Source organism: Streptomyces sp. NPDC002232 (assembly GCF_042890295.1).
Taxonomy (GTDB): domain Bacteria; phylum Actinomycetota; class Actinomycetes; order Streptomycetales; family Streptomycetaceae; genus Streptomyces.
In genome coordinates this window covers 568,161-624,335 of the sequence record NZ_JBIARV010000003.1, presented here as the reverse complement: position 1 = coordinate 624,335, position 56,175 = coordinate 568,161, and the positions used below count along the sequence as shown (strand labels likewise).

Annotated in this window: 49 protein-coding genes (2 of these 49 running past the window's edge); 30 read left to right on the top strand and 19 right to left on the bottom strand. The window is 74.9% G+C overall.

Annotation, left to right across the window (positions count from 1 at the left end; genetic code table 11):
* On the top strand, nt 1–1,123 hold the 3' portion of the coding sequence (locus ACFYXU_RS15315) for a serine hydrolase (protein WP_389457965.1). Its footprint begins 701 nt before the window's first position; the window shows 1,123 of its 1,824 coding nt (coding positions 702–1,824); its start codon lies off the left edge, out of view; the stop codon is at nt 1,121–1,123.
* 258 nt (nt 1,124–1,381) lie between these two features.
* Nucleotides 1,382–3,367: an exo-alpha-sialidase gene (locus ACFYXU_RS15310; RefSeq protein WP_389406638.1), complete on the top strand. Its 1,986-nt coding sequence runs from the start codon at nt 1,382–1,384 to the stop codon at nt 3,365–3,367.
* A gap of 138 nt (nt 3,368–3,505) precedes the next feature.
* Here ACFYXU_RS15310 and ACFYXU_RS15305 read toward each other — a convergent pair whose 3' ends face one another.
* The 5 genes from ACFYXU_RS15305 to ACFYXU_RS15285 form a co-directional block, all read right to left on the bottom strand.
* Nucleotides 3,506–3,946: a subtilase-type protease inhibitor gene (locus tag ACFYXU_RS15305; protein ID WP_376514813.1), complete on the bottom strand. Its 441-nt coding sequence runs from the start codon at nt 3,944–3,946 to the stop codon at nt 3,506–3,508.
* A gap of 299 nt (nt 3,947–4,245) precedes the next feature.
* A complete protein-coding gene (locus tag ACFYXU_RS15300; RefSeq protein WP_376514815.1) occupies nt 4,246–5,154 on the bottom strand; it encodes a LysR family transcriptional regulator in 909 nt (302 codons plus the stop codon).
* A gap of 63 nt (nt 5,155–5,217) precedes the next feature.
* Nucleotides 5,218–6,417, bottom strand: a complete 1,200-nt coding sequence (locus ACFYXU_RS15295) for a glycine C-acetyltransferase (protein WP_389457963.1) — start codon at nt 6,415–6,417, stop codon at nt 5,218–5,220.
* A 3-nt stretch (nt 6,418–6,420) separates the two neighbouring features.
* The gene (gene tdh, locus ACFYXU_RS15290) at nt 6,421–7,455 is read right to left on the bottom strand and encodes an L-threonine 3-dehydrogenase (RefSeq protein ID WP_376514819.1); all 1,035 of its coding nucleotides are present in this window, start codon (nt 7,453–7,455) and stop codon (nt 6,421–6,423) included.
* Between the two features lie 208 nt (nt 7,456–7,663).
* Nucleotides 7,664–9,220, bottom strand: a complete 1,557-nt coding sequence (locus ACFYXU_RS15285; RefSeq protein WP_389406636.1) for a phytoene desaturase family protein — start codon at nt 9,218–9,220, stop codon at nt 7,664–7,666.
* A 63-nt stretch (nt 9,221–9,283) separates the two neighbouring features.
* Between ACFYXU_RS15285 and ACFYXU_RS15280 the strand changes: the two genes are divergently transcribed.
* Nucleotides 9,284–9,946: a M15 family metallopeptidase gene (locus tag ACFYXU_RS15280; RefSeq protein WP_376514822.1), complete on the top strand. Its 663-nt coding sequence runs from the start codon at nt 9,284–9,286 to the stop codon at nt 9,944–9,946.
* Nucleotides 9,947–10,154: 208 nt separating this feature from the next.
* Here ACFYXU_RS15280 and ACFYXU_RS15275 read toward each other — a convergent pair whose 3' ends face one another.
* Together ACFYXU_RS15275 and ACFYXU_RS15270 are read right to left on the bottom strand one after the other, a co-directional pair.
* Nucleotides 10,155–12,380, bottom strand: a complete 2,226-nt coding sequence (locus ACFYXU_RS15275; protein ID WP_389406635.1) for a tetratricopeptide repeat protein — start codon at nt 12,378–12,380, stop codon at nt 10,155–10,157.
* Nucleotides 12,362–13,276, bottom strand: a complete 915-nt coding sequence (locus ACFYXU_RS15270) for an oxygenase MpaB family protein (RefSeq protein ID WP_389406634.1) — start codon at nt 13,274–13,276, stop codon at nt 12,362–12,364. Before ACFYXU_RS15270 ends, ACFYXU_RS15275 begins: the two co-directional genes overlap by 19 nt.
* Before the next feature lie 232 nt (nt 13,277–13,508).
* Here ACFYXU_RS15270 and ACFYXU_RS15265 point away from each other — a divergent pair, with 232 nt between their 5' ends.
* The 5 genes from ACFYXU_RS15265 to ACFYXU_RS15245 all read left to right on the top strand — a co-directional run bounded on the left by ACFYXU_RS15265 (nt 13,509) and on the right by ACFYXU_RS15245 (nt 18,074).
* Nucleotides 13,509–14,075: a YciI family protein gene (locus ACFYXU_RS15265; RefSeq protein ID WP_376514827.1), complete on the top strand. Its 567-nt coding sequence runs from the start codon at nt 13,509–13,511 to the stop codon at nt 14,073–14,075.
* A gap of 99 nt (nt 14,076–14,174) precedes the next feature.
* On the top strand, nt 14,175–14,456 hold the full coding sequence (locus ACFYXU_RS15260) for a pyrimidine/purine nucleoside phosphorylase (RefSeq protein WP_361403061.1): 282 nt from the start codon (nt 14,175–14,177) through the stop codon (nt 14,454–14,456).
* Nucleotides 14,457–14,657: 201 nt separating this feature from the next.
* Nucleotides 14,658–16,133, top strand: coding sequence for an FAD-dependent monooxygenase (locus ACFYXU_RS15255; RefSeq protein ID WP_376514829.1), 1,476 nt, complete (start codon nt 14,658–14,660; stop codon nt 16,131–16,133).
* Nucleotides 16,134–16,274: 141 nt separating this feature from the next.
* Nucleotides 16,275–17,216 (top strand): ScbA/BarX family gamma-butyrolactone biosynthesis protein, encoded by a 942-nt coding sequence (locus tag ACFYXU_RS15250; RefSeq protein ID WP_389406633.1) that lies wholly within the window; start codon nt 16,275–16,277, stop codon nt 17,214–17,216.
* A 15-nt stretch (nt 17,217–17,231) separates the two neighbouring features.
* Entirely contained in the window at nt 17,232–18,074 is an 843-nt protein-coding gene (locus tag ACFYXU_RS15245) for an SDR family oxidoreductase (RefSeq protein WP_389406632.1), read from the top strand.
* Between the two features lie 60 nt (nt 18,075–18,134).
* Here ACFYXU_RS15245 and ACFYXU_RS15240 read toward each other — a convergent pair whose 3' ends face one another.
* Together ACFYXU_RS15240 and ACFYXU_RS15235 are read right to left on the bottom strand one after the other, a co-directional pair.
* A complete protein-coding gene (locus ACFYXU_RS15240) occupies nt 18,135–19,313 on the bottom strand; it encodes an acyl-CoA dehydrogenase family protein (protein ID WP_389406631.1) in 1,179 nt (392 codons plus the stop codon).
* A gap of 205 nt (nt 19,314–19,518) precedes the next feature.
* Entirely contained in the window at nt 19,519–19,719 is a 201-nt protein-coding gene (locus ACFYXU_RS15235; RefSeq protein WP_329852849.1) for a hypothetical protein, read from the bottom strand.
* A 158-nt stretch (nt 19,720–19,877) separates the two neighbouring features.
* Between ACFYXU_RS15235 and ACFYXU_RS15230 the strand changes: the two genes are divergently transcribed.
* Nucleotides 19,878–20,735, top strand: a complete 858-nt coding sequence (locus ACFYXU_RS15230; RefSeq protein WP_389406630.1) for a siderophore-interacting protein — start codon at nt 19,878–19,880, stop codon at nt 20,733–20,735.
* Here the strand turns inward: ACFYXU_RS15230 and ACFYXU_RS15225 are convergent.
* Nucleotides 20,732–24,034: a BTAD domain-containing putative transcriptional regulator gene (locus ACFYXU_RS15225; RefSeq protein WP_389457961.1), complete on the bottom strand. Its 3,303-nt coding sequence runs from the start codon at nt 24,032–24,034 to the stop codon at nt 20,732–20,734. The genes ACFYXU_RS15230 and ACFYXU_RS15225 overlap by 4 nt on opposite strands.
* A 263-nt stretch (nt 24,035–24,297) precedes the next feature.
* Between ACFYXU_RS15225 and ACFYXU_RS15220 the strand changes: the two genes are divergently transcribed.
* Nucleotides 24,298–26,382: a SpoIIE family protein phosphatase gene (locus ACFYXU_RS15220; RefSeq protein WP_376514841.1), complete on the top strand. Its 2,085-nt coding sequence runs from the start codon at nt 24,298–24,300 to the stop codon at nt 26,380–26,382.
* A gap of 10 nt (nt 26,383–26,392) precedes the next feature.
* Complete coding sequence (locus tag ACFYXU_RS15215) at nt 26,393–27,421, top strand: PHP domain-containing protein (RefSeq protein WP_389406628.1); 1,029 nt, start codon at nt 26,393–26,395, stop codon at nt 27,419–27,421.
* A gap of 203 nt (nt 27,422–27,624) precedes the next feature.
* Here the strand turns inward: ACFYXU_RS15215 and ACFYXU_RS15210 are convergent, their stop codons facing one another.
* Nucleotides 27,625–29,022, bottom strand: a complete 1,398-nt coding sequence (locus ACFYXU_RS15210) for an NADP-dependent succinic semialdehyde dehydrogenase (RefSeq protein ID WP_389457959.1) — start codon at nt 29,020–29,022, stop codon at nt 27,625–27,627.
* Between the two features lie 100 nt (nt 29,023–29,122).
* Entirely contained in the window at nt 29,123–29,800 is a 678-nt protein-coding gene (locus tag ACFYXU_RS15205) for a ThuA domain-containing protein (RefSeq protein WP_389457957.1), read from the bottom strand.
* A 144-nt stretch (nt 29,801–29,944) separates the two neighbouring features.
* Here ACFYXU_RS15205 and ACFYXU_RS15200 point away from each other — a divergent pair, with 144 nt between their 5' ends.
* On the top strand, nt 29,945–30,760 hold the full coding sequence (locus ACFYXU_RS15200) for a DUF3626 domain-containing protein (protein ID WP_389457955.1): 816 nt from the start codon (nt 29,945–29,947) through the stop codon (nt 30,758–30,760).
* Between the two features lie 189 nt (nt 30,761–30,949).
* A complete protein-coding gene (locus tag ACFYXU_RS15195) occupies nt 30,950–31,756 on the top strand; it encodes a class II aldolase/adducin family protein (RefSeq protein WP_389406625.1) in 807 nt (268 codons plus the stop codon).
* Here the strand turns inward: ACFYXU_RS15195 and ACFYXU_RS15190 are convergent.
* On the bottom strand, nt 31,720–32,382 hold the full coding sequence (locus ACFYXU_RS15190) for a TetR/AcrR family transcriptional regulator (protein ID WP_376514850.1): 663 nt from the start codon (nt 32,380–32,382) through the stop codon (nt 31,720–31,722). The two genes, ACFYXU_RS15195 and ACFYXU_RS15190, sit on opposite strands and share 37 nt — an antisense overlap.
* Nucleotides 32,383–32,482: 100 nt before the next feature.
* Between ACFYXU_RS15190 and ACFYXU_RS15185 the strand changes: the two genes are divergently transcribed.
* From ACFYXU_RS15185 to ACFYXU_RS15175, 3 genes are read left to right on the top strand one after another with little or no spacing between them, the layout of a single operon-like run.
* Complete coding sequence (locus ACFYXU_RS15185) at nt 32,483–35,149, top strand: FHA domain-containing protein (RefSeq protein WP_389406624.1); 2,667 nt, start codon at nt 32,483–32,485, stop codon at nt 35,147–35,149.
* 45 nt (nt 35,150–35,194) lie between these two features.
* Nucleotides 35,195–35,902, top strand: coding sequence for a hypothetical protein (locus tag ACFYXU_RS15180; protein ID WP_389406623.1), 708 nt, complete (start codon nt 35,195–35,197; stop codon nt 35,900–35,902).
* Nucleotides 35,899–36,888, top strand: a complete 990-nt coding sequence (locus ACFYXU_RS15175) for a serine/threonine-protein kinase (protein ID WP_376514855.1) — start codon at nt 35,899–35,901, stop codon at nt 36,886–36,888. The genes ACFYXU_RS15180 and ACFYXU_RS15175 overlap by 4 nt, the downstream gene beginning before the upstream one ends.
* A 53-nt stretch (nt 36,889–36,941) precedes the next feature.
* Here ACFYXU_RS15175 and ACFYXU_RS15170 read toward each other — a convergent pair whose 3' ends face one another.
* Nucleotides 36,942–38,294 (bottom strand): streptophobe family protein, encoded by a 1,353-nt coding sequence (locus ACFYXU_RS15170; protein WP_376514857.1) that lies wholly within the window; start codon nt 38,292–38,294, stop codon nt 36,942–36,944.
* A 106-nt stretch (nt 38,295–38,400) separates the two neighbouring features.
* Here ACFYXU_RS15170 and ACFYXU_RS15165 point away from each other — a divergent pair, with 106 nt between their 5' ends.
* Complete coding sequence (locus ACFYXU_RS15165) at nt 38,401–39,852, top strand: DUF6777 domain-containing protein (RefSeq protein WP_389457953.1); 1,452 nt, start codon at nt 38,401–38,403, stop codon at nt 39,850–39,852.
* Here the strand turns inward: ACFYXU_RS15165 and ACFYXU_RS15160 are convergent.
* Together ACFYXU_RS15160 and ACFYXU_RS15155 are read right to left on the bottom strand one after the other, a co-directional pair.
* Nucleotides 39,844–40,521 carry a universal stress protein gene (locus ACFYXU_RS15160; protein WP_389457951.1) on the bottom strand — a complete coding sequence of 226 codons (678 nt, stop codon included), beginning with the start codon at nt 40,519–40,521 and terminating at the stop codon, nt 39,844–39,846. The two genes, ACFYXU_RS15165 and ACFYXU_RS15160, sit on opposite strands and share 9 nt — an antisense overlap.
* Nucleotides 40,518–40,700: a hypothetical protein gene (locus tag ACFYXU_RS15155; protein WP_389457949.1), complete on the bottom strand. Its 183-nt coding sequence runs from the start codon at nt 40,698–40,700 to the stop codon at nt 40,518–40,520. The genes ACFYXU_RS15160 and ACFYXU_RS15155 overlap by 4 nt, the downstream gene beginning before the upstream one ends.
* A 100-nt stretch (nt 40,701–40,800) precedes the next feature.
* On the opposite strand from ACFYXU_RS15155, the gene ACFYXU_RS15150 reads away from it, so the two are divergent.
* Together ACFYXU_RS15150 and ACFYXU_RS15145 are read left to right on the top strand one after the other, a co-directional pair.
* A complete protein-coding gene (locus ACFYXU_RS15150) occupies nt 40,801–42,270 on the top strand; it encodes a PLP-dependent aminotransferase family protein (protein WP_389457947.1) in 1,470 nt (489 codons plus the stop codon).
* A gap of 64 nt (nt 42,271–42,334) precedes the next feature.
* Nucleotides 42,335–42,838: an FBP domain-containing protein gene (locus ACFYXU_RS15145; protein WP_361403124.1), complete on the top strand. Its 504-nt coding sequence runs from the start codon at nt 42,335–42,337 to the stop codon at nt 42,836–42,838.
* A gap of 12 nt (nt 42,839–42,850) precedes the next feature.
* On the opposite strand, the gene ACFYXU_RS15140 is transcribed toward ACFYXU_RS15145, so the two are convergent.
* A complete protein-coding gene (locus ACFYXU_RS15140; RefSeq protein ID WP_376514647.1) occupies nt 42,851–44,032 on the bottom strand; it encodes an acyl-CoA dehydrogenase family protein in 1,182 nt (393 codons plus the stop codon).
* A 197-nt stretch (nt 44,033–44,229) separates the two neighbouring features.
* Here ACFYXU_RS15140 and ACFYXU_RS15135 point away from each other — a divergent pair, with 197 nt between their 5' ends.
* The 10 genes from ACFYXU_RS15135 (at nt 44,230) to ACFYXU_RS15090 (ending at nt 54,349) form a co-directional block, all read left to right on the top strand.
* Entirely contained in the window at nt 44,230–45,438 is a 1,209-nt protein-coding gene (locus ACFYXU_RS15135; protein WP_389457945.1) for a CaiB/BaiF CoA transferase family protein, read from the top strand.
* A gap of 66 nt (nt 45,439–45,504) precedes the next feature.
* Nucleotides 45,505–46,179 carry a GntR family transcriptional regulator gene (locus ACFYXU_RS15130; RefSeq protein ID WP_361403134.1) on the top strand — a complete coding sequence of 225 codons (675 nt, stop codon included), beginning with the start codon at nt 45,505–45,507 and terminating at the stop codon, nt 46,177–46,179.
* 169 nt (nt 46,180–46,348) lie between these two features.
* Nucleotides 46,349–46,489 carry a putative leader peptide gene (locus ACFYXU_RS15125; RefSeq protein WP_389406619.1) on the top strand — a complete coding sequence of 47 codons (141 nt, stop codon included), beginning with the start codon at nt 46,349–46,351 and terminating at the stop codon, nt 46,487–46,489.
* 180 nt (nt 46,490–46,669) lie between these two features.
* Nucleotides 46,670–47,794: an LLM class flavin-dependent oxidoreductase gene (locus tag ACFYXU_RS15120; RefSeq protein ID WP_376514656.1), complete on the top strand. Its 1,125-nt coding sequence runs from the start codon at nt 46,670–46,672 to the stop codon at nt 47,792–47,794.
* A 137-nt stretch (nt 47,795–47,931) separates the two neighbouring features.
* A complete protein-coding gene (locus tag ACFYXU_RS15115) occupies nt 47,932–48,717 on the top strand; it encodes an ABC transporter permease (protein WP_389407034.1) in 786 nt (261 codons plus the stop codon).
* A gap of 78 nt (nt 48,718–48,795) precedes the next feature.
* Nucleotides 48,796–49,839: an ABC transporter substrate-binding protein gene (locus ACFYXU_RS15110; RefSeq protein ID WP_389406618.1), complete on the top strand. Its 1,044-nt coding sequence runs from the start codon at nt 48,796–48,798 to the stop codon at nt 49,837–49,839.
* A gap of 109 nt (nt 49,840–49,948) precedes the next feature.
* Complete coding sequence (locus ACFYXU_RS15105; RefSeq protein WP_389407033.1) at nt 49,949–50,689, top strand: ABC transporter ATP-binding protein; 741 nt, start codon at nt 49,949–49,951, stop codon at nt 50,687–50,689.
* 127 nt (nt 50,690–50,816) lie between these two features.
* Nucleotides 50,817–51,419 carry a TetR/AcrR family transcriptional regulator gene (locus ACFYXU_RS15100; protein ID WP_389406617.1) on the top strand — a complete coding sequence of 201 codons (603 nt, stop codon included), beginning with the start codon at nt 50,817–50,819 and terminating at the stop codon, nt 51,417–51,419.
* 110 nt (nt 51,420–51,529) lie between these two features.
* Nucleotides 51,530–53,599, top strand: coding sequence for a discoidin domain-containing protein (locus ACFYXU_RS15095; protein ID WP_389406616.1), 2,070 nt, complete (start codon nt 51,530–51,532; stop codon nt 53,597–53,599).
* Between the two features lie 141 nt (nt 53,600–53,740).
* Nucleotides 53,741–54,349, top strand: coding sequence for a CBS domain-containing protein (locus ACFYXU_RS15090; protein WP_329852824.1), 609 nt, complete (start codon nt 53,741–53,743; stop codon nt 54,347–54,349).
* A 120-nt stretch (nt 54,350–54,469) separates the two neighbouring features.
* Here ACFYXU_RS15090 and ACFYXU_RS15085 read toward each other — a convergent pair whose 3' ends face one another.
* Together ACFYXU_RS15085 and ACFYXU_RS15080 are read right to left on the bottom strand one after the other, a co-directional pair.
* Nucleotides 54,470–54,769 carry a DUF1876 domain-containing protein gene (locus ACFYXU_RS15085; protein ID WP_329852823.1) on the bottom strand — a complete coding sequence of 100 codons (300 nt, stop codon included), beginning with the start codon at nt 54,767–54,769 and terminating at the stop codon, nt 54,470–54,472.
* A 139-nt stretch (nt 54,770–54,908) separates the two neighbouring features.
* Nucleotides 54,909–55,754 carry a maleylpyruvate isomerase family mycothiol-dependent enzyme gene (locus ACFYXU_RS15080; protein ID WP_376514667.1) on the bottom strand — a complete coding sequence of 282 codons (846 nt, stop codon included), beginning with the start codon at nt 55,752–55,754 and terminating at the stop codon, nt 54,909–54,911.
* 171 nt (nt 55,755–55,925) lie between these two features.
* Here ACFYXU_RS15080 and ACFYXU_RS15075 point away from each other — a divergent pair, with 171 nt between their 5' ends.
* Nucleotides 55,926–56,175, top strand: the 5' end (the start) of a protein-coding gene (locus tag ACFYXU_RS15075) for a LysR family transcriptional regulator (RefSeq protein WP_389406615.1). It continues 692 nt past the right edge of the window; only the first 250 of its 942 coding nucleotides appear in the window; the start codon lies at nt 55,926–55,928; its stop codon lies off the right edge, out of view.

Below are 56,175 nucleotides of genomic sequence, written 5' to 3'. Positions count from 1 at the left end.
CGAGACCCTGCCGCACCCGCCGGGGTCCGCGTACCTCTACTCCGACCTGAACCTGATCTCGCTCCAGCTGATCCTGGAGGCGGTCACCGGTCGCGGCCTCGACACCCTGCTCCACGACGAGATCACCGCTCCGCTCGGGATGCGCCGCACGCGCTTCAATCCGCCGCGCTCGTGGCGGCCGGAGATCGCCGCCACCGAGGACGCCCGGCCCCCCTGGTCGGGGCTCGACCGGGGCATGGTGTGGGGAGAGGTCCACGACGAGAACGCCCACGCGCTCGGCGGGGTCGCGGGCCACGCCGGGGTCTTCTCCCGCGCCTGGGACCTCGCGATCCTGGCCCGCGCCCTGCTCAACGGCGGCGCCTACGGCCGCGCCCGCATCCTCTCCCCCGCCTCGGTGGAGCTGATGTTCACCGACTTCAACACGGCCTTCCCCGGGCACGCGCACGGCCTCGGCTTCGAGCTCCACCAGCACTGGTACATGGGCGCCATGGCCACCCCGCGCACGGCCGGCCACACCGGCTTCACCGGAACCAGCCTGGTGCTCGACCCGACGACCGACACGTTCCTCGTGGTGCTCGGCAACTCCGTGCACCCCGTGCGGTCCTGGCGCTCCGGCTCCGCGCCGCGCGTCGCCCTCGCGGACCGGCTGGCGAGGGCCGTGCCCGTACGTCCGGCCCGGGGCCGCGCGTCCTGGTTCTCCGGCATGGCGAGCGCCGCCACCGCCACCCTGACGCTCCCTCATGTGCCGGGCGCCGCGCGCCTGGAGTGCGCCCTGTGGTGGGACACCGTCCCGGGCTCCGACCCGGTCGCCCTGGAGGCCTCGGCCGACGGCGGCACGACCTGGCGACCGGCCCCCTTCACCACCGACGGCCGCACCGCGCACCCGGCGGGCACGGCGGGCGGCTGGTCCGGACGCGTCTGGCACTCCGTCTCCGCGGCACTGCCCCCGGCGCACACCCTGCTGCGCTGGCGGTACTCCACGGAGCAGCGGTACGTGGGCCGGGGCGTGTACGTGGACGGGCTGCGGCTCCTCGACGGCGCCGGGCGACCGGTCTTCGACGAGGCACGCCCGGCGGACGGCGCACGGATCGAGGCGAACGGCTGGTCCAGGAGCGCCGATTGACCCCGCGAGCTGACGAACCGTCGGCGGAGGCCGCACGGAGATGATCACATGAGGTAGCGTCCCCGCCGGGAGATCTCACCGGGGGGACGGGACGGAACGCCGAGGCGAGCGTCCGTCGCGTCGCCCGCGCGCGGTGCCTTCCACCGGCGCGGGGGTCGCCGCAACCGGCCCGCCGGCGAACGCGGCACCACCGCTTCCCGGCCCTGCCGCCCTCCCGTCCGTCGCCTCCGCTTCCCGTCCCGTACGAGGTGTCCCTTCATGCTGTTCCTGTCCGAGCCCCGTCCACCGGGCGCTCGCCGCTTCGCGCCGTCCGCCTGGTGCGGCGCGCTCTCCCTCGCGGTCCTGGCCGCGCTCGTCCTCGCGGTCACGCCGCGGGCGACCGCCGCGGCGCCGACGACGGCCGCGACCGAAGTCGCCAAGCAGGTGTCCACCACGCCGTTCAAGGCACGCGACGCCTACTACTGCACCCGCATACCCGCCGTCGTCACCACCGGGACCGGCGTCCTCCTCGCCTTCGCCGAGGGCCGCACCCGGCTCGACTCGACCGGCTGCCACGACGTCGGCGACAACGACATCGTCCTGCGCAGGTCCCTCGACGGGGGCGCGACCTGGCAGCCCCTCCAGGTCGTCGTCGGCGGCTCCGACGAGCTCGCCCACGGCAACCCCGCGCCCGTCGTGGACGCGGTCACCGGGCGGATCACGCTCCTGTACTCCAGCAGCGACTGGAACCGCGACCCGGCCAAGCCCAGCCGCAGCGGATACGCGCGCACCATGCACGCCGTCCACAGCACGGACGGCGGCGCGACCTGGTCCGCGAGCGTGCCGCAGCCCCAGTTGAAGGCCGCGGGCTGGGGCTGGGTCTCCACCGGCCCGGGCCACGGCATCCAGCTCGCGCGCGGGCCGCACCGGGGGCGCCTGATCGTCCCCGGCGACCACACGGCCGGCGGTGACACCACCGCCGGCGGGCAGCTGTACCTCAGCGACGACGGCGGTCTCACCTGGTCGCTCGGCGCCACCTCGGAGGCCGCCAAGACCGGGGCGTACCCGGCGGAGCTGACGCTCGCCGAGACCGTCGACGGAAGCGTCTACGTCAACGCCCGCAACTCGGCGCCCACGCACTGCCTGACCAACGAGCACCGGCTGGAGGCCGTCAGCGCCGACGGCGGCGGCACCTTCGCCGCCGCCTTCTCCCCGGTGGCCAACCTGGACACCTCCCCGGTGTTCGGCTCGCTGCTGCGGCTGCACGCCCGGGACCAGGACGGACAGCCCGACCGGCTGCTGTACTCGGGGGCCGCGCGCCTCGGCGCGAGCGCCCTGGAGGACCGGCGCGAACTGGCCGTGCGCTCCTCGTACGACGAGGGGAAGACCTGGAAGACCGTCGGCACCCTGGTCTCGGCGGCCCGCACCGGCTACTCCGATCTGACGGTGCTGCCGAACGGTTCCGTCGGCATCGTGTACGAGACGGCCGGCAACATCCCGCACGGGAACGTCGTCTTCGCCGCCTTCACCGAGCAGGCCATGCGGACCGCCGAGACGGAGCTGCGCCGCCCGCGCACCTCCGACACCCGCGTCAAGGCTCCCGGCGAGACCGGGAACCACGCCGTCGTCCACGGCGGCGCGCAGCTGGGCACGCGCCTCGGCGGATCCGCCATGGAGTTCGACGGCCAGGACGATTACCTGCGCCTCGTCTGCTCGCCGACCCTGCGGGTCGAGGACAAGGACTTCACGGTCACGGCCTGGTTCCGGCACTCGGCCACGACGGGCACGCTGCCGATCGTCTGGGCGTACGGCATGACGGGCCGGCACTTCTCCGTCCGGGCCGAACCCGGGACGGGCGGCGTCCTGCGCGCCACCGCCGGCACGGACCTCGGCACCACCGAGGTGACGCTCCCGTCCTCGTACGACGACGGCGCCTGGCACCACGTGGTGTTCACCCGCCAGGGCCTCACCCTCCGCCTCGCCGTGGACGGGGGGCCCGCGGCAACCGCGACCCTGCCGGCGGGGAACTCGGCGGCGCAGCGCAGCCTCACCCCGGCGGGCGAGTTCAACCTCCACATCGGCGCCCGGCCCGACTTCCCCAACCAGCCGCCGGGGGTGGCGCAGCTCTTCCGCGGCGCCCTGGACGACGTGCGCCTCTTCGACACCGCGCTGACCGACGCCGAGGCGGCCGAGGTGAAGGCGGGCTCCCTCGCGGTGCGGACCGACCGGGAGAAGCTCCGCCTCGGGTTCACGACCCTCTGGTAGGCGGTCGCGACACGGCCGGCCGGCCGCCGGTCGGCGGTCGCGGCGTGGGGGACGGCCGGTGCCCGGGGGAGGCACCGGCCGTCCTTCGCGGGGGCCGGGCCGCCGGGGGACGGCACGGCCCAGGGCGCCCGCGGGCCGTCAGAAGGCGAGGGCCGCCACCGAGGCCGTGCGGGCGTGCTGCACGCAGGTGTTGGCGTACGTCTCCGACCAGGAGATCCGCCGCCCCTGCCAGACTCCGTCGCCGGTGATCGTCACCGGCGCCCACTCGCGCGTACAGGGCCGGTCGCCCGAGCGGACCGTCAGGGCGCCCAGGTCGCCGCCGCTCGCGGCCAGTTCGGCGCACGCGGCCTTGGGGCTCGGGTGCGTGCCGCCCGGGGTGGGGGCGCAGCTCAGGGTGACGGCGCGGACGATGTGGGCCGTCCCGGGAGCGTCCCCCTGCCCGAGGGTGAGGACGAGCGCCGAGGGCGAGTAGAGACCTTCGGGGGCCGCCTCGGCGGTGCCGGTGAGGGCCGAGCCGATGAGGGCGAGGCCTGCGGCGGTGGCGAGCGCGGTGGCTCCGAGGGTACGGACGTGACGCACGGGGGTGTCCCTTCGCGTGGTTTCAGGAGGTGCGAGCCGATCGGCTGCGGACAGGAGTCTTGTCGACGCGCAGAGTGATCGCACATCTGTCCGCACTTTCCGGCCGTCACCGCGCACCAGACCCGACCGATTGGTCGTTCGGGAAGCTGGGAAGGGGTGCGGGCCTCCTCGGGGCGGCACTTCGGAGACCGCCTCGCGAAGGTCGTACAAGCCTGTACGACGCTCTCACCTGCGACGATCCGAAACATGTTCGAGAACGAACCACCTGAAAAGGAGGTTGATCGTCCGGAACTCGGCCGTCAGGCCCTCGGTCCGGCCGCGTCGCCGAGCGCCCCGAGGACGGGACGGATCAGGGGGTGGTCCTCCGCGCCCCGGCGGACGGCGGCGAAGACCCTGCGGGTCGGGACGACGCCCTCGATCGGGCGGACCTCCACCCCGCCGAGCTCCATGCCGCGCAGGGCCGAGCGCGGCACGAGCGCCACACCGGCGGAGGCCGAGGCGAGGGCGACGACGGCGCGGAAGTCGTCGGAGGAGTGCTCCGGGTCGAAGGTGAAGCCGGCGTGCTCGCAGGCGAGGACGGTCACATCGTGGCAGGGGTTCCCGGCGGACTGGCCGATCCAGGCGTCCTTCGCGAGGTCGCCGAGCGCGACCCGCTCGCCGGCGGCCAGCGGGTGACCGGGCGGCAGCACCGCGTCGAACGGCTCGGCGTAGAGCGGGACGCGGGTGAGCCGGGGGTCGTCCTCGCCCGGGGCTCCCCGGTACTCGACCGCCACGGCCACGTCCACCTGCCGGTCCAGGACCATGAGCAGGCTCTCGTCGCCCTCCGCGTCCCGGACCCGGACCCGGATGCCGGGCGCGGTGCGGGCGAGGGCCGTGAGGGCGGGGGCCACCACCAGCCCGATGCCGGTGGCGAACGCGGCCACCGTGACCGTACCGGCGTCCCCGGAGTCGTAGGCGGCGAGCTCGGCCTCGGCGCGCTCCAGCTGGGCCAGGACCGCGTTGGCGTGGCTGAGCAGGATCTCCCCGGCCGGGGTGAGGCGCGCGCCGCGCGCGCTGCGGTCCACCAGCCGGTGACCGGTCTCCTGCTCCAGGGCGGCGAGCTGCTGGGAGACGGCGGAGGGGGTCAGATAGAGCGCGGCGGCCGCCGCCGTGACCGTGCGGTGGTCGGCCACCGCACGGAGGATGTGCAACCGCCGCGCCTCGATCATGCCCCCAGTGTCTCAGCCCGCGGACCCGGAACGGATCCGCAGGTCAGGACGGTGGGAGAGGGGTCAGCCGCGGAGGGCGGCGCGGGCGTCCACGAAGGCGTCCACGGCGCGGTTCACGTCCTCCGTCGCGTGGGCGGCGGAGAGCTGGACGCGGATGCGGGCCTGGCCCTGCGGGACGACGGGGTACGAGAAGCCGATCACGTACACCCCGCGCTCCAGGAGCAGCTCGGCCATCCGGCCGGCCTCGGCGGCGTCGCCGATCATGACCGGGGCGATGGCGTGGTCGCCGGGGAGGATGTCGAAGCCCTCCTCGGTCATCCGGGAGCGGAACAGCGCCGTGTTGGCGTTCAGGCGCTCGCGCAGGTCGCCGGCGGACTCCAGCAGGTCGAGGACCTTCAGGGAGGCGGCGGCGATGACCGGGGCGAGGGTGTTGGAGAAGAGGTACGGGCGGGAGCGCTGGCGCAGCAGGGCGACGATCTCGGCGCGGGCCGCGACGTAGCCGCCGGAGGCGCCGCCCAGGGCCTTGCCGAGGGTGCCGGTGATGATGTCGACGCGGTCCATGACGCCGTGCAGCTCGGGGGTGCCGCGGCCGCCGGGGCCGACGAAGCCGACCGCGTGCGAGTCGTCGACCATGACCATGGCGTCGTAGCGCTCGGCCAGGTCGCAGATCTCGTCGAGCGGGGCGACGTAGCCGTCCATGGAGAAGACGCCGTCGGTGACGATCAGCTTGCGCCGGGCGCCGGCGTCCGCGGCCTCCTTGAGCCGCTGCTCCAGGTCGGCCATGTCGCGGTTGGCGTAGCGGAGGCGGCGGGCCTTGGAGAGGCGGATGCCGTCGATGATCGAGGCGTGGTTGAGGGCGTCGGAGATGACGGCGTCCTCGGGGCCGAGGATCGTCTCGAAGACGCCGCCGTTCGCGTCGAAGCAGGAGGAGTAGAGGATCGTGTCCTCCTGGCCCAGGAAGGTGGAGATCCGGGCCTCCAGCTCCTTGTGGACCTCCTGCGTGCCGCAGATGAAGCGGACGGAGGCCATGCCGTAGCCCCAGCGGTCGAGCGCCGCGTGGGCGGCGGCGACGACCTCGGGGTGGTCGGCGAGGCCCAGGTAGTTGTTGGCGCAGAAGTTGAGCACCTCGCCGGGGCGGCCGCCCGCGGTGACCTCGACGGTCGCGGACTGGGGGGTGCCGATGACCCGCTCGGGCTTGTGCAGTCCGGCCTGCTCGATCTCTTCGAGGGTGGCGCGGACGGAGTCGCGTACGGAATCGAACATGGGTCAGGCTCCCGTGGTCCAGTCGAGGATGATCTTGCCGCTCTTGCCGGAGGCCGCGTCGTCGAAGGCCGCGTCGAAGTCGCGGTAGTCGTAGCGGCCGGTGATGACCGGGTTCAGGTCGAGGCCGCCCTCCAGGAGGACCGACATCGCGTACCAGGTCTCGAACATCTCGCGGCCGTAGATGCCCTTGATCGTGATCATGGAGGTGACGACCTTCGCCCAGTCGACGGCGAAGTCCTCGGCGGGCAGGCCGAGCATGGCGATCTTGCCGCCGTGGGTCATGTTGGCGATCATGTCGCGCGTCGCGTGCGGGTTGCCGGACATCTCCAGGCCGACGTCGAAGCCCTCCTTGAGCCCGAGGGTGCGCTGGCCGTCGGCGATGGTGTGCTCGGCGACGTTGAGGGCGAGCGAGACGCCCGTCTTGCGCGCCAGGGCGAGGCGCTCCTCGCTGACGTCGGTGATCATGACGTTGCGGGCGCCGGCGTGCTTGGCGACGGCGGCGGCCATGATGCCGATGGGCCCCGCGCCGGTGACGAGGACGTCCTCGCCGACGAGCGGGAAGGACAGGGCCGTGTGCACGGCGTTGCCGAAGGGGTCGAAGATCGCGGCGACGTCCAGGTCGACGGGGACGCGGTGCACCCACACGTTGGAGGCGGGCAGCGCGACGTACTCGGCGAAGGCGCCGTTCCGGCCGACCCCGAGGCCGACGGTGGCCCGGCAGAGGTGGCGGCGGCCGGCCAGGCAGTTGCGGCACTTGCCGCAGACGAGGTGGCCCTCGCCGCTGACCAGGTCGCCGACCTCGATGTCGGCGACGTCACGGCCGACCGAGACGACCTCGCCGACGAACTCGTGGCCGAGCGTCAGCGGTGTGGCGATCGTCTTCTGCGCCCAGCCGTCCCAGGAGCGGATGTGCAGGTCGGTCCCGCAGATTCCGGTCCGCTTGACCTTGATGAGGACGTCTCCGGGACCTGTCTCCGGCTCGGGCACGTCCGTGAGCCAGAGTCCCGGCTCCGCCTTCAGCTTGACCAGCGCCTTCAATGCAACGGCTCCCGACGTGCGTGTCCTGTGATGTGGGGGTGCGGGCACGGCTGCGCGCCCAAGATCCCTGGAAGAGAATCTTCCGTACGGGAGGCCCGCGGTCCATCGAGGATTTCTTAAGCGCGCTCGCAGATCAGCTTCACACCCCTGTCGGGGAGGGGGCGACGCCAACGGGGCCGAACGGATGTGCGCCCCCTCGGAGGGGGCCCTACCGCCCCAGCACCGCCATCGCCGCGTTGTGGCCGGGGATGCCGCTGACTCCGCCGCCCCGCACCGCGCCCGCTCCGCACAGCAGCACGTTGGCGTGGCGGGTCTCGACGCCCCAGCGGCCGGTGCCCTCCTGCTCGTGGGGGAAGGAGAGGTCGCGGTGGAAGATGTGGCCGCCGGGCAGCCGCAGGTCGCGTTCGAGGTCGAGCGGGGTCTTCGCCTCGATGCAGGGCCGGCCCTCCGCGTCGAGGGCGAGGCAGTCGGCGATCGGCTCGTCCAGGTGGGCGTCGAGCTGAGCGAGGGTCGCCGCGAGGAGTTCCGCGCGCGTGCCCTCGTTGTCGGCGGCGAAGAGCCGGGCGGGGGTGTGCAGCCCGAAGAGGGTGAGCGTCTGGTGGCCCGCGGCGGCCGCCTCCGGGCCGAGGATCGTCGGGTCGGTCAGCGAGTGGCAGTAGATCTCGGACGGCGGAGCGCTGGGCAGGCGGCCCGCGGCGGCCTCGGCATGGGCGGTGGCCAGCTGCCCGTACCCCTCGGCGATGTGGAAGGTGCCGGCGAAGGCCTCGCGCGGGTCGACGGAGCGGTCGCGGAGGCGCGGCAGCCGGGTCAGCAGCATGTTGACCTTGAGCTGGGCGCCCTCCGGGGCGGGCGGGGGCGTCTCGCCGAGGAGCGCGGCGAGTTCCCGCGGGGAGGCGTTGACCAGGACCCGGCCCGCCTCGACGGTGCCCTCGCCCGCGTCGGTCCGGTAGCCGACCTCCGCGCGCTGGCCGTCGGTCTCGATCCGGGTGACCTCGTGCCCGGTCAGGATGCGGGCCCCGGCGGTCCGGGCGGCGTCGGCGAGGGCGTCGGTGAGGGCGCCCATGCCACCGACGGGCACGTCCCAGTCGCCGGTGCCGCCGCCGATGACGTGGTAGAGGAAGCAGCGGTTCTGGAGGAGCGTGGGGTCGTGGGCGTCGGCGAAGGTGCCGATGAGGGCGTCGGTGAGGACCACGCCCCGGACCAGGTCGTCGGCGAAGGTCTTCTCGACGGTGACGCCCAGGGGCTCCTCGAAGAGCATCCGCCACGTGTCGGCGTCGTCGACGCGGGCGCGGAGCGCGGCGCGGCTGGGGAGGGGCTCGGTGAGGGTGGGGAAGATCCGGCGGGCGGCCTCACCGGTGCGGGCGTAGAAGCCCTGCCAGGCCTCGTACTCGCGGTCCGATCCGGTGAGCGCGGCGAAGGAGGCCCGGGTGCGGTCGGGCCCGCCGCCGACGAGGAGACCGCCGTCTCCCTTCGGGGTGTACGAGGAGATCGACCGCTTCCGCACCGCGAACCGCAGCCCGAGCTCCCGCACGATCTTCCCGGGGAGCAGCGAGACCAGGTACGAGTACCGGGAGAGCCGGGCGTCGACCCCGGCGAACGGCCGCGTCGACACGGCCGCTCCGCCGGTGGAGCCGAGCCGCTCCAGGACGAGCACGGAGCGTCCGGCGCGGGCCAGATAGGCGGCGGCGACGAGCCCGTTGTGCCCGCCTCCGACGATGACGGCGTCGTAGGAACGGGATCCCGCGGAGGTGTGGGGGGCGGTCATGGCTCATGCTCACACGCGCCCGCGCCCCGGGGGAACCCCGCCGTCGTGCGCCATGATCACGGGATGACTGAGATCGTTCTGATGTCGGATCCCCGCGTGGCCGCGATACCCGTGTCGGAGTGCGGCGAGCGCCTGGTGGACGTCCGCGAGGCCGGCCCGCTGCTCGTCGACCCGCGCAAGCGGGACCCCGCCGACGCGTTCGCGCATCTGCGGGAGGGGGTCGTCGAGCGGCTCCTCGCGGCCCAGGCACTGCTGCCGGACGGGCTGCGGCTGCTGTTCGTCGAGGGGTACCGTCCCCCGTCGCTCCAGCGGGCGTACTTCGAGGAGTACGCGGACGAGCTGCGCGCCCTCCACCCCGAGTGGTCCGGGGAGCGGATCCGCGCGGCGGCGAGCCGTTACGTGTCGCCGCCCGAGATCGCCCCGCACAGCGCCGGCGCGGCCGTGGACCTCACCCTGGCCGGGGCCGACGGGCGGGAACTGGACCTGGGGACGCGGATGAACGCGTCCCCGGAGGAGAGCGGCGGTGCCTGCTTCACCCACGCCGACGGCATCGGACGCGAGGCCCGCGCCCGCCGGGAGCTGCTCGGCTCGGTGCTCACGGCGGCGGGACTTGTGAACTACCCGACCGAGTGGTGGCACTGGTCCTTCGGCGACCGCTACTGGGCGCTGGCCACCGGTGCGGAGGCGGCCCCCTACGGCCCGAAGGAGCTCGCGCCGCGAGGCTGACCGGAGCCGGGGGCGGGACGGGGCGGGGCCGCCGGGGCCGGGCGGGGCCGGGCCGCCCGAGCCTGGGCCGGGTCGGCCTGGCCTGGGTCCGGCCGCCCGAGCCTGAGCCGGGCCCCCCTGGCCTGGGTCGGGCCGGCCGGGCCTGGGCGGCCACCGCACCCGTGCGCCGGTCATCGCACCGGTGCCGGCCACCGCACCCGTGCGGCCGTCACGCCTCCGGTGCGGTGGCCGCTCGCAGGAGGAGGGCGGCCGCCTCGGTGTGGCGGCCGAGGCGCTCCAGGCTCTCGGCCTCGTCGTCGAGCGCGGCGAGGGTGTCGGGGTGCGCGGGGCCGAGGAGCCGGGTGCGGGCCGCGGCGATCGCCCGGTGGCACTCCAGCGCCTCCTCCCAGCGGTCGAGCCGTCCCAGGGCGACGGCCGTCTCCCACCGGCTGAGGAGCGTGTCCGGATGGTCCGCGCCCAGCACCCGCGCGCGGTCGGCGTGGACGCCCTCGGACTCGGCGAGCGCCTCGGTCCAGCGCCCGAGGCGCCCCAGGTTGACGGCGAGGGCCTGGCGGGCGCGGAGCGTCTCCGGGCCGTCGGGGCCCTGGGCGCGGGTGCGGGCGGCGACGAGTTCGCGGCAGAGATCGAGGGCGTCCGCGGCCTGGCCGATGCGGCCGAGGCAGACCCCGGTCTCGTAGCGGGCGGCGAGGGTGTCCGGGTGCTCGGGGCCGAGGGCGGCCGCGCGTCCGTCGGCGACCGCGCGGTACTGGACGAGGGCCTCCTCCCCCCGGCCGAGCCGGGTCAGGGTGAAGGCGACCTCGTGGCGCGTGGTCAGGGTGTCCGGATGGTCCTCGCCGAGCAGCCGGGCCCGGGCCCGGGCGACTTCGTCCGCCGTGCGGTACGACTCCTCCAGGCGCCCGAGGCGGCCCAGGGTGAACGCGAGGTTGTGCCGGCAGCGCAGGGTGTCGGGGTGGTCGGGTCCGACGGTGCGCTCCCGGGCGGCGAGGACGTCGGCGTACACCTCGTACGCCTCCGGGTGCCGGCCGAGCCGGCCCAGGGCGTAGGCCCGCTCCTGACGGGCCGCCAGGGTGTCGGGGTGGTCCTCGCCCAGCACGCGGGCACGGGCCTCGGCGACCTCGCCGAAGACCCGCAGGGCGTCGGCGGCGCGGTCGAGCCGGGCGAGGGCGAAGCCGACCTCGTAGCGGCTGGTCAGCGTGTCGGCGTGGTCCTCGCCGAGGACGCGCGCCCGGTCCCGGGCGACGGACCGGTGCACGGACTCGGCCTCGTCCCAGCGGCCGAGCCTGCCGAGTCCCATCCCCGCGCGGAACCGTCCGGCGAGCACGGCGACCAGCTCCGCCGGGGGCGCGGGGGCGGGCGCCGGGGCGCTCCCGGGTGCCGAGGTGGTCCACTCCGTGGTGAGGACCGCCGCGGCCGGGTCGTGGGGGGCGGGGCGGGGCCCGGAGACGGCCGCCGGGCGGTGTCCGCCGGTGATCCCCAGGACCCACCCGGGCGCGGGGGCCGGCTCCTCGGCCGCGGGGACGGGCAGGGCGACGGTCATCGGAAGGGCCGGGGGCGCGTGCGGGGGCGGGGGGAACGGCGCCGGGCCGAAGCGTCCCGAGACGATCCGGCGGCGCAGGTCGCCCGCGTCGGCGGGCCGCTCCTCGGGGACCTTGGCGAGCAGGTCGACGACGATCCGGTCGAAGTAGTCGGGCAGCTCGGCGCGGTGCGCGCGCGGCGGGCTCGGCACGGTGTCCCGGTGGCCGATGAGGATGGCCCAGGAGTCGCCGAGGTCGAAGGGCGGAGCGCCGGTGGCCAGTTCGTACAGCACGCACCCCAGCGAGTAGAGGTCGCTGCGGTGGTCGATCTCGCCGCCGCCGATCTGCTCGGGGGACATGTAGTGGGGCGTGCCCATGGCGATGCCGGTGCCGGTGAGCTTGGAGGTGAAGCCCATGTCGGCGCCGAGCCGCGCTATCCCGAAGTCGCAGATCTTCACCGTGCCGTCCGCCAGCCGCACGATGTTCGCGGGCTTGAGGTCCCGGTGCACGATGCCCTGGCGGTGCGTGTAGGCCAGGGCGTCGGCGACCTGGTCGGCGATCTCGACGACGTCCTGGACGGGCAGTGGGTGCTGGTCGTTGGCGACGAGGAGCTGGCTGAGGTTGCGCCCCTCCAGCAGCTCCATGACGAGGAACAGCACGCCGTCGTACTCGCCGAAGTCGTGCACGACGGTGATGCCCCGGTGCTGGAGCGCCGCCGCCACCCGGGCCTCGCGGCGGAACCGCTCGCGCACCACGGTGAGGACCTGCGGGTCCTGCTGCGGTCCGAGCGGCTTGAGGCACTTCACGGCGACGCCGCGCCCGAGCGCCTCGTCGGTGGCGCGCCACACCTCGCCCATACCGCCGCGACCGATCACCTCGTGCAGGCGGTACCGGCCCTGGATCAGTCTGGAGTCCCCCATCGCGTGCTGCCGCCCCCGTCGATTCCGTACTGCCTTCTCGGCTCCTCCAGTATGGCCGCCGGGTCGGACAGTGCATACGGGGCGGGGTACGCATAAGGGTCGGGCCGGGCGTCCGGGCCGAGCCGCTCCACGGCGCGCGGGATGTGCCCGGGCGGGAGCCGCCAGCGCAGTCCCGCCGGGACGCCGCGCAGCAGGTTGGCGGTCGCGACGAGCCGGCGGGTGACGGTCCCGGGCGGTGGGGCGGGGCGCCCGTAGAGCGCGTGGGCGTAGGGGGGCAGGGTGTCGTACGCGAGCGCGGTGACGCGCCGCCAGATCACCTCGCGCGCCGGGACGAGGGCGGGTCTGACGGGCGGGCGGCGCAGGAAGTCCTCGACGGTGCGGGCGTCGGGTCCGGCGGCGAGTCCGGGACGGACGGCGTCGAAGTAGGCGGCGAGTTCGGCGGTGGTCCCGGGGACGGTGTCGGGGTCGAGGCCGACGAGCCGGGCCGAGGTGCGGTGCTCGTCGACGTACCGGTCGGCCTGGGCGTCGGTGAGCGGGAGGCCGGAGCGGCGGGCGACGGAGAGGTAGGAGTCGGTCTCGGCGCAGTGGACCCAGAGCAGCAGTTCGGGGTCGTCGACGCCGAGCAGCCGGTGGATCCGCCGGACCCGGGCGCCCGCCGTCTCGGCGGCCCCGGTGGTCCCGTAGCTCAGGGTGCCCACGAAGTCCGCGGTCCGCATGAGCCGGCCCCAGGGGTCCTCCCGGAACCCGCTGTTGATCATGACGCCCCGGACGGCTACGGGGTGGAGGGCCTGGAGCCAGAGGGCCCGGACCCCGGCGATCCACATCACCGGGTCGCTGTGCATCTGCCACGTCACGGAGCCGGGACCGAAGAGCCCGGGGTCGGCGTCCTGCGTCATGGCGCTCAGGCTACGCCGGGAACCGCCCGGGCGGACCCGGTCGGGAGGAGTCCGCTTCCCTCACCCCTCCGCGGACCTGGTCGGGAGGTGGCGCTTCCACGGCACGGAGCCCCGCCGGGGCGGGCGCGCGGCGCGGGGTGTCCGCCCGGAGTTCCGCCGCCACCCCCGTACCGCCGTGACGTGCGGCGATATCCCCTCGACATGATCGCTCCCGCACCACATCCTGACCCCCATGGAATTCCTCTGCTACCACCGTGACCGGCCCGGCTCGATGCCGCTGCGACAGGCCCTCGTCGAGGCGCACTGGGCGTACATGGACGGCTTCGCGGACCGGCTGATCGCCCGGGGGCCGACCTTCGACCCGGCGGGCGAGACCTGCACCGGGAGCGTGCACATCGTCGACCTGCCCGACGCCGCCTCGGCCCGGGCGTTCGCCTTCGACGAGCCCAACTACCAGGCCGGTGCCTACCGGGACGTCCTGGTGAGGCGGTGGCGCAACACGCTGGGACGGACGATGTGGGAGTTCCCCGGCGGCCGCGAGGGCGGCCACCGCTATCTGGTCCTGGGCTTCGGCGAGGGGGAGCCCGTCGACCTCACGCCCCCGGCCGACGCGGTGGACGGGGAGGACCTCGTCGCCTACGGCCCGCTGCTGTCCGACGACGGCACCGCCTGGGTGGGCACGGCGGCCCTGGTGCGCGCGCCGGACGCGGCGGCGGCCGCTGCGGTGCTGCGGACCCCCGACCGGTATGCCGGGATCGAGGTCCACGACTGGGCCTTCGGCGGGCGCCCGACGGCCTGAGCATCCAGCAGGTGAGACCGGCCGGGGGCACCGCCCCGGCCCCGTCTAAGGTGCCCGTGTCCGCGGCCGCCCCGCCGCCCGTTCTCACCGAGGATGCCCATGTTTACGGTCAACGAGTACTTCGACGGCTCGGTCAAGTCGATCGGGTTCGCCCAGGAGCAGGGCCCGGCGACGATCGGCGTCATGGCGCCGGGCGAGTACGAGTTCGGCACGGCCGCCCCGGAGATCATGCGCGTGGTCAGCGGCGCCCTGACCGTCAGGCTGCCGGGGGCCGAGGCGTGGCAGACCTTCGCCGCCGGGGAGGAGTTCAAGGTCCCCGGGGACAGCAGGTTCCAGCTCAAGGTCGCGGTGGACACCGCCTACCTCTGCGAGTACCGCTGACCTTCCGGTCGGCCGTGCCGGGACGCCCGCGTCGCCGGGTGACGGTTTGCCGTGACCGCCGTACACAGCCGTACAGGTGTACTAGATTCGATCATCACGGCTGACCGGGAGTCCCGGAGGGGGCCCGGCGGATCGGCCCGGACCACGAGGGGACGGCCCGCGACCGCCGCACCCACCCACCGGCGGAGGAGCGAACCTGCCATGCGCACTACCACCCACACCGAGACGGTCGTCGTCGGAGGGGGGCCGGTCGGCATGCTGATCGCCGCCGAGCTGGGGGCGTACGGGATCGACGTCGTGGTGCTGGAGGAGAAGGACGCGACGTCCGCCCGGCCCAAGGCCGGGACCCTCCACGCCAGGGCCGTGCAGGCGCTGACCCGGCGCGGCTACCTCGGGCTCCCCCGGTCCTCGGACGCTCCGGTGACCGAGCCGTTCCACTTCGCCGGCATGCCCGGTCTGACCATCACGGTCCCCGCGGCCGAGCCCGAGCCCATCCTCAAGCGGGCACAGGCCGATCTGGAGCGGGAGTTCGAGGAACGGGCCAAGGAGCGCGGGGCGACCGTCCTGCGCGGCCACCGGGTGACCGCGCTGCGCCAGGGGCCCGACGGGGTCGACGTGGTGGCCGAGGGGCCCGGGGGCGAGCACACGGTCCACGCCAGGTACCTGGTCGGGGCCGACGGCGCGCGCAGCACCGTGCGCCGGGAGGCCGGCTTCACCGAGGACACCCACCCCGCGACGGTCTCGGCGATGATGGGCCTGGTCCGGCTGACCGAGCCCGACAAGGCGCCGCGCGGCTGGTGCCGTACCGAGCGGGGCTGGGTCATCGCGAAGCCCGTCCGCGACGGGCACTCCCTGGTCCGCACGCTCGACTGCGAGGGGCCCCACCCCGACCGGCACGCCCGGGCGACGGTGCGGGACCTGCGGGACGAGGCGTCCCGTATCGCCGGATACGACATCCCGATGGAGGACGCCCTCTCGGTGACGCGGTTCAGCGACTTCACCCGGCTGGTGCGTCACTACCGCGAGGACCGCGTCTTCCTGGCCGGGGACGCCGCGCACGTGCACTTCCCCATCGGCGGACAGGGACTGAGCACCGGAGTGGTCGACGCGCTCAACCTGAGCTGGAAGCTGGCCCACACCCTGCGCGGCACGGCGGGCGAGGGGCTGCTCGACACGTACGACGCCGAGCGCAGGCCGGCCGCGCAGCGGGTCGTCGACAACACGCGCGTGCAGTTGACATTGATGCGCCCCGCCGCCGAACTCGATCCGCTCCGCGCGATGGTCACCGAACTGCTGACGCTGGACGAGACCCGCAGGCACGTGGGCGACCTGATCAGCGCCCAGGAGACGGTGTACCCGGCCCGCTCCGGCACCGGCTCCCGGTGGGAGGGGCGGTTCCTGGAGAACATGACGGTGAGCGGCGGCGCGGAGCCGCGGGACCTCACGGGGCTGCTGTCCGGCACCCGGCCCCTGCTCCTCCTGTCCGGCGGGCGGGCCGCGGCGTACGGCGAGTCGGCCCGGGGCTGGGCCCACGTGCTGAACACCGTCGTGGCCTCGCCGGACGCCGCCCTGCCGTGCGACGCGCTGCTGGTCCGCCCGGACGGGCACGTCGCCTGGGCCTCGGACGCGGGCGACCTCACCGACGCGCTGCGCCTGTGGTTCGGCGAGCCCCGGTAGGGGCCGGCGGGCGGCGGCCCGTCCGCGCACGAGGGCCTCGTCGTCCGGCGAGGACCTGAACGACGCATGCGAACATTCGTCTGGTTGGATTCTGGTTCGGGCGCGGCTCACCTACCGCCACCGGCGACCTCGGGGGACTTCATGAACACGACGACGATCGACGAGGGAAGCCTCCGGTCGCCCAGCGGGCCCTTTCCCGCGTCACTGGCCCAGCTGCACCGCGCCAGGGAGACCGACGCCTTCCCGCTCAGCTGGACGCGGACGGACGAGGACCACTACTCCGTCACCGCCCGCTGGCCCGCCGCACACCCCTACTTCGCTCCGGTGCACGGCCACCGCCACGACCCCCTGCTCGTCACCGAGACCATGCGCCAGGCCACCCTGCTCGTGCTGCACGCCGGCTACGACGTGCCGGTGGGGCACCACTTCCTCCTGTCCGAGCTGCACTTCACCTGCCGCATGGACCGGCTGGGCGTCGACGAGGGGCCCGCGGAGGTGGAGGTGCAGCTGGTCTGCCGCGACGTGAAGCGGACCCGTGGGCTCGTCTCCCATCTCCGGGTCGACGCGGTCGTGCGCCGCGCGGGGTCGGTCGTGTCCCTGGGCACCCTCCTGGGGCGGATCGTCGGCCCGGAGGCCTACCGGCGGATCCGGGGCGAGCGTGCCGTCCCGGGCTTCGAGGTCCCCCGGACGCCTCCGGTGACGGCCGCGCTCGTCGGGCGGTCGCGCGCGGAGGACGTCCTGCTGTCCCCCACGCCGCAGGACCGGACGTGGCGGCTGCGCGTCGACACCAGGCACCCGATCCTGTTCCAGGGCGAGAAGGACCACGTGCCCGGGATGCTGCTCCTCGAAGCCGCCCGGCAGGCGGCCGCCCTGGAGACGCCGTCCGAGCCGTTCGTCCCCTCCTCGGGACGCATCAGCTTCCAGCGCTACGCGGAGTTCGGCACGCCCTGCTGGATACGGACCCAGGCCCTGCCCGCGCCGGGCGCGCCGGGCGCCGGTACGACCGGCATCACCATCACGGGGAGCCAGGACGACGGCGCGGTGTTCCACGCCGAGCTCTCCTCGGCCCTTCCCCCCTGCTGACGGACGGTAACGCACATGATCCTTGTCACCGGAGCGACCGGCACGGTGGGGCGGGAGGTCGCGCGCCTGCTCGCCCCCGCCCACCCCGTGCGCGTCCTCACCCGGCGGCCCGAACTCGCCACTTTCCAGGGGCCCGACGTCACCGTCGTCCGCGGCGGCTTCACCGACCCCGAGAGCCTCCACCGGGCGCTCACCGGAGTCCACGCCGCCTTCCTGGTCACCAACCGGGTGACGGAGGAGGACGACGCCCGGTTCATCGACGCGGCCCGCGCCCGCGGCGTACGGCACCTGGTCAAGCTCTCGGCGGCCGCCGTGGAGGATCCGGAGGCGGACGACCTCGTCACCCGCTGGCAGCGCGCGAACGAGCGGACCCTGCGGGAGTCGGGACTGGAGTGGACCCTGCTGCGCCCCCGGTCCTTCATGTCCAACACGCTGTCCTGGGCGTCGGCCATCCGGTCCGACGGCGTCGTGCGCGCGCTGTACGGGGAGTCCGCCAACGCCTGCGTGGACCCGCGCGACATCGCCGAGGTGGCGGTGCACGCCCTGACCGGGGACGGGAAGGGCGGCCGCGTGCACGCGCTCTCCGGTCCGGCGGCGGTCACCGCGCTCGAACAGACCGCCGTGCTCTCCGAGGTTCTGGGAAGGCCGCTGCGCTTCGAGGAACTGGGACCGGAGCGGGCCCGCTCCGCCCTGCTGGACCGCTACCCCGAGGCGATCGCCGACGCGCTGATGCGGAGCGCCGAGCGCCAGCGGGCCGGCGCGAAGGCGCGGGTGGACTCCGCGGTGCCCGAGCTACTGGGACGACCCGCGCGGACCTTCGCCACCTGGGCGGCGGACCACGCGGCTGCCTTCGCCTGACCCGGCCGGTCGGGGGGTCCGGGGGGGCCGGTCGGTCCGGGGGGGCCGGGGGGCCACCCGCTACCGGCGGACGCGGGGCATGCCCAGGCCGATCCAGGAGATGATCTCGCGCTGGATCTCGTTGTTGCCGCCGCCGAAGGTGAAGATGACGGCCGAGCGGTAGCCCCGTTCCAGTTCGCCGTGGAGGACGGCGCCCGCCGAGCCCTCCTTCAGCGCGCCGGCCGCGCCGACGACCTCCATCAGGGCGGCGTACGCGTCGCGCCGGGCCTCGGAGCCGTACACCTTGACGGCGGAGGCGTCCTGGGGGGTGAGGGTGCCGTCCTGGACGGCGCTCACCATCTGCCAGTTGAGCAGCTTCATCGCGTCGAGCCGCGCGTGGGTGCGGGCCAGGGCGCGCCGCACCCAGGGGAGGTCGACGACCCGGCGGCCGTCGGAGAGCGGGGTGCCGACGGCCCAGCGCTGCACGTCGTGGAGGGCGCGGATCGCCATGGTGCCGTGGGCCGCGAGGGTGACCCGCTCGTGGTTGAGCTGGTTGGTGATGAGCCGCCAGCCCTTGTTCTCCTCGCCGACGCGGCGGGAGACGGGGACGCGGACGTCGTCGTAGTAGCTCGCGGTCGTGTCGTGCGAGGCGAGGGTGTTGATGATCGTGCAGGAGTAGCCGGGGTCGCCCGTCGGCACCAGGAGCATGGTGATGCCCTTGTGCGGCGGGGCGTCGGGGTCCGTGCGGACGGCGAGCCAGACCCAGTCGGCGGTGTCGCCGTTCGTCGTCCAGATCTTCTGTCCGTTGACGACGTACTCGTCCCCCTCCCGCACCGCGCGGGTCTTCAGGGCCGCCAGGTCGGTGCCCGCGTCGGGCTCGCTGTACCCGATGGCGAAGTCGATCTCGCCGGACAGGATCCGGGGCAGGAAGTACGCCTTCTGCTCGTCGGTGCCGTACCGCATGATCGTGGGGCCCACGGTGTTCAGCGCCATCAGCGGCAGCGGCACACCGGCCTGCGCGGCCTCGTCGAAGAAGATGAACTGTTCCATGGGGGTCAGCCCGCGCCCGCCGTACTCGGTGGGCCAGCCCACTCCGAGCCAGCGGTCGGTGCCCAGGCGCCGCACCGTCTCCCGGTAGAAGCGCTTCTGGGCGGCCGGGTCCGCGTACCGGGTGTGGACGTCGTCCGGGACCAGCCCGGCGAAGTACGCCCGCAGCTCGGCGCGCAGGCTGTTCTGTGCGGGCGTGTACTCGAGGTGCATGGCGTCCTCCCGTGGCGGGCGTCCGTCGGTGTCCGCGCGATCCGCGCGCGGCGTCCGCCGCGCCCCGTGCGGTGCGACGCGCGACGGCGGCCACGGTAGAACGTGTTCCACAAATGCGGAAGCCTCGGGAGCGCCCGGAACGTCCGCGGCCCCGGCTCGGGCGACCGAACCGGGGCGTGCGGGAGGGTGAGCGGGCAGCTTGTTCCTAGGGCAGGAGCTCGTCCATGCAGGCGCGGCCCTTCTCGGCCATGCGGCGTTCCGCCCAGGCGAGATTCTTCGGATTCACGTCACGGCCGGAGGCGAGGACCACGTCCTCCGGCGTGAATTCGCCCTCCGACCCTGTGTGCAGCAGCCGGTCGGGCGTCGGGATGTCCCCCTGGGACGTCTTGTCGGGCTCAGCGTTCATGCCGCCTCCTACGTGTGCGTCCGGCACTCGCCATTCTCGTGTCCGCTCCCCGCGCGCGCATCCGGGACCGCGGACCTCCCGTGTCGACGGCCTGTCGACGGCGTGTCGGCCGGCCCGGGGAGGGTGGGGGCCCGGACCCGCCGACCGAGGAGCCCCCGATGACCCAGCGCCCATCCGCGTCCCTGCCCCTGCACCGCATGACGGTCACCGCCGTCCGCCCGGTCACCCCGCGCATGCGCCGGGTCACCCTCGGCGGCCCGGGCCTCGACGGCTTCGCCCTCGCGGGCCCCGACCAGCAGGTGAAGCTGTTCTTCCCCCGTCCTGGCCGGACGGAGCCGGTACTGCCGGTGCCCGGTCCCGGTGACGACGCGATGCGCTGGTACGGGGCCTACGCTGCGCTCCCCGAGGCCGACCGTCCGTGGATGCGGAGCTACACCCTCCGCGCCCACGACCCGGCGGCCGGAACCGTCGACGTCGACTTCCACCTCCACGGGGACGCCGAGGACGAGGGCCCCGCGACGCGCTGGGCCCGCTCGGCGCGCCCCGGCGACGTCCTGGGCATGTTCGGCCCGTCGGCGGCCTTCGCGGTCACCGTCGACCCGGGCGCGGGCGACTGGACGCTCCTGTACGCCGACGCCTGCGCCCTCCCCGCGCTGGCCACCGTCGTCGCCGCGCTCCCGCCGGGGCAGCGGGCCCTCGCGTACCTCCAGCTCCCCGACCCGGCCGAGGAGCAGCCGCTGCCGACGGCGGGCGATCTGACCATGCGCCTCCTGCGCGACGGCGACTCGGCGGCCGGGGCGGTGCGGGCGGACCGGCTGCCGCCCGGCCGGCCGTACGTCTGGCTCGCCGGCGAGGCCTCGGCGGTGCGCGGGCTGCGGCGCCACCTCGTCGAGGAGCGGGGTGTCGACCGGCGCTCGGTGCACTTCAGCGGGTACTGGCGGCGCCGCCTCGCCCAGGACGACGCGCCGACCCCGGAGGACCTGGCCGAGGCGCGCGAGCGCCTGTCGCTCGGCTAGGGCGTGTCGTCCGCCGGGGCGCGGACGAGGTCGGCGGCGGCCCGGACGGAGAGAGCCGTGCCCTCCTCGTACCGGCGGGTGTACGCCTCCGGGGACGTCGCCGCGCGGAGCACGGTCTCGGCGCGCGCCCGGATCGCGGCCTCGGTCCTCGGCGTGAACGGCCGGAACCCGCCGCCGGTGTCGGCGACGGCGTGCGCGTCGTACGCCCCCAGGAGCCGCGCGCCCGTCCCGGCGTCGCCCGGCCGCCCGCGTCCGCCCCGGGCCCAGGCCGCCGTCGCGAACTGGGCGACGACGAGGTGCGGGGCGACCAGGTGCGCGAGGGACTCGATGTCGACGACGGCCCGCGCGAGCCGCTCCAGGGCCCGGTCGTGGTCGCCGTCGAGGCAGTCGAGCCACGCCCGCGTCCCGCCGGCCAGGCCCCAGAACAGCGCGGGGGTGACCTTGCCGAACTCCTCCTCCAGCAGATCGATCTGCGCACGGGCGAGACGGGTGCGACCGGTGTGGCCGTAGTGCTGGGCGAGCAGGAGCCGGCCGGTGCCGGCGGCCTCCGCGCCCCACTGCCCGCTCTCGTCGGCCGCCGCCACCAGGAGCCGTTCGGCCACCGCGTCGCCCTCAGGGGCGAGGCGGAGCCGTACGGCCGCGAGGCGGGCCGTGAAGACGGGCACCTGGGAGCGGGCGCCGACCCGGGCGGCGGCCTCGGCCGCCCGCTCGAGGTCGGCGGCGGCCTCGGCGAGCCGGTCCTCCCGCTCGTGGACCTCGCCCCGGGCCGCGAGGGACTCCGCGATGCCCCAGGAGTCCCCGGCGGCCTCGAAGTGGACGAGCGCCTCGCCGGCGTCGGTCCCGTGACCCGCCAGCTTGGCCCGCATGAGGAGCGCGAACCCCAGGTCCCAGCCGGGCCCCTGGGCGCGGCAGGCGTCCACGACCAGCGTCAGCGTCTCGTCGAGTCCGGTGAGCTCACCGGTCATGAGCCGGGCGAAGTACCACATCGTGCCCGGCTGCCGGGAGGTCTGCGGGAGGCCGGGACGGTACGCGGCGACCAGGGCGGAGAGCCGGGCGCGGGTCTCGGGCCGTTCGAGGACGGTCTCGCCCTCGGTGCCGCCCCCCTCGCTCGCGAGCGCGTACATCCGCCCGCCGCGCCGCGCCTCCCACAGCCGCTCGCCGCTCCACGGCGGCGGCACGTCCAGACACCGGCCCTCCAGCGGTCCGGCGGGGCGGACGGGCTCCCGGAAGGGGTCGGGGCCCAGACGGCAGGCCTCGACGGCCCAGGTGCGGGCCTCGGCCTGGTGGTTGCGGAGCTGCCAGAACCAGCTGAGCGCGTGGACGAGGCAGAGCGCCTCCTGCTCCTCGCCGAGCGCGACGGCCGTCCGCAGGGCGCCGCGCAGGTTGTCGTGCTCCAGCTCCAGGCGGGCGACGGCGGCCACCTGGCCGGGACCGCGCAGCTCCGGGTCGGTCCGCCGGGCGAGCTCCCGGTGGTACGTGAGGTGCCGGCGCTCGGCCGCCGCCCGCTCCCCGGCCTCGTCGAGCCGCTCCCCCGCGTACTCGGCGACGGTCTCCAGGAGCCGGAAGCGCATCCCGCCCCCGTCCGGGGCGGCCACGACGAGCGACTTGTCGACGAGGGAGCCGAGGGTGCCGAGCACATCGAGGGCGGCGCCGGGCGGCGCGGGCGGCGCTCCCGGGCCGTCCGCGCACACCGCCTCCGCCGCCGCCAGTTCGCACCCGCCCGCGAACACCGCGAGCCTCCGGAGCACCGCCCGTTCGGACGCGACGAGGAGGTCCCAGGACCAGTCCACCACCGCCCGCAGCGTCTGCTGGCGCGGCAGCAGGGTCCGCGCGCCCGAGGTCAGCAACCGGAACCGGTCGTCGAGCCGGTCCGCGATCTGACGGACCGAGAGGATCCGCAGCCGGGCCGCCGCCAGTTCGATGGCCAGCGGCAGCCCGTCCAGCCTGCGGCACACCTCCTCCGCGGCCTCCGGGTCCCCCGCCGGGTCGAACCCGGGGCGGGCCGCCGCGCCCCGCTCCTCGAGGAGCCGCAGCGCCATGTCCCCGGGCAGCGGCCCCAGGGGCCGCACCTCCTCCCCCGGCACCCCCAGGGGCTCCCGGCTCGTCGCGAGGACCGTCACGCCGGGACAGCGCGTGAGGAGCGCCTGCGCGAGCTCCGCCGCCTCGGCGACGACGTGCTCGCAGTTGTCGAGGACCAGCAGCATCCGGCGCCCGGCGCAGTGCTCGACGAGCTCGGCGAAGCGGCCCCCGGGTCCGGCCCGGTCGACGGCGGGCGTGTGCCAGAGCTGGGTGTCGCGGGCCCCGAGCGCGGTGAGGACGGCGGCGGCGACCGTGGACTCCTCGCGTACGAAGGCGAGTTCGGCGAGGTGGACGGGGCCCTCGTACGTCCCGGCCGCCTCCAGGGCGAGCCGCGTCTTGCCCACGCCGCCCGGCCCGGTCAGCGTGACGAGCCGCCGCCCCGCCCAGCCGGCGGCGAGCGCGGCCAGTTCGCCGTCCCGGCCGATGAACGAGGTCAGGCGGGCCGGGAGGGTGCCCGACGTCGGCGGCGGGGCGGGGTCGGGGGCCTCCTCCGAGAGGAGCCCGGCGTGCAGGGAGCGCAGTTCCGGCCCGGGGTCGGTGCCGAGGCGGTCCGCGAGGGCGACGCGCACCTCCTCGTACACCGCGAGGGCCTCGGCCGGCCGTCCGGCGGCCCGCAGCGCGCGGATGCGCAGCGCCTGGAGGGGTTCGTCGAGGGGCTGTCCGGCCGCGAGCGCGGCGAGGGGCGCGAGCACGGCGGCGGCCCGCCCGAGTGCCAGGTCGGCGGCGAGCCGGTCGCGTCGCGCCTGGGCGTGCCGCTGCTCGACCCGTACGACCAGGGGCTCGGCGTCGCGGCCGGGGAGGTCCGCGAGGGCGGGTCCGCGCCACAGTCCGAGGGCTTCGTCGAGGAGGGCGACGGCGCGTTCGGCCTGCCCGGCGGCGAGGGCGGCGGCGCCCTCCGCGGCGAGCCGTTCGAAGCGGTGCAGGTCGACAGCGTCCGGCCCGGCGGCGAGCCGGTATCCACCGCCGGGCGCGGAGACGACGGCCTCACGGCCGAGCGCGCGGCGCAGCCGGCCGACGAGGGCCTGGAGCGCCGCCGTACGGTCCTGGTCGTCGTCCGCCCACACCTGGTCGACGAGCGCGCCGGGACCGACGGCCCGTCCGCCGGCCGAGGCGAGCGCGGTGAGCAGGGCCCTGAGCCGGGCGCCGCTCAGGACGGCCTCGGTTCCGTCGTCGGTACGGAATGCCTGGCACGGACCGAGAACACGGTAGGACGGCTGCACCGGCCCATTCTGCCCGTCACGGCCACCTGCCCGGAGTCCGGGGAGGGGCGGCCGGGAGCCGGCCCGGCCGCGGCCGGGCCGTCGGGGCCTCCGGGCCGAGGCCGTCGTGGGTCCGGGCCCACGCGGCTCCCGCCTCCACGTCGCGGCCCACCCGGCTCCCGCCCCCCTCGCCGAGCCCGCCCCCGCGAGCGGACGCGGCGAACTCGCGCCACGCCGTGTCATCGCCATGGCGTCCACGGGGTGCGGGTTCGACAATGGGGAGGATGACCGATGACGACCGGCATGCGCGCAGTGGCGAGATCGGGCCCGCCGAGTGGCTCGCCATGAACCGGACCGGCAGCTTCGACTGGGATCTCGACACGGGCACCATCGATGTCGACGAGTCGGGGCTGCTGCTCTTCGGCGTGGCCCCGGACGCCTACGACGGCCGCCCGGTGACGCTCGTGACGCGTCTGGCGCCCGACGAGCGGGCCAAGCTGGAGGGTGTCGTCCGGACGGCGGTCAGGGGCGGCGCGGTGTCGTACACGGCGCACTTCCCCATCCAGCAGGCCGACGGTTCACCCCACTGGACCCACGTGCAGGCGCGGATCCTGCGCTCGGCGGACGGCCGGGCCCGGCGGATCGTCGGGGTCGTGCGGGACACGACCGCCGAGGTCGCGCACGTCGCCTTCGTCCAGGAGCTGGAGAAGCGCCGCGAGGTCCAGACGAGCATCGTCGAGCGGACGACGAACGCGCTGTCGCGCGCGGTGACCGTGGACGACGTGACGGCCGCCCTGACGGGTCCGGGCGGTCTGGCCCGGCTCGGCGCCGACGGTCTCGCGCTCGGTCTCGTGGAGAACGGTTCGCTCAACATCATCGCGCTCAGCGGCGAATCCCTCGACATCCTCAACGACTTCCGCAGCCGCCGCCTCGACCGGAAGCTGCCCCTGGCGGACGCGGTCCTGAGCGGGCGGCCCCGCTTCGTCTCCTCCTTCCCCTCGCTGGGCCGGGACTTCCCCGAGCTCGCCCCGTACGTGGCCCGGCTCGACTTCCGGGCGGCCTGCTACCTCCCGCTGGTGGCGCAGGCGCGGTCGCTGGGCGGCATGGCGCTCTTCTACCGGGGCCGCACCTCGTTCAACGCCGACGAGCGCAACCTCGCCCTCGGTCTCGCGGCGATCGTCGCCCAGTCGCTCCAGCGGGCGATCCTCTTCGACGAGGAGCGGGAGCTGGCGACCGGGCTCCAGGCCACCATGCTGCCGCGCAGGATCCCGCAGTTCAACGGCGGGGAGATCGCCGTCCGGTACCACGCGGCGTGGAGCGGACGGCAGGTCGGCGGCGACTGGTACGACGTGATCCCGCTGCCCCGCGGCCGGGTCGGGATCGTCGTCGGCGACGTCCAGGGTCACGACACGCACGCCGCCGCCATCATGGGGCAGCTGCGGATCGCGCTGCGGGCGTACGCCGGCGAGGGCCACGCCCCGTCGACCGTTCTGGCCCGGGCCTCGCGGTTCCTCGCCGAGCTGGACACCAACCGCTTCGCGACGTGCACGTACGCGCAGGTGGACCTGGCGAGCGGCACGCTGCGCGCCGTGCGGGCCGGGCACCTCGATCCGCTGATCCGGCACACGGACGGCCGGGTCGGACAGCCCAAGCTGCGGGGCGGGCTTCCGCTGGGCCTGGCGACGGTGTTCGGGGAGGAGGAGTTCCCGGAGACCCGGCTCGACCTCGTGCCCGGCGAGACGCTGGTGCTCTGCACGGATGGCCTCGTCGAGCAGCCCGGCACGGACATCGCGTCCGGGCTCGCCGCGCTCTCGAACGCGATCGGCAGCGGCCCGCCGCAGGCGGAGGCCCTCGCCGACCACCTCTCCGAGAGCCTCTGGGAGCGGTGGGGCTCGGGTGACGACGTGGCGCTCCTGGTGCTCCGCCGCAGCCCCGATCCGGGCACGCCCCGGGCGCCGCGCATCCACCAGTACATCCACCAGGCCGACCCGCAGGGCCTCTCGGACGCGCGCGCGGCGGTGGGGCAGGCGCTCCGCGACTGGGGCATGGAGGAACTCGCGGACGACGCCGAGCTGTTGACGGGCGAGCTCCTCGTGAACGTCCTGCTGCACACCGAGGGCGGGGCCGTACTGACCCTGGAGGTGCTGCCCGAGCCGGTGCGGCGGGTCCGGCTCTCGGTGCAGGACCGGTCGAGCGCCTGGCCCCGGCGCCGTACCCCCGGCGAGGCGGCCACCTCGGGGCGCGGGCTCCTCCTGCTCGACGCGCTGGCGTCCCGGTGGGGCGTGGAGCCGCGCGGCGAGGGCAAGGCGGTGTGGTGCGAGATCGGACCGGCGCAGGTGGCGGCGGAGTCCGCCCCGGGCCGCGCGTGAGGAGGTCGCCGTGGATCCCGTGGCCGCCCTGAACCGCATCGCGTTCCTGCTCGAACGCGCCCAGGCGCCCGGCTACCGGGCGCGTGCCTTCCGCACGGCCTCGGCCGCCGTCGCCGCCCTGCCGGAGGGCGAGGCGGCCCGGCGCGCGGCGGCCGGCACGCTGGAGTCGATGAAGGGCGTCGGCCCGAAGACGGCGGCGGTGGTGCGCGAGGCCCTGGAGGGCCGGGTGCCGGAGTACCTGGCGCGTCTGGAGGAGGAGCTGGAGGCCTCGCTGGGCCCGGCGGACGGCGACGGGCGGGGCGGCGAGTCGCTGCGGGCGGCCCTGCGCGGCGACTGCCACCTGCACTCGGACTGGTCCGACGGCGGCGCCACGATCGAGGACATGGGCCGTGCGGCGGCGGCGCTCGGGCACGAATGGGCGGTGCTCACCGACCACTCGCCGAGGCTCACGGTGGCGCGGGGCCTGTCGCCGGAGCGCCTGCGGGAGCAACTGGACGTGGTGGCGCGGCTCAACGAGGAGTGGGCGCCCTTCCGGCTCCTGACCGGGATCGAGTGCGACATCCTGGAAGACGGTTCGCTCGACCAGGAGCCGGAGCTGCTCGCCCGGCTCGATCTGGTGGTCGGCTCGGTCCACTCGAAGCTGCGGATGGACGCCCGGTCGATGACCCGGCGCCTGGAACGGGCGGTGCGCAACCCGCTGTTGGACGTCCTCGGGCACTGCACCGGGCGGTTGGTGGCGGGCGGGCGGCTGCGGCCGGAGTCCGAGTTCGACGCGGAGCGCGTCTTCGCCGCGTGTGCCGAGTCGGGTACGGCGGTGGAGATCAACAGCCGCCCGGAGCGCCTCGATCCACCGCGGCGGCTGCTGCGGCTGGCGGTCGCGGCGGGCACGTACTTCGCCGTCGACACGGACGCCCACGCGCCGGGCCAGCTGGAGTGGCAGATCCTGGGGTGCGCGCGGGCGGAGGAGTGCGGGGTGCCGCCGGACCGGGTGGTCAACACCTGGCCGGCGGAACGCCTGCTGGAGTGGACGGCGGGCTGACGGGTCCGGCCGGGCGCGGGCACGCGGTGGGGCGAGGAGCGGGTCGGGCGCGGGCGCGCCGTAGGGCGCGACGGGTCGGGGGCGGGCGCGCTGTGGGGCGCGAGGCGGGTCGGGGGCGGGTCGGGCGGGGCGTCCGGGACCGTCGGCCGCCCCGGAGCGTGTTGCCCCGGGCGGCCAACCGAGCGGGCCTGGCCGTCAAGCGGTCAGGCGCGCTGCCAGACCGTGGTCGCGTTGCAGAACTCGCGGATGCCGTGACCGGACAGTTCGCGGCCGTAGCCCGAGCGCTTGATCCCGCCGAAGGGCAGGGCGGGGTGCGAGGCGGTCATGCCGTTGACGAAGACGCCGCCTGCCTCCAGGTCGCGTACGAAGAGTGCCACGTCGTCCGAGGAGCGCGTCCACACGTTGGAACTGAGCCCGAACGGGGAGTCGTTGGCGACGGCCACGGCCTCCTCGATGTCGCCGACCGCGTAGACCGTGGCGACCGGCCCGAAGGCCTCCTCCTGGTGGATCCGCATCTGCGGGGTGATGCCGGTGAGGACGGTGGGCCGGTAGTACCAGCCGTTCCGCAGCTCGGGCTCCTCGGGGCGCCGTCCGCCGCAGAGGGCGGTGGCGCCGCGCGCCACGGCGTCGTCGACGAGCGCCTCCAGGTCGGCCCGGCCCTGCTCGGTGGCGAGCGGACCGACGTCGGTCGACTCGTCGAGGGGGTCGCCGACGGTGAGGGCGTTCATGGCGGCGGTGAAGCGCTCGGAGAAGTCGTCGTACACGTCCCGGTGGACGATGAACCGCTTGGCGGCGATGCAGGACTGGCCGTTGTTCTGCACGCGCGCGGTGACGGCCGTCTTCACCGCCCCGACGATGTCGGCGGAGGGCATGACGATGAACGGGTCGCTGCCGCCGAGCTCCAGGACGGTCTTCTTCACCTCGTCGCCCGCGACGGCGGCGACGGCCCGGCCCGCGGGTTCGCTGCCGGTGAGGGTGGCGGCCACCACCCGGGGGTCGCGGAGGACGCCCTCGACCTCGCGGGAGCCGATGAGGAGGGTCTGGAAGCAGCCGTCGGGATAGCCGGCCCGGCGGAAGAGGTCGCCCAGGTAGAGGGCGGTCCTCGGGACGTTGGAGGCGTGTTTGAGCAGGCCGGTGTTGCCGGCCATGAGCGCGGGCGCGGCGAAGCGGATCACCTGCCAGAGCGGGAAGTTCCACGGCATGACGGCGAGGATGGGCCCGAGGGGCCGGTAGTGGACCCGGGCCCGGTCCGCGCCGGAGTCCTGGACGTCGCTCTCGGCCGGGTGCTCGTCGGCGAGCAGTTCCTCGGCGTTCTTGGCGTACCAGCGCATGGCCTTGGCGCACTTCGCCGCCTCCGCGCGGGAGGCGGCGATGGGCTTGCCCATCTCGGTGGTCATCGTGCGGGCGATGTCCTCGTTGTCCTCGTCGAGGAGGGTCGCGGCGGCGCGCAGGAGCCGGGAGCGTTCGGCGAAGGGCGTCGTGCGGTACTGGCGGTACGCCGCGTGGGCGGCGGCGACGCGCCGCTCGACCTCCTCGGGCCCGTGGGCCTCGTACGTGCGCAGCGTCTCGCCGGTCGCGGGGTTCACGGTGGCGATGGCCATGACGTTCCTCCTCCTGCCCTCGGCCCCCGTCTGCAACCTTCCGCTCCCTGGGCGCCGGCGCAACAGGGGCGGGGCGGTGGGGTGACCCCGGGCGGCGGTCTCAGGAGGGCGAGGGCGGGCCGGTGAGCCAGGCCAGGGCCCCGGAGAGGTGGGCGCGGAAGGCCGGGTCGAGGTAGGCCTCGGAGGCGTGCCCGAGGGCGGTGAAGAAGACGCGCCCCCGGTCGATCTCCCGGCACCAGACGAGCGGGTGGTCGTCGCCGTGGGTGCCGCCCCGGTAGGCGGACTCGTCGGCACGGGCCAGGATCCGGGCGCCCGAGGCCCCCGGGTGGGAGGTGAAGTTGTACCACTCGTCGGTCCAGGACCAGCGCTCCGGGAGCGCAGCGGTCGCCGGGTGGTCGGGGGCGTCGACGAGGACCCGGCCGGGCTGGACCTCGGGGTGGCCGTCGAACCGGGTGCCGAGCAGTTCGCCGTAGAAGGGCCAGTCCGGTTCGGCGTTGGCGGCGGCGTGCACGGCGAGCAGTGCGCCGCCGCCCCGGAGGTACGCCTCGAAGGCGGTGCGCCCCTCGGGCGTCAGGACGTTCCCGGTGGTGGACAGCAGCACGACGGCGGCGCAGCGGCCGAGCCGGGCGGGAGCGAAGGCCGCCGGATCCCCGGTGACCTCGACGGCCCGCCCGAGCCCCCGGGCGAGCTCGGCGAGGGCGGCGGCGCCGGCGGGGATGGAGTCGTGGCGGTATCCCGCCGTGCGGGTGTAGATCAGGACGTCGTCGGCGGTGGGCACGCGGGGACTCCGGGGCGGTGCGAGACGGGACGGCGAGGGGGCGAGAGCTGGGGGAACACGAGAGAAAGCGCTTACCCCACCGTCCCGACCGTATCGGCCGAAAACCCCGCGCCGCAAGCCCCGGAGCTCCGGCAGACTGCCGCGATGACATCCCTCCATGATCACGGGCGCCGGGCCCTCGCGCACGTGACCGCCCGCTCAGCCGGCACCCCGCTCGACCCGGCCCTGCGCGTCACCCTCAACTTCCATCCGACGTTCCTCCACCGCCTCGCGGACGACGGGGTGTACCGCTCCCAGTTCGTCACCGGCACGAGCAACGGCGGCCTCACCGCCCACCACGGCGGTGACCGGTGGCGCTGGGAGAGCCGCATCTTCGGCGGGTGCTACGACGGGGCTCCGGCGGAGACGCGCCCGGTCTACGGCGCGCTCGACTTCCGCCGCCGTCCGCACGGAGCGGCACCCCGCTTCGGCTCGGCCCATCTGCGGCTCACGGCCGCCGCCGTGGACCGGGCGACCTTCTGCCATCCGGACAGCTTCCTGGAGCCGGAGGACTTCGGCGTCGCGTCCCGGATGCGGCTGATCGCCCTGGCCGAGGCGGCCGGCGGGGACCCGCTCGACGACTACGTCGAGGCTCAGGTCCACGGACCCGTCGTGATCGGGCGGGACGTCGAGGCGCTGGTCCTGGACCCGAGCCACCGGGGCACAGAGGTGGAGGAGGCCGCCCGGCGGCTGCCCTGCCCCGTGGAGTGGCACGCGGGCTTCGACGTCTCCGTCGACGAGCTGCGGCGGCACCCCGGATTCCGGGGGCCCGAGTACGTGGCGCTCGCGGCCCGGATCGCCGTCGACGGGCGGCTCGACCCCCGGACCGTGCAGGAGGCGGCCTCGTCGGGACGGTACGACCCGCAGGACGTGAAGAAGGTCTGGCACTACCTGGCCCGCTTCGGCGCGCCCGGGGCCTGACGTCGATTCGGCGCGCCCGGGGCCTGACGTCGCGACCGCACGAGGGACCCCCGAGGGCCCCGCACGAAGCACCGCGCCGGGCTCGGGGCCGTGGGCGGCGCCCGTGCAGCCGATCCGTTGTCGTATCGGATACATCTCTGTATCTTTTGGCGCGCCGTACGTCCCGGCCCCGCACCCCGAGGAGTCGTCATGAGTACCGTGCCGCCCGCACTCGCCGCCGCCGTCGGACCGCTGCCCGAGGGCGCCGTCGTGCCGCTGCCGCCCTCCTTCGACTCCGTCGAGGAGGAACGCCGCCACCGCAAGGAGCAGCTCGCCGCCGGGTTCCGGATCTTCGGCAGGTTCGGCTTCTCGGAGGGCGTCGCCGGGCACATCACCGTCCGCGACCCCGGCGACCCGAACGCCTTCTGGGTCAACCCCTTCGGCATGAGCTTCACACAGATCAAGGCCTCGGACCTGATCCTCGTGGACCACGAGGGCACGGTGCTCGAAGGCCGCCGGCCCGTGAACCGGGCCGCGTTCGTCATCCACTCCCGGGTCCACGCCGCGCGTCCCGACGCGGTCGCCGCCGCGCACTCGCACTCCCTGCACGGCAAGGCCTTCTCCAGCCTCGGCATCCCGCTGGACCCGATCACCCAGGACGCCTGCGCGTTCTTCGAGGACCACGGCATCTACGACGACTACCGGGGCGTGGTGAACGAGACGGAGGAGGGCGAGCGGGTCGCCAAGGCCCTCGGCGACTTCAAGGCGGTCATCCTGAAGAACCACGGGCTGCTCACCGTCGGGCACTCCGTCGCCGAGGCCGTGTGGTGGTTCGTCACCATGGAGCGCTCCTGCCAGGCGCAGCTCCTCGCCATGGCGGCGGGCACCCCGCAACTCATCGACCGCGCGACGGCCCTGCTCACCCGGGGGCAGATCGGCGGGCACCTGGCCGGCTGGTTCCAGGCGCGCCCGCTGTGGGATCAGATCACCGCGTCCGACCCGGACCTCTTCGACTGAACCGGGGTCTCCCGGCCGGGGATCTCCCGCGTCGTGGCCTCCAGGAGGGGGGCGAGGAACTGCCGCTCCAGCGAGCCCGGCGGCAGCTCCGCGGGCTCCACGTAGCTCTGGGCGAGGCCGCCCTCGCGCAGGGCGATGAGGAGGCGGGCGAACCGGTCGGGCTCCACGGTCAGTTCCCGTCCGGCGCGGCGCAGGACGAGCGTGAGGCCGCGGGCGATCTCCGCCCGGAGCCGCGCGTCGTGGCGGGCGAGCACCCACGCGGCCTGCCGGTCGCGGATGGCGTGCAGGGTGAACTCGGTGGTGACGAGGTACCACTCCCGCTCGTCCGGGTCCACGCGGGCGGCCAGCTCCGCGAGCCGGGTCAGGGTGTACTCCTCGGGGCTCAGCGCGTCGATGGCGTCGGCGAGGCGCCGGACCGTCCGCTCGCTGTGCTCGTCGAAGAGGGCGAGGAAGAGCTCTTCCTTGCTCGCGAAGTTCGAGTAGTACGCGCCCCGGGTGTATCCGGCGCGCTCGCAGATCTGCTCGATGGTCGTCGCGTGGAAGCCGTGCTCGGCGAAGGTCTCCAGGGCCGCCCTCAGGAGCGCCGCGCGGGTGCGGGGCCGGCGCCTGGTGACACCTTTCGGCACGGGTGGGTCCTCCTCGTTCGGGCCGCTCGCGCGGCGGACGCCCACCTTACCGGCGCCCTCTTCCCGGGCGGCGATCAGCACCGGCGGATAAAATTCACGCATGGCAGAGCGGCCCTCCGTGCCCGCGGCCCCCGGTCTGGTCCTGGAGATCGACGGGGACGCGACGCTCATCGATCCGCGCCGCGTCTATCGCATCGGACGCGACCCCACCAGCGACATCGTGCTCTCGGACGCCCGGGCGTCCTGGCACCACGCGGTGCTGAGCGCCGCCGGGGGCCACTGGACGCTGGTCGACGAGGACAGTACGAACGGGACGTTCGCGGACGGCCTGCGGGTCGCCCGGCCGCGGGAGGTCGGCCCCGGGACGGTCGTACGCTTCGGGCATCCGGACGACGGTCCGCGCGCGGTGCTGTCGACCCGTGACGGTCGCCCGGAAGAGGCACCCGCCGCCGAGCCGGACTCCACCGGGCCGGACGCCGCAGGGCCTGACCCCGCAGCGCCGCCGCCCGGTGCCGGGGCCGCCCCCGCCGCCGTACACCTGCCGAAGGCCCCGCTGCCGGAGGAGCCCTGGCCCGAACCGGAGCCCCCGACGCCCGAGCCGCCGGCACCCGACGAGCCCCCGACGCCGGAGCCCCAGGCACCCGAACCGTCCGTACCCGAGGAACCCGCGCCCCCCGCACCCGAGCCGTCCCCCTCCTCGCGGCTCGACTCCCGCGGGCCCGACGCCCCCGCTCCCCGGCCCGCGGCGCTCCAGCCGCCCTCCGTCGTGCGTCCCGCCGCGACCGGGACCTTCCGGCAGCCCACCTCGGTGCGGCCGCTGCCCGCGCACACCGTCCGGATCGGGCGCGCCCCCGACAACGACGTGGTCGTCTCCGACCTGGTCGTCTCGCGCCGGCACGCCGAGCTGCGTGCCCAGCCCGACGGCACCTACCGGATCCACGACCTCGGCAGCCACAACGGCACCTTCCTGAACGGCGCTCCCGTCGTGGACGCCCGGGTCACGGCCGAGGACATCGTCGGCATCGGCCGGTCCGCGTTCTGTCTGATCGGCGGGCAGCTCGTCGAGTTCACCGACACCGGCGAGGTCTCCCTGGACGTCCGCTCGCTCGCGGTGACCGTCGACCACGGGCACAAGACCCTGCTGGACGAGGTGTCGTTCCCGGTGGGCCAGAAGTGCCTGCTGGCGGTCGTCGGCCCGTCCGGCGCCGGGAAGTCGACGCTGCTCGGCGCGCTCACCGGTCAGCGCCCGGCCGACCGGGGCACGGTGCTCTACGACGGCCGGGACCTGTACAAGGACTACGCGGAGCTCCGCCAGCGCATCGGTCTCGTCCCGCAGGACGACATCCTGCACCTCCAGCTCACGGTCCGCCGGGCCCTCGGGTACGCGGCGGAGCTCCGCTTCCCCGAGGACACCGTGGCGGCCGAGCGGCGGGCCCGGGTCGACGAGGTGATCCGGGAGCTCGGCCTTGTGGAGCGCGCCGATCAGCCCATCCACAGTCTCTCCGGCGGCCAGCGCAAGCGGGTGAGCGTCGCCCTCGAACTGCTCACCAAGCCCTCGCTGCTGTTCCTGGACGAGCCGACCTCCGGCCTCGACCCGGGCATGGACCGCTCCGTGATGCACATGCTGCGCGGGCTCGCGGACGACGGCCGCACGGTCGTCGTGGTGACGCACAGCGTGCTCAGCCTCGACGTGTGCGACCGCCTCCTGGTGCTCGCGCCGGGCGGGCGGGTCGCGTACTACGGTCCGCCCGGCGACACCCTGGACTTCTTCGGCTTCGAGCAGTGGCCGGAGGCCTTCGAGGCCTTCGAGAACGAGCGCGACCGCGACTGGGCCGGGCAGTACCGTTCCTCTCGCTTCCACCGCCGTTACATCACGGACGCGACGGCCCGCCCCGACGTCCCGGTGCCCGCGGGCGGCCGGCCGGGTGGCGAACCGGCGCCGCCGCCGAAGGCCCAGAGCTGGGGCTCCCAGCTGCGGACGCTGGTCCGCCGTTACGCGGCGGCGCTCTCCGCCGACCGGACCTTCCTCGCGATCATGATCGCCCTGCCCTTCGTGATGGGCGCGATGGCGAGGGCCCTGTCGGAGGGCAGCCTCAACCCGGAGTCGACGCTGAACGTCCTGCTCATCCTGTGCGTCGGCGGCGTGCTGACCGGCGCGGCGAACGCGGTGCGCGAACTGGTCAAGGAGCGGACGATCTACCGGCGCGAGAGAGCCGTCGGTCTGTCCCGCTCGGCCTACCTCGCCTCCAAGGTGGTCGTCCTCGGCGTCATCACGGTCGTGCAGGCGGTGGTGCTGACGCTGGTGGCCCTGATCGGCGTGCCGCTGAACGTGCCCGGCGGCAAGGGGGTCCTGATGCCCCCGCTGATCGAGATCACCCTCGCGGTGGCGCTGCTCGCCTTCACGGCGATGATGCTCGGTCTGCTGGTCTCCGCGCTGGTCCGCAAGGAGGAGGTGACGATGCCGCTGCTCGTCCTCCTCGCGATCGTCCAGGTGGTCTTCTGCGGGGCGCTCCTGAAGGTGCGCGGCACGCCGGTCCTTGAACAGCTGGCCTGGCTGGTGCCCTCGCGGTGGGCGTTCGCGGCGATGGGTGCGACGATCGACATCGGGAAGATCGCGCCGAGCGAGAAGACCGCCGATCCGCTGATGCGGCACACGGCGGAGGCCTGGCTGTTCGACATGGGCATGATGGTGGTGCTGTGTCTCGTCCTCGCTCTGGCCGTGTCCCGGCTGCTGCGCCGCCACGAGCCGGTCGTCATGCGGAGGTAGGCCCGTGGAGACAGCGCGCAGGGGCCCCGTGACGGAGGTGAGACCGTGAGCGTCCCCGTACCCGAGTACGTACCGGACTTCCGGCCCACGCACGTGGTGCCGCGCTCCGGTCTCTCCGCCTGGGAGGCGCCCGATCCGGGGCTGCCCACGACGTCCCTGGACGCCTTCCTGCCGGTGCGTCTGGAGGAGCGGACGGGCGACTGGGGCCGGGTGCTGTGCTCCAACGGCTGGACCGCGTGGGTCGACGCGCGCCTCCTGGTGTCCGTGCCGGACGATCCTCCGGCGGCGGGCGGTCCCCTGACCAGGACGGCCGATCCGAGGCCGCTCATGGCCCGCGCCGAGGACGCGCTCGGCCGCTACCGGCGGGCGGCGGAGGAGCTGGGCGCCGGGCGTCTCGACGGCGAGGGCTTCCGGCTGCGGACGCGCGGCCTGCGGGTCGGGATGGTCGTGGACGGGGAGTCGGTGTGGCTGTACGACGCGGAGCACGAGCGCTGGGTGTACGGCGACGGGGTCTCGCTCCGTACGTACGCGGCGTCGGCGGCTCCGGCACCCGGCGCCGCACCGGAGGCCGAGGAGCCCGCGGAGGCGCCGCCCGGCCACGAGCCGACGCAGGTGGTGCCCCAGGTGGATCCGGAGACGGCGGCCGGGCACGAGCCGACCCAGGTGGTGCCCCAGGCGGATCCGGAGACGGCGGCCGGGCCGCCGCCCACGCGGGTCGTGGGGCCGACCGGTCCGGCGGGTGAGGGGCGATGACGACGGGCGGGGACCCGGGGATCCCGGCGGGCCGGCCCTCCGGCCTGCTCGGCAAGGAGATCGCGGGCTACCGGGTGGAGGGCGAGATCGGGCGCGGCGGGATGGCGGTGGTGTACCGGGCGCTGGACCTGCGTCTGGACCGTACGGTGGCGCTGAAGCTGCTGGCGCCGGAGCTGGCCCGCAACGACACCTTCCGCAGGCGGTTCGCGCACGAGTCGCGGGTCGCCGCCTCGATCGACCACCCGCACATCGTGCCGGTCTTCGAGGCGGGCGAGACGGAGGGCGTGCTGTACATCGCGATGCGGTACGTGGCGGGGCAGGACCTGGCGGCGCTGCTGCACCGCGAGGGGCCGCTGCCGCCGGTGAAGGCGGGCCGGATCGCGGCGCAGGTGGCCTCGGCCCTGGACGCGGCGCACGCGCACGACCTGGTGCACCGGGACGTGAAGCCCGGCAACGTCCTGGTCGCCGAGGGCACCGACGGCGACCATCCGGAGCACGTGTACCTGACCGACTTCGGGCTGACGAAGAAGTCGCTGTCACTGACGGGCTTCACGACGGTGGGCGAGTTCGTCGGGACGCTGGACTACGTGGCGCCCGAGCAGATCTCCGGCAAGCCGGTGGACGGCCGGTGCGACGTCTACAGCCTGGCGTGCGTGGTCTTCGAGACGCTGGTGGGGGTGCCGCCGTTCCGCCGCGATTCCGACTACGCGGTGCTGTGGGCGCAGCAGTACGATCCGCCGCCGCCGTTGTCCGAGGTCCGGCCGGGGCTGCCGGAGGCCGCGGACGCCGTCTTCGCGAGGGCTCTGGCGAAGACGCCCGAGGAGCGGTACGGGACGTGTCTGGAGTTCGTCGCGGCCCTGCGGGGCGCGCTGGCCGGCGCATCACCGGGCGGTCCGGTGGTGGCGGCGCCGGGGCCCCGGGAGCCCGGTCCCCCGCCCGAGCCGCCCGCGTGGGCGCGTCCGGTCTTCCGGGAGCTGGGCGGCTGAGGGTGGCTCCTGCGGGCCCTATACGCCCTTGACGTCCTACCCGCCGTGACGTCCTACCGACCCCCGGGGTCCTGCGGACCCTTGCCGCCGTCGCCGGTCCCGACCTCTCCCCTACGGTGGACCCGGGAGGCGAGGAGGCCGCCGACGAGGCCGCAGGCCAGGCCCCAGAGCAGGGCGAGGCCGGCCGTCCTCCAGACGTCCGGGCGGAGCACCACCCGGGCGCCGAGGGAGGCGAGGTCGCCGATGCCGAGGACCGAGAGGCCGAAGCGGGCCTCGACCAGGGTGACCGGTGCGGCGACGAGCATGGTGAGCGCGAAGGCGACGCCGAGGTGCAGGGAGTGCTGCCAGAGCGCCGTCCGGGCCGGGGAGCGGACGGCCGCGAGGAAGGCGGCGGCGAGCACCAGGACGGCGGCGACGGGCAGCAGCCACCACGCGCGCGCGTCCTGGGCGGCGAGCGAGGACAGGTCGACGGTCGAGAGGTCGGGGCTGTCGCCGTCGCCGCGCAGGACGGCGTCCAGGATCTGGGGCATGGGCAGGCCGAAGGGGCCTTCCGCCGTGCCCTGCCAGGAGCCCCCGATGCCGACGCCGAGGGCGAGCCAGGTGATGTTGGGGAGGCCCAGGAGGAGGACGGCGAGGGTCTCCGCGGCGTGCCCCTTGGTCGCCGCGACGACGATCCCGATGACGAGGCCGACGACGACGTACGCGAGGAGCAGGAGGAGCATCGCGAACGCGGCGGGGCGGACGGGTTCGTGGTAGCGGACGAGCCGGGGCGGCAGCGGGGTGCGCCGGGAGACGAGGAGGGCGACGGCGAGCACGCCGAGGATCCACAGGAGTCCGTAGAAGAGCGTGGGGCCGAGGTCGGTGCGGAAGCCGACGGTGGGGTTCGCGGCGTCCAGGAGGTCGCCGAAGAGGTCCATGAGGGAGTCGTCGGAGGTGCCGCCGCCCAGGGTGAGGGGGAAGTCGTGGCGGGCGAGGGCCGAGAGTCCCGCGAGGGCCGCCAGCCAGAGCACGACGACGCTCGCCGCGCGGAGCAGGAGTTCGCGGGTGCTGGCGACCGCGTGGTGGCGCAGCGGGCGCAGGAAGCAGAAGCCGGTGACCAGTGCGCCCACCAGGGTGACGGTGAGCGGCATGGCGGTGAGTTCGGCCTGGGTTCCGGCGAGGGCGCCCGCGTCGCCGGAGAGTTGGACCTTGCCGCCGGAGGCCATGACGACGACCGCGGCGAGGACGGCCACGAAGCCGCCGGGCAGGTCGGCGGCGCCCGCGGCCCAGAGGCCGAGGCCTGCGACGACACCCATCGCGACGAACCCGGCGACCACGGCGGCCAGGGCCTGGAGGACGACGCGGGCGAGGGGACGTGCCGGGGGCGCGGCGGACCGCGCTGAGGTGGGGAGCCGACTGCTCGTCACGCTGCCCACGCTAGTACCGGTGCCGGGGGTCCGCTTGCGGACAGGGCACCTCCGCTTTGCGGGTGGGGCACCTCCGCTTGCGGGTGGGCACCGTTCGGCGCACACAATGGGCGCGGAACGGAAGAAAGGGAAAAACGTGACTTCCCACCCCCCGTCCGGCCCTCCGTCGGTTCCCCCCGCAGGTCCCCCCTCGGGCCCCCTCTCGGGTCCGAGCACACGCCCGGGAAGCGCCGGCCCCCCGCCGCCGCCCGGACCGCCCCACGGTCCGGGCGGCGGCTCCTCCGGAGGATCGGGGGGCGGCTCCGGCGGACCCGGCGGCCCCGGGGGCGGTTCCTCCGGCGGCTCCGGCGGAGGTGACGCCGGGAGCGGCGGATCCGGCGCGGGCGGCGGAGGCGCGGGCCGCTCCGGCAAGGGCGGGGGCGGCGGTGGGCCCTGGTGGCGCTCCGTCCCGAAGGTCGCCTCGGTCACGGCCGTGCTCGTCGCCGCGGCGGCGCTGGCCGTGGTCCTCCTCAACCGCTCCGGCGGCGACGAGGGCGGCACCAAGGCGTCGGGCGGCGAGGTCTTCCTCCAGAACGCCTCCGCGACGGGACCCGACCCGTTCACCCGCTCGACGGCACGCACCGACGGCGGTTCGGCCCCGCCGGCCTCGCTGCCGCCCCGTACCGCCTCGGCCGTGACCGAGGTGTCGGGGTCGACCCCCGGTCTCTACGGCGGCACCAAGTCGGTCTCCAGCTGCGACGTCGAGCAGCAGGTCCGCTACCTCTCCGCGCAGCCCGCCAAGAACGCGGCCTTCGCCTCCGTCATCGGGATCCCGCCCGCCGGCGTGCCGGACTACCTCCGGTCCCTGACCCCGCTTCAGCTCCGGGTCGACACCCGGGTGACGAACCACGGCTTCCGGGACGGCGCCGCGACCTCGTACCAGGCGGTGCTCCAGGCGGGCACGGCGGTGATGGTCGACGGTCGCGGGGTGCCCCGGGTGCGCTGCGCCTGCGGCAATCCGCTGTCCGCCGCGGTGCCGCAGAAGGCCCCGCGCACGACGGGCACCCCGTGGCAGGGCTACAGCTCGCAGCAGGTCGTCGTGGTGGCGCCCTCGGTGACGGTCGTGAACGTCTTCGTGGTCTACGACCCCCAGGACGACGGCTGGTTCACGCGGCGGCACGGCGACACCGGCGGGCAGGACCGCCCGGCCCCGCCCCCGCACCGGCCGCCCACGGCCTCCCCCTCGACATCGCCCTCGTCGTCCACGTCCAGCCCGCCGCCGTCGTCGCCGGTGCCGTGCGTGACGGTGACGGGCACGGAGACCCCGAAGCCGCGCGGCGGGATCACCCCGTCGCCGTGCCCCTCGACGCTCTCCCCCTCGGCCTCCACGTCCTCGCCGGAGTCGCCGTCGGACTCCTCCTCCCCGCCGGACTCGTCGCCCCCGCCGGACTCATCGTCCTCCGCTCCCGCCTCGCCCTCCTCGGCGCCCTCGTCTCCCTCGTCGGGGTCGCCGGGGTCGTCCAGTCCTGACTCGGGAGCGCCCGAGAGCCCGGCGGAGCTCACGAGCCAGTCACCGTAGGCGGACCGTTCGGCGGCGGCCGACTCCCCGATGGCGTCCCTCACTCCGCAGGGCCCGGCCTCGCCCGCACCCCGGAGCCGCCCCCCCTCGTCCAGGACGCGCGGCCCCGGACGGCCCCGCCCCGCGCCCGTCCCCCGCCTCCGCCACGGGCGCGGGTGCGGGCACACGGGCGCCGCGCCGCAGGACGCGGGCCTCGCCGGGGAACAGGAGCGGGCCGGGCACGGCCAGGACCGGCCCGGTCGCGCGGCGCAGCACCGCGCGCAGCACCGGGCGGCGGCGCAGCCGTCCGAGCCGGCCCCGGCCCGGCGCCGAGCCGAGGACCAGCAGGTCCCCCGGGCGGTCCGCGACGGCGCACAGCGCGGACGCCGGGGCGCCGCGGACCACCCTGCCCTCGAAGGCGAGCCCGTCAGGGACGCCGCCGAGCCCGTCGAGGAGCGCCTGGTTCAGACGCCGTCGGGCGTCCTCGCCCCACAGTCGCGCCCAGGACCGGTCCGGCGTGCGGGCGAAGAGCCCCTCTCCCTCGGGCGGTTGCCAGACCAGTACCGCCAGGATCGGGGCGCCCGCGTGGCGGGCGAGGGAGGCCGCGTGCCGCAGGGCGGCGAGCGAGGCGAGCGAGCCGGTGACGCCGACGACGATCCGGCCGCCGCCCCACGGGGACGGGCGCGTCATACCGGTTCGCAGGCGTGGGCGCGCGGCGCGGGCGTCGTGGCGCGGCGCTCCGGGGAGGTGCGGGCCGTCCTGGCGCGCAGGGCGCGGAGCCAGGCCGCGATCGGCAGCGGGCGGACCGCCCGCTCCTCGGCGCGTCGCTGCCACAGCCGCTCGTCGCGGTCGGTGAAGTGTCCGGACATCGGTCGTCTCCTTTCCCTGAGGAACATGGCCACCAGGCCACTGGAGAGGACTCTGTACTCTTATTGGCCCGGACAGCAGAGCCAATGAGGAGTGATTGGCATGGCAGTGGCACGTGTGGTCCACACCGCGGACCGGACCCTGACGGGCCGGCAGCTCGCGTCGCTCCTCACCCCGCCCCCGGAGGGCCGGTTCGGGTACCGGGAGCTCGCGCGGGCGGTGCGGGAGGCGCTGCTCGACGGGCGGGTGGCGCTGCGCCTGCGGCTCCCGGCCGAACGGGAGCTCGCCGCGGTGCTCCTGGTGAGCCGGACGACCGTGACGGGGGCGTACGACCTGCTCCGCGAGAGCGGCTACGCGCACAGCCGGCGCGGCGCCGGCACGTGGACCGCGCTGCCGGACGGCCAGGCGCCGACCGTGTTCGGCGCGTACCAGGACGACACCGGAGCCACCGTCGACCTGGCCCTCGCCGCCCCGCAGGCTCCGCAGGAGGAGCTGTCCGCCGCGCTGTCGGCGGCCGCGGCCGAGCTTCCGCGCTACGCGGGCTCGCAGGGCTACCACCCGTACGGCCTGCCCCCGCTGCGGGCGGCGATCGCCGCCCGGTACACGGCGCGGGGCCTGCCGACGCTCCCGGAGCAGATCCTCGTCACGACCGGCGCGCAGCAGGCCGTCTCTCTGGTCCTCACGCTCCTCGGCCGGGCGGGCGACCGCGTCCTCGCCGAGAACCCGTCGTACACCAACGCCCTCGACGCGATGCGCGGGCGCATGCTCCGCATCACCCCGGTCCCGGTGACGGAGACCGGCTGGGACACCGGGCTCGTCGGCGCGGCGCTCCGGCAGACCGCGCCGCGTCTGGCCTATCTGATCCCGGACTTCCACAATCCGACCGGGCGGCTGATGCCGGCGGAGCAGCGCCGGGAGCTGGCGCGGTCCGCGCGGGCGACCGGGACCTGGCTGGTGGTCGACGAGACGCTGACGGACATGGCCCTGGACGTGCCGGCTCCGGTGCCCTTCGCGGCGGCGGCCGCCGGGGGCGACGCCGAGCAGATCGTGTCGGTGGGCTCGCTGAGCAAGAGCTGCTGGGGCGGGCTGCGGGTCGGCTGGGTGCGGGCGGCGTCCCGTGTGGTGAGCGAGCTGGCCCGGGTCCGGATCACCGCCGACCTCTCCGGCTCCGTGCTCGACCAGCTGGTGGCCGTGGCCCTGATGGACCGGCTCGACGTGATCCTGCCGCGGCGCCTCGACGAGCTGCGCGCGCGGCGGTCCACGCTGGCCGACGCCCTCGCCCGCCATGTGCCCGAGTGGCGCTGGGCCGTGCCGCCGGGCGGGATGTGCCTCTGGATCGACCTGGGCCGTCCGGTCGCCTCGTCCCTGGCGGCGCGCGCCCTGCGGCACGGGGTGCGGGTGGAGGGCGGGGCCCGCTTCGGGGTGGATCCGGGCACGCACGAGCACCGGCTGCGGATCCCGTTCACGCTTCCGCCCGACGTGTACGAGACGGCGGCGGAGCGGCTCGCGGCGGCGCTGGACGGCGCCCCGGGACACTTCGCCGATCCGGCGCTGCCCGACTGGGTGGCCTGACCCGGGACCGCGGGGGCCGTATTTCGGATGCCCGGCCCCCGCCGGTCCCTGTACGGTCCACCGAGTGGAACCACTGACCGACAAAGAGATCCGCTCGTCCTTCGTGAACTGCACCAAGGGCGAGGCGGCGCGTCTGAAGCTGCCCCTCGACTTCGCCGAACTCCCCTGGGAGGACCTGGACTTCCTCGGCTGGGTCGACCCGGGCGCACCGCTGCGGGCGCACCTGGTCGTGCCGCGCGAGGACGGTCCGGTCGGGGTGTCCCTGCGGGTGCCGGCCACCGGCCGGACCAGCGCCGTGAAGTCGAGCATGTGCCAGGTCTGCCTGACCGCGCACGCCTCCTCGGGCGTCACGCTCCTGGTGGCGCCGCTGGCGGGCAGCCGGGGCCGCGAGGGGAACACGGTCGGTCTCTACCTCTGCGCGGACCTGGCGTGCTCGCTCTACGTCCGGGGCCGGCGGCAGCCGAAGCTGCGCCACCGGCGCCACGAGGAGTCCCTCACCCTCGACGAGCAGGTCGCCCGCTTGAGGGGCAACCTGGACGCGTTCGTCGGCCGGGTGACGGCGGGCTGACGGTCCCGCGCCTCAGCGGAAGGCCTGTTCGCCGGTGAGCGCCTTGCCGATGACCAGGGAGTGGACCTCGCTGGTGCCCTCGTAGGTGAGCACCGACTCCAGGTTGTTGGCGTGGCGCAGCACCGGGTACTCCAGGGTGATGCCGTTGGCGCCCAGGATCGTGCGGCACTCGCGGGCGATCGCGATGGCCTCCCGCACGTTGTTGAGCTTGCCCACGCTGACCTGCTCGGGAGTGAGGGTGCCCGCGTCCTTGAGCCGCCCGAGGTGGAGGGCGAGGAGCATGCCCTTGCCGAGTTCGACGGACATGTCGGCGAGCTTCTGCTGGGTCAGCTGGTAGGAGGCGAGGGAGCGGGAGAAGACGGTCCGGTCCCTGGCGTAGGAGATCGCGGTCTCCAGGCAGTCGCGGGCGGCGCCGAGGGCGCCGAAGACGATGCCGAAGCGGGCCTCGTTGAGGCAGCCGAGCGGGCCGGAGAGGCCGCGGGCCTCCGGGAGCATCGCGTCGGCGGGCAGGCGTACGTCCTCCAGCACGAGTTCGCTGGTGACGCTGGCCCGCAGCGAGAGCTTCATCCTGATCTCGGGGGCGGTGAAGCCGGGGGTGCCGGCCGGGACGAGGAAGCCGCGGACGCCGTCCTCGGTCCGGGCCCAGACGACGGCCACGTCGGCGACCGAACCGTTGGTGATCCACATCTTGGTGCCGTTGAGCACCCAGTCGGAGCCGTCCCGCTTGGCGTGGGTGCGCATGGCGCCGGGGTCCGATCCGGCGTCCGGCTCGGTCAGGCCGAAGCAGCCGATGAACTCGCCCGACGCCATCTTCGGCAGCCAGTGCCGCTTCTGCTCCTCGGAGCCGTACTTCCAGATCGCGTACATCGCGAGGGAGCCCTGCACGGAGACCAGGGAGCGCAGTCCGGAGTCGACGGCCTCCAGCTCCAGACAGGCGAGGCCGTACGCGACGGAGTTCGTGCCCGCGCAGCCGTAGCCCTCCAGGTGCATGCCGAGCACGCCGACGCCGCCGAGGGTGCGGGCGAGCTCGCGGGCGGGGATCTCGCCCTTCTCGAACCAGCCGGCGACGTGCGGGCGCAGCTCGCGGTCGGCGACGGCCCGCACGGTGTTCCGGATCTCCCGCTCCTCGTCGGTCAGGAGTCCGTCGACGGCGAGCAGGTCGAAGGGGTGGACGGGGGTGGACGGCGACTTCACTGACGGCCTCCTGGCGACTGTGGCGACTCGGCGAGCCGAAGCGTAGCGGCAGATCGGATATTGGATCCAGTATTGAATTCCCGACACCCGGGCCGTACGGTCCGGTGGGATCCAGTCCCCGGCCACCGGGATCCGGGCTTCCCGTCCGGCTCCGGTCGCCACTCTCCGGTATCCCCAGCGGGAGCGAGGAACGCCGCATGCACGCAGAACAGCCGGACGCACCGGGGACGCCGGCGCACGACGGCGCCCTGTCCGGGATCGTCGTCGCCGACTTCGGCCGCGTGCTGGCCGGGCCCTACATGACGATGCTCCTCGCCGACCTCGGCGCGGACGTGATCAAGATCGAGCGGCCGGGCTCCGGGGACGACACGCGCGCGTGGGGCCCGCCCTTCGCCGCGGGCGAGGCCACGTACTTCCTCGGCGTGAACCGGAACAAGCGCTCCGTGGCGCTGGACCTCACGGACCCCGAGGACCTCGCGACGGCCCGCGCCATCGTGGAGCGCGCGGACGTCCTCGTCGAGAACTTCCGCCCGGGCACGATGGAGAAGCTCGGCCTGGGATACGAGGACGTACGGGCGGCCAACCCCGGCCTCGTCTACTGCTCGGTGACCGGCTTCGGCACCGCCGAGGGCGCCCGGCTGCCGGGCTACGACCTCCTCGTGCAGGCCATGGGCGGCCTCATGAGCGTGACGGGCGAACCGGACGGGCCGGGCACCAAGACGGGCGTCGCCCTGGTCGACGTCATCACCGGCCTCCACGCGGGCCTCGGCGTCCTGGCCGCGCTGCGGCACCGGGAGCGCACCGGCGAGGGCCAGCGGGTCGAGGTCTCCCTGCTCGGCTCCCTCCTCTCCGCGCTCACCAACCAGGCCGCCGCCCACCTCGGGGCCGGGGTCGTGCCGCGCGCGATGGGCAACCGGCACCCGAGCATCGCGCCGTACGAGGTCTTCGAGGCGCGGGACCGGCCGCTCGTCCTCGCCGTCGGCAACGACCGGCAGTTCCGCGCCCTGTGCGAGCGGCTCGGGCGGCCGGAGCTCGCCGGGGACCCCCGCTTCGCCACGAACACCGCCCGGGTCGCCCACCGGGACGCGCTGGCCGAGGCCCTCGCCGGTCCCCTCGGCAGCCGTACCGCCGACGCCTGGTGCGAGGAGCTCACCTCGGCGGGCGTGCCCTGCGGCCCCATCAACGACCTGGCGGCCGCCTTCGGCCTCGCCGACCGCCTCGGACTCGCCCCGCGCGTCCCGGAGCCCGCGGCCGGCCCCGGCCAGGTCGCCCACCCGATCCGGCTCGGCGCCACCCCGCCCTCGTATCGCGGCGCTCCCCCGCGCCTGGGCGAGCACACCGACGGCGTGCGGTCCGAGCTGGGACGACCTGCCCCCGGGGCGTCGGCGGCGGACGGCGGCGCGTAGGAAGATGGTCGGCACCGGCGGCGGGGTCCGCCGCCGGCGACGTGAGGGAACGGAAGGTCACAGGCGATGAGCAGCCCGGTGCAGAAGCGGCGGCCGCAGACCGCCCAGCAGTTCGTCCTGGAGGAACTGCGGCGCGCCATCACCAGCGGGGAGCTCGGACCCGGCGGACCGATCCGTCAGGAGGCCTTGGCGGCCCGGTTCGAGGTGAGCCGGGTGCCGCTCCGGGAGGCACTGAAGGCCCTGGAGGCCGAGGGCCTGGTCGTGCACCACGTCCACCGGGGCTACTTCGTCGCGGAGCTCTCCCTCGGCGACCTGGAGGAGATCTACCGGATCCGGGAGCTCCTGGAGACCGAGGCGGTCCGCACGGCCGTACGACGGCTTCCGGAGGACGCGATCGAGGCGCTGGAGGAGATCCAGGAGGAGGTCGAACGGGCCGCCGGGGCGGGGGACGTGACCGCGATGGCGGCGGCGAACCGGCGCTTCCACTTCACCCTGATCGAGGCCTCCGGGATGCCGCGCCTGGTCCGCCTCATCACGACCCTGTGGGACTCCACCGACGCATACCGCTCGCTGTACTACACCGACCCCCCGCACCGGACGCAGGCCGTGCGGGAGCACCGGGCCGTGATCGCCGCCCTCCGCCGCCGCGACGCCGAGTCCACCGTCCGCCACCTCGACGAGCACCGCGCCCACGCGGTGGCGGCGCTGCGCGAGGTGCTGGAGCCCCCGGCGGGGAACTGACGGCATCCGGGGCGCGGCCTCCCGGCCCCTGAACTGCCGTCGTCCCGTGAGGAGTCGGCCGCGGAGCGGGGCGGGCGCGCCCTGATCGGCGTCCCGCAGTCCGAGACGGCACCGTCCGCATCACGGACGTGACTTGTGAGACGCCCGTGGCCGGGGCAAGGATGCCCGCATGACTCCCGTCCTCGTCTCCCGCCGCCACGTGGATCTTCTGCGTGTCGCGGGGATGCTGTGTCGGTCTGAGTCCTGTCGTCACGCGGACTGTCACACGGCCTGTCCCCGCACGGCGTGTCGTCACACGAACGGCCACTGAGCACCTTTCGGCTGCCCCCGCGTTCCGGTCACCGCCGGCCGTCGTCCGACGCCGTTCGTCCGCACCGCCCGTGACGCCCCTTCCGGCCCCGCACTCCCGGGCCTCCCCTCACGCTCCCCGCGCCCGACGGGCCGCCACGCGCACCCGTCCGGGCCCCGCTCCTCCCCGAGGTACGTCCGCATGCCCTCTTCTCCCGCACCCGTCCTCCACTGGTTCCTGCCCACCGGCGGCGACGGCCGCGACCCCGGCGGGGTCACCGCCGTCCAGGGCCGCTCCGCCGCCGCGACCCGCCGGGGTGCCGACCTGGGCTACCTGGCCCAGGTGGCCCGGGCGGCCGAACAGGCAGGGTTCGCACGGCTGCTGACCCCGGTGGGCCTCGGCTGCGTGGATCCGTGGGTGCTGACCTCGGCCGTCGCCGCGGTGACGGAGCGGATCGGCTTCCTGGTCGCGTTCCGTGCCGGGCTCGCCCAGCCCACGCTGATCGCCCAGCAGGCGGACACCTTCCGGCGGCTCTTCGGCGACCGCATCGCCCTCAACGTGGTGACCGGCGGCGACCCGGTCGAGCAGAAGGCGTACGGCGACCACCTCCCGAAGGCCGAGCGCTACGTCAGGACCGGCGAACTCATGCACGTCGTGCGCGAGTTGCTCGACGGATCGGCCGTCACGCTGGACGGACACCATGTGCGCGTGGAGGACGCCCGCCTGGCGGCTCCCTCCGTCGGCACCCCCGTCCCCCTCTACTTCGGCGGCGCCTCCCCCGAGGCCGAGGAGGTGGCGGCGCACCACGCCGAGGTGCAGTTGCTGTGGGGCGAGCCCCCGGCAGCCGTCGCCGAACGCGTCGCGCGGGTACGGGCCAGGGCCGCGCGGGCGGGCCGCTCCCTGCGCTTCGGCATCCGCCTCCACGTCATCACCCGGGACACCTCGGCCGAGGCCTGGCAGGAGGCCGACCGCATCCTCGCCGGCTTCGACCCCGAGGCGGTCCGCGCCTCGCAGGAGAGGTTCGCCCGGATGGACTCCACCGGACAGGCGCGGATGACCGCCCTCCACGGCGGCTCCGCCGAGAGCCTGACCGTCTCCCCCAACCTCTGGGCCGGCATCGGCCTCGTCCGCGAGGGAGCGGGGACCGCGCTCGTCGGCTCGCACGACGAGGTCGCCCGGCGCCTCTTCGAGTACGGTCGCGCCGGCATCGACGAGTTCGTCCTCTCCGGCTACCCGCACCTCGAAGAGGCCTACCGCGTCGGCGAGGAAGTGGCGCCCCGGCTGCGGGCGCTGGCCACCGCGACGGCCGGGGAGGTGGCGGCGTGACCGCCGTCGACACCACGGGCGGACGCACCCCGTCCACCGCCGCGGGCCCGGAGGGCGACGGATCCGGAGCGACGGACGGGAGGACCGGCCGCCGGGACCCCGCCTCCGGCCGCCCGGCGCGCCGTCCCTGGGCCGGGGTGTCCGCGCTGCGCTGGGCGGCGCTGCGGCTCCTCGCACTCGCGGTGCTCCTCGCCGCCTGGCAGGCGGTCGTCGCCGCGGGCGTCTGGCCCCGGGTCCTCGTCCCCTCCCCCGGCGAGGTGGGGGAGGCCTTCGTCCGGGCGTCGACCGTCCACGACGGGGTGCGCGGCATCAGCGACCACCTGCTCGTCGAGCATCTGGCGGTCTCCCTGCGCCGGATCGCCGTCGGCACGGGCTACGCCGCCCTCGTCGGCATCCCCCTGGGGCTGCTGATCGGCACGGTGAAGCCGCTCGCCGTCGTCCTGGAGCCCGCCGTCACGTTCCTGCGGACGCTCCCCCCGCTGGCGTACCTCTCCCTGCTGGTCATCTGGTTCGGCATCGACGAGTCCCCGAAGATCTGGCTGCTGCTCATCGCCGCACTGCCGCCGATCGCCGCCGCCACGGCCGCCGCCGTACGGGGCGTCCCCGCCGACCTCGTGGAGGCGGGCCGGGCCCTCGGCGCCGGGCCGGCGGCCCTGCTGCTCTCCGTCCGGCTGCCCGCCGCGCTGCCGGAGATCCTCACCGGAGTACGGATCGCCGTCGGCATCGCGTACACCTCGGTCGTCGCCGCGGAGACCATCAACGGCGTCCCCGGCATCGGCGGCATGATCCGGGACGCCCAGCGCTACAACCAGACCGATGTCGTCATCGCCGGGATCATCGCGATCGGCCTCTCCGGGATCCTCCTCGACGCCCTGTTCAAGGGCCTGGAGCGCGTCGCCGTCCCGTGGCGCGGACGGTCCTGACCCTCGCGTCTCCCGCGCCTGCCTCTCCCCCTCCCCCTGTCTCCGTGTCTCACCGTCTCCCTCACCGAAGGAACCGTCATGCCCTCGTCCCGTCGCGGCGCCGTCCTCGCCGCCTCCGCCACCGCCCTGCTGCTCGCCCTCTCCACCACCGCCTGCGGCACGGGAGGCGACTCCGGCGGGGACAAGGGCGGCAAGGTCCGGGTGCGGATCGCCTACCAGGCGATCCCCAACGCCGATCTGGTGGTGAAGAACCAGAAGCTCCTGGAGAAGGCCCTGCCGGACGCCGACGTCTCCTGGGTGAAGTTCGACTCCGGCGGCGACGTCAACACCGCCGTGATCGCCGGGGCCGTGGACCTCGGGCTCCTCGGTTCCAGCCCGGTCACCAAGGGCCTGTCGGCACCGCTGGACATCCCGTACAAGGTGCTGTGGATCCACGACCTGATCGGTGACAACGAGGCCCTCGTCGCCAAGAAGGACATCGCCTCCGTCGCCGCCCTCAAGGGCCGCAAGATCGCCACCCCCTTCGGCTCGACCTCGCACTACTCGCTGCTCGTGGCGCTGGAGTCGGCCGGCCTGAAGGCCTCGGACGTGAAGCTCGTCGACCTCCAGCCGCAGGACGCGCTCGCCGCCTGGCAGCGGGGCGACATCGACGCCGCGTACGTGTGGACGCCGAGCCTCACCGAGCTGAAGAAGGACGGGAAGGTGCTCGTCACCAGCCGGACGATCGCGGAGCGGGGCAAGCCGACCGCCGACCTGGGCGTGGTCACCGACGCGTTCGCGGCCGAGCACCCGGAGATCGTCGACGCCTGGCTGAAGGCCGAGGACCAGGCCGTGAAGCTGGCCAAGAGCGACCCGGCGAAGGCGTCCGTCGCCATCGGCGCCGAGCTGAACCTCGCCCCCGAGGAGGCCCGCCGGCAGCTCGCCGAACTGGTCCTGCTCACCGCGAAGGAGCAGCAGGGCGCCGCGTACCTCGGCACCCCGGGGGCACCGGGCGCGCTCGCCGCGAACCTGCGGGACGCCGCCGTCTTCCTGAAGGGCCAGAAGGCGATCGACGCCGTCCCGGGCCAGGAGGACTTCGCGAAGTCCCTCGCGGTGAAGGAGCTCGCCCGTGTCGCGCGCTGAGCCCGTGCCGGCCTCGGATCCCGCGCCGAGCGCCGGGTCCGCGGCTCCCGCCGGATCTGCCGCTCCCGGCTCGGCCGTTCCCGGCGGGGCCGGGGCGCGCGGAGCCGACATCGAGCTCGTGGACGTCGGCGTCCGGTACGGCTCCGTCAAGGCGCCCGTCGTCGCGGTCTCCGGGGTGTCGCTCTCCGTGGAGCCCGGCGAGTTCGTGGTGCTCGTGGGGCCTTCGGGCTGCGGCAAGACGACGCTGCTGCGGCTGGTGGCCGGATTCGAGGAGCCCGCGACCGGGACGGTGGCGGTGCGCCGGAAGGTCGGCGTGGTCTTCCAGCAGCCCCGGCTCTTCCCGTGGCGCACGGTGGGCGGGAACCTCGCCTTCGCCCTGGCCCGGCACGGTGTGGCCCGCGCCGCACGGGCCGCCAGGATCGAGGAGCTGCTGTCCCTCGTCGGGCTCCCGGGCATGGCGGACCGGCGGACCTGGGAGCTGTCGGGCGGACAGCGCCAGCGGGTCGCGATCGCGCGGGCGCTGGCGGCGGAGCCCCAGGTCCTGCTGATGGACGAGCCGTTCGCCGCGCTGGACGCGCTGACCCGGGAGCGCCTCCAGGAGGAGGTGCGCACCCTGGCGGCGACGACCGGCACGACGGTCCTCTTCGTCACGCACTCGGCCGAGGAGGCCGTCCTGCTGGGCTCCCGGGTCCTGGTGATGGCGGCCGGGCCCGGTCGCGTGGTCGCCGAGGTGCCGGTGCCGCTTCCCCGGGACCCGGCCACGGACGTCGCCTCGCTGCGCGGCGACCCGGCGTTCGCCGCGCTCCGCGCGGACCTGGCGGCGGTGACCCGGGAGTCGGCGGCGGCCTGACCGCCGGGCCGCGACGCCGGTGACGCCAGCGCCGCCCCCGGCGTCACCCGGCGTCACCCGGGGGATCATGGCCCCGCGCGGGGCACAGAGGCTGCGGCTACCCTTGCGCCGGACGCGAGGAGGAACCATGGCGCGGATGCCGTCGGCCGAACGACGCAGGCAGCTCGTCGAGGCGGCGATCAGGGCGATGACCAGGGACGGGGTCGCCCGGACCACCACCCGGTCGATCTGCGCCGAGGCGGGTGTCTCGCTCAGCGTCTTCCACTACTGCTTCGACTCCAAGCAGGCGCTGCTCGAAGCGGCGATCGAGTCGATCACCGGCAACTACGTGGCGCGCGTGCGGAACGCGGTCGTGCCGGGGGCGACGCTGCGCGAGACGGTCCGGGGCGCGTTGCAGACGTACTGGGACCACGTCACCGCCCACCCGGGCGAGCACATGCTGACGTACGACCTCACCCAGTACGCCCTGCGGGAGCCGGGGTTCGAGCATCTGGCGCGCGCCCAGTACGAGCAGTACGTGGCGTCGGCGACGGTGCTGCTGGAGCAGGTCGGGGTGCGGGACCGGGAGCCGCTCGTACCGGTGGAGGTGCTCGCCCGGTATCTGGCGGCGGCGATCGACGGGCTGACTCTTCAGTTCCTCGTCCTCCGCGATCCGAAGGCGGCCGCCGATCACCTGGACCTGACAGCACATCAATTCGTGGGTCTGATCGAGGGGGTTGAGCGTTCCTAGCGGATTCCGGTTCTTCAACAGGTCATTTGACCCGGACTCTTGACTCGTACCTCCGGTAACGCGATCCTCGGGGCGCCGGTACACCCCCACCGCCCGGAGGCACGCCCACCATGACTCGACCCTTCTCGCGCGGACGGGGCGGCGGATCCGCCCTCCTCGCGCTGTTCCTGGCCCTGGCCGCGGTGCTGTTCGGCTCCGCGCCGGTCCCCGCCGCCGCCGGCGGCGCGTGGTGGGACGCCACGTCCCGCCCGGCGCCCGACTCGCAGATCAACGTCACGGGCGCGCCGTTCACGGGAACGGACGCGCAGGGCAGGGTGCGCGGGTTCGTCGACGCGCACAACCACCTGATGTCCAACGAGGGCTTCGGCGGCCGGATGATCTGCGGGTCGACGTTCTCGGCGGCGGGTGTCGCCGATGCCCTCAAGGACTGTCCCGAGCACTATCCGGACGGCTCGGGGGCGCTCTTCGAGCACCTCACGGGCGGGGACAACGGGAAGCACGACCCGGTCGGCTGGCCCACGTTCAAGGACTGGCCCGCCAACAACTCCCTCAGCCACCAGCAGAACTACTACGCCTGGGTCGAGCGGGCCTGGCGCGGCGGCCAGCGGGTGCTGGTCAACGACCTGGTGACCAACGGCCTCATCTGCTCGCTGCTGCCCCGCGACCGCAGCTGCGACGAGATGACCGCGATCCGGCTGGAGGCCCGTAAGACGTACGAGCTTCAGGACTACGTCGACGGGATGTACGGCGGCCCCGGCAAGGGCTGGTTCCGCATCGTCACCAGCGCCGACCAGGCCCGCTCGGTGATCCAGCAGGGCAAGCTCGCCGTCGTCCTCGGCGTCGAGACGTCCGAGCCCTTCGGCTGCAAGCAGATCCTCGACGTCGCCCAGTGCAGCCAGGCGGACATCGACAAGGGCCTCGACGAGCTGTACGGCCTCGGCGTGCGCAGCATGTTCCTCTGCCACAAGTTCGACAACGCGCTCTGCGGCGTCCGCTTCGACAGCGGGACGACGGGCGTGGCCGTCAACATCGGCCAGTTCCTCTCCACGGGCACGTTCTGGAGCACCGAGAAGTGCGCGGGCCCGCAGCACGACAACCCGATCGGGCTCGCCGCGGCACCGGCCGCGATGGCGGAGAAGCTGCCGGCCGGGGTGAGCGTCCCGTCGTACGCCTCCGACGCCAAGTGCAACACCCGCGGCCTCACACGGCTCGGGGAGTACGCCCTGAAGGGCATGGTCCAGCGCGGCATGATGCTGGAGCTCGACCACATGAGCGTGAAGGCCGCCGGGCGCGCGCTCGACATGCTGGAGGCCGAGGAGTACCCGGGCGTGCTGTCCAGCCACAGCTGGATGGACCTGGACTGGACCGAGCGGCTCTACCGTCTCGGCGGCTTCGCGGCCTCGTACATGCACGGCGCCGAGGGCTTCGTGGGTGAGGCAGCGCAGAAGGCGGAGCTGCGGAAGAAGTACGGCGTCGGGTTCGGCTACGGCACGGACATGAACGGCGTCGGCGGCTGGCCGGGCCCCGTCGGACCCGACGCCCCGAACGCCGTGAAGTACCCGTTCCGCAGCTTCGACGGCGGCTCGGTCATCGACCGCCAGGTCACCGGTCAGCGCACCTGGGACCTGAACACGGACGGCGCCGCGCACAACGGTCTCGTGCCGGACTGGATCGAGCAGATCCGTCTCACCCCCGGCGGTCAGAGCGTCGTCGACGAGCTGTCGCACGGAGCGGAGTCGTACCTGACGACCTGGAAGAGGACCGAGGACCACGAGCCGGGGGTGAACCTGGCGGCAGGGCGGCCGGCGTCGGCCTCCACCACCCAGTGGTGGAACCCCTTCGTGAACTTCTCGCCGGCCCTGACCGTCGACGGCGACACGGGGACCCGCTGGGCCAGCGAGTGGTCGGACGACCAGTGGCTCCAGGTGGACCTGGGCTCGGTGCGCCGGGTCGGCCGGGTCACGCTCGACTGGGAGCGGGCCTACGCGCGCGCGTACCGGATCGAGCTGTCGGAGAACGGCACGACCTGGCGGAGCGTGTGGTCCACGGACGCGGGTGACGGCGGCTACGACACGGCGACGTTCGACTCGCAGTCGGCCCGCTACGTGCGGGTCCACGGGGTGAAGCGGGCCACGGACTGGGGCTACTCGCTCTACGAGGTGGCCGTCAACAGGTCCTGAGCTCCACGGGAGAGGGGCCGTCGGATCCGCGCCAGGGTCCGGCGGCCCCTCTTTCGGCGTCTCCGGGGTCGGCCCGCCGTCGGGCCGGTCCGCCCGGTGCGGGATCATGGAGGCAGGAACGCAGAAGGGACGGATCGGACGATGAGGCACCGCAGTGTCGCGGACCTGATGACCCCCACCGCGGTCGCGGTGCAGCGCGGGACGTCGTTCAAGGAGATCGCGCGGCTCCTCGACGAGTACGGCATCACCGCGGTCCCCGTGGTCGACGAGGAGAACCGGCCGGTGGGCGTCGTCTCCGAGGCGGACCTGCTGCGGAGGCACACGGCGAAGGACGGTCCCAGTTCGGCGGAGGCCATGATGTCGAGCCCCGCCGTGACGGCCCGGCCCTCCTGGACGGCGGTCGAGGCGGCCCGTCTCATGGAACGGCACCGGGTGAAGCGGCTGCCGGTCGTGGACGCCGACGGCCGGCTGATCGGGGTCCTCAGCCGCAGCGACCTGCTCCAGCTGTTCCTGCGCCGGGACCGCTCCATCCAGGAGGAGATCCGCGAGGACGTCATCGTCCGGATCCTGCGCCTGTCGCCCTCGGCCGTGCACATCGACGTCGACGAGGGCCGGGTGACCCTGAGCGGCACCCTCGACCGTCCGGGCCTCGGCCTGATCCTGGTCCGCCTGTGCGAGACGGTCGACGGGGTGGTGGAGGTCGTGGACCGGATGACCTTGGCCTCGGAGGAGGGCGAGCCGGCGAGCTAGGCGCGGGGGCGCACGGTCTGAAGACCTAGGCGCTGTAGGGCACGGTCTGAGAGCTGGCGCGCGCGTCACGGTCCCGGCGGCGCCGGGCCGCCGGGCACAGGTGCGCGGGTGACGCCTTCGTCAGGACACCGCCTCGGGCCAGCCGTATCCGGGGCCGGTGCGGCGGGGTACGGTCCCCGCGCCGGCCGCCTCCATCTCCCGGTCGGCCTCCCGCATGAGCTTCCCCGCCAGGTCCCTCATCGCCCGGCTCGCGGCGAGTTCGTCGCCGATCGCCGGCACGTCCACGTCCGCCGGGTTGCACCGCGCGGAGCCGTGGCCCGTGAGGGTCGAGGTGCCGGTGCTGAGCCGCGCCTCGGCCTTCGTCCTGCCGCCGTCCTCGGTCAGTTCCAGGCCGACCTTCCACTCCAGCGTGCGGGTCATGGTCCGCCTCCTCGCATCGCCGGGCCACGCGGAACCGGGGCGCGGCCCCTACCGATACCTCCAGGATCCATCGGCGGCGGCCGGGACGCACGCTCGTGCGCACGGGACCCCGCGCCGGACGCGACGTGCCCGGCACCCGCTACGGCGCGCGGAAGAGGCGGGGGAAGCGGGGGGCGAGCCAGGGCTTGCGGCCCCAGCCGAGCGCGGCGCCCCGCGCGATCACCGGCCAGGGGTCGATCCGGCCGAGGCCGAGGAGGAGGAAGGCGACCGGCTCGGTGAGGATCGTGCAGTCGGGGCGGGCGGGCGGCTCGTGGTCGGTCCGGACCGTGCCGTCCGTGACGGTGACGCCGAAGCGCGGACCGCCGCCCCGCAGGCGTACGGCGTAACTCGCGGTCAGTCCCGCGACGGCGGCCGGGTCGGCGACGCGGGGCATCGCCTGCACCATGAACGGCAGGGTGAGGGCGACCCGGCGGGCGTCGAGCATGTGGGGACGGTTCAGGGCGAGGGCGAGGTCGTAGCCGTGGCCGAGCATGTGGGTCAGCAGGTACGAGCCGAGGACGGCCGGGGTCATGCGGCCGAGCGGCGTGGACAGCAGGCCGGCCGGGTCGCGCTCCTCGACGGCCGCGAGGAACGCGTCGGCCTGGGCGGTGATCATCTCGGCGAGCGGGCCGGGCTCCCGCTCGTCGAACCCGGCGAGGGCGCGTTCGTTGGCCTCGGCCAGGCTGCCGGGGGTGCCGTCGCCGTAGGGCCGCTCGTGGCCCGCGGCCAGGTCGGCCATGAGGGCGTTGGCCTGCGCGAGGTGCGCGGCGGCCTCCCCGACCGTCCAGGTGGAGCGGGGTACGGGGAGCCCGGCGGTGTCCGCGGGCCGTCCGGCCGGCGCCGGGGTGCGCAGCACCGCCGCGATGTCGCCGGCGGTCCCCCGTATCGCCTCGGCGAGCCCTGCGGGAAGCACCCCGGGAAGCACCTCGCCCGTTCTCCGCGTCATGGTCCCGCCCCTCCCTGGCTCCGGCCGCTCCTCGTGGCGCACCGGTAGGTCAGGGGACCGTACCAGCGAGTAGCCCCGTGCGCACCGGTCGCGGCGGGGGCCGTTCCGGACGGGGGATCCGATCGTCCCGGGAGGGGCTCCCACCGATAGGCGGGTCGTTAGGCTCGCTCCATGCGACATGAGGATTCCGATGGCGTGGTGAGCGGTCCCGCGCGTCCGGTCGGCGATCTGAATCTGCTGCGGACCTTTCTGGCCGTCCACCGCTCGGGTTCGTTCACCGCCGCGGCCGGGCTGCTCGGGCTGTCGCAGCCGACGGTGACCACCCAGATCCGCGCGCTGGAGCGGCAGACCGGCCGTGAACTGTTCGAGCGCCTGCCGCGCGGGGTCGCCCCGACTCCGGTCGCCGACGAACTGGCGGCCC

Excerpts from the sequence above, each read along its gene's own strand:
- ACFYXU_RS15230 (WP_389406630.1), top strand. The coding sequence starts at position 19,878 with ATGACCCAGCGCCCATCCGCGTCCCTGCCCCTGCACCGCATGACGGTC.
- ACFYXU_RS15135 (WP_389457945.1), top strand. The coding sequence starts at position 44,230 with ATGCACGCAGAACAGCCGGACGCACCGGGGACGCCGGCGCACGACGGC.
- ACFYXU_RS15095 (WP_389406616.1), top strand. The coding sequence starts at position 51,530 with ATGACTCGACCCTTCTCGCGCGGACGGGGCGGCGGATCCGCCCTCCTC.
- ACFYXU_RS15090 (WP_329852824.1), top strand. The coding sequence starts at position 53,741 with ATGAGGCACCGCAGTGTCGCGGACCTGATGACCCCCACCGCGGTCGCG.
- ACFYXU_RS15265 (WP_376514827.1), top strand. The coding sequence starts at position 13,509 with ATGGAATTCCTCTGCTACCACCGTGACCGGCCCGGCTCGATGCCGCTG.
- ACFYXU_RS15155 (WP_389457949.1), bottom strand. The coding sequence starts at position 40,700 with ATGTCCGGACACTTCACCGACCGCGACGAGCGGCTGTGGCAGCGACGC.
- ACFYXU_RS15130 (WP_361403134.1), top strand. The coding sequence starts at position 45,505 with ATGAGCAGCCCGGTGCAGAAGCGGCGGCCGCAGACCGCCCAGCAGTTC.
- ACFYXU_RS15110 (WP_389406618.1), top strand. The coding sequence starts at position 48,796 with ATGCCCTCGTCCCGTCGCGGCGCCGTCCTCGCCGCCTCCGCCACCGCC.
- ACFYXU_RS15260 (WP_361403061.1), top strand. The coding sequence starts at position 14,175 with ATGTTTACGGTCAACGAGTACTTCGACGGCTCGGTCAAGTCGATCGGG.
- ACFYXU_RS15160 (WP_389457951.1), bottom strand. The coding sequence starts at position 40,521 with ATGACGCGCCCGTCCCCGTGGGGCGGCGGCCGGATCGTCGTCGGCGTC.
- ACFYXU_RS15270 (WP_389406634.1), bottom strand. The coding sequence starts at position 13,276 with ATGACGCAGGACGCCGACCCCGGGCTCTTCGGTCCCGGCTCCGTGACG.
- ACFYXU_RS15285 (WP_389406636.1), bottom strand. The coding sequence starts at position 9,220 with ATGACCGCCCCCCACACCTCCGCGGGATCCCGTTCCTACGACGCCGTC.
- ACFYXU_RS15295 (WP_389457963.1), bottom strand. The coding sequence starts at position 6,417 with ATGTTCGATTCCGTACGCGACTCCGTCCGCGCCACCCTCGAAGAGATC.
- ACFYXU_RS15275 (WP_389406635.1), bottom strand. The coding sequence starts at position 12,380 with ATGGGGGACTCCAGACTGATCCAGGGCCGGTACCGCCTGCACGAGGTG.
- ACFYXU_RS15125 (WP_389406619.1), top strand. The coding sequence starts at position 46,349 with ATGACTCCCGTCCTCGTCTCCCGCCGCCACGTGGATCTTCTGCGTGTC.
- ACFYXU_RS15080 (WP_376514667.1), bottom strand. The coding sequence starts at position 55,754 with ATGACGCGGAGAACGGGCGAGGTGCTTCCCGGGGTGCTTCCCGCAGGG.
- ACFYXU_RS15085 (WP_329852823.1), bottom strand. The coding sequence starts at position 54,769 with ATGACCCGCACGCTGGAGTGGAAGGTCGGCCTGGAACTGACCGAGGAC.
- ACFYXU_RS15235 (WP_329852849.1), bottom strand. The coding sequence starts at position 19,719 with ATGAACGCTGAGCCCGACAAGACGTCCCAGGGGGACATCCCGACGCCC.
- ACFYXU_RS15310 (WP_389406638.1), top strand. The coding sequence starts at position 1,382 with ATGCTGTTCCTGTCCGAGCCCCGTCCACCGGGCGCTCGCCGCTTCGCG.
- ACFYXU_RS15245 (WP_389406632.1), top strand. The coding sequence starts at position 17,232 with ATGATCCTTGTCACCGGAGCGACCGGCACGGTGGGGCGGGAGGTCGCG.
- ACFYXU_RS15210 (WP_389457959.1), bottom strand. The coding sequence starts at position 29,022 with ATGGCCATCGCCACCGTGAACCCCGCGACCGGCGAGACGCTGCGCACG.
- ACFYXU_RS15220 (WP_376514841.1), top strand. The coding sequence starts at position 24,298 with ATGACCGATGACGACCGGCATGCGCGCAGTGGCGAGATCGGGCCCGCC.
- ACFYXU_RS15100 (WP_389406617.1), top strand. The coding sequence starts at position 50,817 with ATGGCGCGGATGCCGTCGGCCGAACGACGCAGGCAGCTCGTCGAGGCG.
- ACFYXU_RS15250 (WP_389406633.1), top strand. The coding sequence starts at position 16,275 with ATGAACACGACGACGATCGACGAGGGAAGCCTCCGGTCGCCCAGCGGG.
- ACFYXU_RS15175 (WP_376514855.1), top strand. The coding sequence starts at position 35,899 with ATGACGACGGGCGGGGACCCGGGGATCCCGGCGGGCCGGCCCTCCGGC.
- ACFYXU_RS15240 (WP_389406631.1), bottom strand. The coding sequence starts at position 19,313 with ATGCACCTCGAGTACACGCCCGCACAGAACAGCCTGCGCGCCGAGCTG.
- ACFYXU_RS15280 (WP_376514822.1), top strand. The coding sequence starts at position 9,284 with ATGACTGAGATCGTTCTGATGTCGGATCCCCGCGTGGCCGCGATACCC.
- ACFYXU_RS15150 (WP_389457947.1), top strand. The coding sequence starts at position 40,801 with ATGGCAGTGGCACGTGTGGTCCACACCGCGGACCGGACCCTGACGGGC.
- ACFYXU_RS15195 (WP_389406625.1), top strand. The coding sequence starts at position 30,950 with ATGAGTACCGTGCCGCCCGCACTCGCCGCCGCCGTCGGACCGCTGCCC.
- ACFYXU_RS15165 (WP_389457953.1), top strand. The coding sequence starts at position 38,401 with ATGGGCGCGGAACGGAAGAAAGGGAAAAACGTGACTTCCCACCCCCCG.
- ACFYXU_RS15120 (WP_376514656.1), top strand. The coding sequence starts at position 46,670 with ATGCCCTCTTCTCCCGCACCCGTCCTCCACTGGTTCCTGCCCACCGGC.
- ACFYXU_RS15185 (WP_389406624.1), top strand. The coding sequence starts at position 32,483 with ATGGCAGAGCGGCCCTCCGTGCCCGCGGCCCCCGGTCTGGTCCTGGAG.
- ACFYXU_RS15255 (WP_376514829.1), top strand. The coding sequence starts at position 14,658 with ATGCGCACTACCACCCACACCGAGACGGTCGTCGTCGGAGGGGGGCCG.
- ACFYXU_RS15300 (WP_376514815.1), bottom strand. The coding sequence starts at position 5,154 with ATGATCGAGGCGCGGCGGTTGCACATCCTCCGTGCGGTGGCCGACCAC.
- ACFYXU_RS15200 (WP_389457955.1), top strand. The coding sequence starts at position 29,945 with ATGACATCCCTCCATGATCACGGGCGCCGGGCCCTCGCGCACGTGACC.